Source organism: Saccharopolyspora cebuensis, from assembly GCF_039542665.1.
GTDB classification, from domain to species: domain Bacteria; phylum Actinomycetota; class Actinomycetes; order Mycobacteriales; family Pseudonocardiaceae; genus Saccharopolyspora; species Saccharopolyspora cebuensis.
Window position 1 is genome coordinate 54,434 of record NZ_BAABII010000003.1, and the last position, 55,125, is coordinate 109,558.

Sequence of the window (55,125 nt, forward strand, 5' to 3'; positions counted from 1 at the left end):
CTGGACTTCTTCGACGCCCACGGCCCCGTCCCGCCCGACGTCCGCGGCGACGGTCCCGACGAAGGGTGAACCCGCTGCGGTGACCGGGTGACCGGGGATGGACCGGCCCGCCCCGCGCGCGCCACCCTGGACCGCACCGCTGTCCAGGAGGTCACCATGCCCGAGCACTACGCCGCCCCCGAACTCACCGAGGTCGGCGACTTCACCACCGACACCCTCGGACCCTTCGGCCCGAAGTACGACCTGCACTACTGGCTCGCGAACTGAGCGCCACCGTCAGGCACAAGGCAACCCGCAGCGCTTCACCCGTTCGAGAGCTGAGTGAGGGGCACCCTTGCCCAAGTAACTGGGACAAGGGTGCCCCTCACCTACATCCGGTCCAACCCGCCCGCTCACCCGACCACCGTCAGGCAAGCGGCGAAAGCCGCTTCCGCTCTGCCCCACCTGAGCAACCGGCACCGCCGCTGAGGTTCCGCTGCCTGCACCGCTACGCAGCCGGACCACAGAACACCCCTCAAAGAATCGCGCCTGGGGTGTAGTTGGTTCCTGCCGGGTACTGCTCGGCCACTTCCTGGACGGCTTCGACGATCGCCGTCACCTGGGCGGAGGCGGCGCCGGTGAACTGGAGCCGGTCGGCCAGCAGCTCGTCGAGTTCGGCGCGGTCCAGCGGGAGCCGGTCGTCGGCGGCCAGCCGGTCCAGGAGGTCGTTGCGCTCGGCGCCCTGCTCGCGCATCGCCAGCGCCACCGCGACCGCGTTCTCCTTGATCGCCTCGTGCGCGGTTTCTCGGCCGACCCCGGCGCGCACCGATGCCATCAGCACCTTCGTCGTCGCCAGGAACGGCAGGTAGCGGTCCAGCTCGCGGTCGACCACGGCGGGGAACGCGCCGAACTCGTCGAGCACGGTCAGCAGCGTCTCCAGCAGCCCGTCGAGGGCGAAGAACGCGTCCGGCAGCGCGACCCGGCGCACCACCGAGCAGGACACGTCGCCCTCGTTCCACTGGTCGCCGGCCAGCTCGCCGACCATCGAGACGTAGCCGCGCAGCACCACCGCCAGGCCGTTGACCCGCTCGCAGGACCGGGTGTTCATCTTGTGCGGCATCGCGCTGGAGCCGACCTGGCCGGGCTGGAAGCCCTCGGTGACCAGCTCGTTCCCGGCCATCAGCCGGATCGTCTTGGCCAGGCTGGACGGCGCGGCGGCGAGCTGGGACAGCGCGGTGAGCACGTCGTAGTCCAGCGAGCGCGGGTAGACCTGCCCGACGCTGGTCAGGGTGCCGCCGAAGCCGAGGTGCGCGGCCACCCGCTGCTCCAGCTCGGCGAGCTTGGCGGTGTCGCCGCCGAGCAGGTCCAGCGCGTCCTGCGCGGTGCCGACCGGGCCCTTGATGCCGCGCAGCGGGTAGCGGCCCATCAGGTCCTCCAGCCGCCGGAACGCGGTGAGCAGCTCGTCGGCAGCGGTGGCGAAGCGCTTGCCGAGGGTGGTGGCCTGCGCGGCGACGTTGTGCGAGCGCCCGGCCATCACCAGCTCGCCGTGCTCGGCGGCCAGCCGGGCCAGCCGCACCAGCACCGCCACCGCGCGGTCGGCCACCAGTTCCAGGCTGCGCCGCACCTGGAGCTGCTCGACGTTCTCGGTGAGGTCGCGCGAGGTCATGCCCTTGTGGATCTGCTCGTGCCCGGCCAGCGCGTTGAACTCCTCGATCCGCGCCTTCACGTCGTGCCGGGTGGTGCGCTCGCGCTCGGCGATGGAGTCGAGGTCGACCTGCTCCAGCACCCGCTCGTAGTCGGCGAGCGCCTGCTCCGGGACGTCGACGCCGAGATCGGCCTGGGCGCGCAGCACCGCCAGCCACAGCCGCCGTTCCAGGACGACCTTGTGCTGCGGCGACCACAGCTCGACCAGTTCGGGCGAGGCGTAGCGGTGGGCGAGGACGTTCGGAATGCTGGGCTTGGCCGTCACGAAAACCCAGGATAGACGCAGGCCGCGGCCCGGCGGCCGGGGCACCGGGGCCGGGGCACCGGTCGGTGCATCGGCAGGGGCGGATGCACGTGCGGGTGCACCGGTCCGCTGCACGTGCGAGAAGAAGTTACCGATGCGTAATCCGCATGTCGGCAGGTAGTCACCCGCTTCGGGCAAAGAACGCGATTCGGCCACTTCGCGCACAACATTAATTCGCTCTCAAAATGCGGGCCGACGGTGGACGCGGAACCCGTCCGAATCTAGTGTCGTCACCCCATCGGAACGGAAAAAAATAGGGATTTGAACGGATGGTCACTGACGTGTTCCACGACGAGCGGCAGGACGTGTTCTGGATCGTCGGCGTGGGAGCGGACCGCAGGCACGCCACCACGATGCGCCCCGGAGCGGTGTACTCCGGCCAGTGGGTACCGTCGCTGTGCGACGTCTGGCTGAAGATCCCCTCGGCCACGCCCGGCGGTCGCGAGCCGAAATCCCGGGCGATCACCGACCGGTGCGAGGATTGCGCGCGCAAGACCGCCGAAGGCGACTTCGCCTCCACCATCTGGGATTTCTGAATCACCCGATCGGCGACCGAGTCGGTAAATCGGTGGCTCCGCGGTCACGGCCCGCACTAGCGTGAACCGGCCATGGTCGACACCCGAGGCCCCGCGCGCCTCCTCTGGTCCCTGCTGCGCCAACGCCCCGGATTGCTGCTGCTCACCGCCGTGTCCGGGGCGCTGTGGATGCTGCCCACCGCGGTGCTCCCGCTGGTCGTCGGCGCCGCCATCGACAGCGGCATCCGCGCGGGCTCGGTGTCCGCGCTGCTGGCCTGGGCCGGGGTCGTGGTGCTGCTCGGGTTCACCCAGGCCGCCGGTTCGGCGCTGCTGACCTGGGCCGCGCACTCGTCGTGGATCCACGGCGCGGAGACCTCGCAACGGCTGGTGCACGACCACGTCGTCCGCCTCGGCGGCACCACCACCCGCCGGGTCGGCACCGGCGAGGTGGTCACCGCGGGCGGCTCGGACATCACCGAGGTCGCCACCTTCTTCGAGGTGACCGGGCGGCTGACCGGGGCGCTGGTGTCCTTCGCCGTCGCCGCCGTGGCGGTGCTCTACATCTCCCCGCTGCTCGGGCTGATCGTGCTGATCGGCATCCCGCTGGCCACCGCGGGCATCGCACCGCTGCTGATCCCGTACCAGCGGCGCGAGGAGGTGCAGCGCGAGCGGTTCTCGGCGGTCACCTCGATGGCCGCCGACATCGTGGCCGGGCTGCGCGTGCTGCGCGGGCTCGGCGGCGAGGCGCGCTTCCGGCGGCGCTTCCAGGAGCGCAGCGAGCGGATGCGCACCGCCGGGGTGGCGGCGGTGCGCGCCGAGTCCTGGCTGGAAGGCGCCGAGGTGCTGCTGCCCGGGCTCGTCACGGTGCTGGTGACCTGGCTCGGCGCCCGGCTCGCCCTCAACGGCACCATCAGCGTCGGCGAACTCGTCGCCTTCTACGGCATCTCGGCGTTCCTGGTGATCCCGGTGAGCACCGCGACCGAGGCCGCCAACTCCTACGCCGTCGCGCTGGTGGCCGCCGACCGCATCCGCGACCTGCTCAACCTCGAACCCGACGCCGCCGCGCCGCCGCACCCGGTGCCGCTGCCGCCCGGCGCGCTGGACCTCCAGGACGACGAGCTCAAGGCCCCCGCCGGGCAGCTCACCGTGATCGACGCGGGCGAGGGCGGCTCAGCGCTGGCCGAACGGCTCGCCGGGCACCCGATCGGCGGCGGCGTGCTGGCCGGCGGGGTGCGGCTGGCCGACGTCGAACCCGCCGAGCTGCGCCGCCGCATCGTGCTCGTGCACAACCAGGACCCGCTGTTCTCCGGACCCGCGCGCGCCGAGGTGGACCAGGGCACGCCGGTGCCGGTGGACACCGCGCTGCACGCCGCCGACGCCGCCGACGTGCTCGCCGCGCTGCCCGGCGACGCCGAGCTCGACGAACTCGGCCGCTCGCTGTCCGGCGGTCAGCGGCAACGGCTGGTGCTGGCCCGAGCGCTGTGCGCGGACGCCGACGTGCTGGTGCTCGACGACCCGACCTCGGCGGTCGACGCGCACAGCGAGCAGCGGATCGCCCAGCGGGTGCGGGACCTGCGCAGCGGGCGCACCACGGTGGTGCTCACCCAGAGCCCGCTGTGGAAGGCCGTCGCCGACACCACCCCGGGGGGGACGCCGTGAGCGAGCCGCTGCCGCTGGCCCCGCACGCCGAGGTCCGCCGCTGGGTGTGGCGGACCCTGACCGAACACCGGCGCCGGTTCGCCGCCACCTCCGCGCTGTTCGCCGCCTCCACCCTGCTCGGGCTGGTCGCCCCGCAGCTCATCGGCTGGATCGTCGACGCCGTGGTCTCGGGCGCCCCGACGGTGCGGGTGGACCTGCTCGCCGGGGCGTTCCTGCTGGTCCTGGTGGTGCACGCGCAGCTGGAGCGCTCCGCGCAACTGCGCGCGGGCGTGCTGGGCGAGCACCTGCTCGCGCGGTCCCGCGAGGACGTCGTGGCCAACGCGCTGCGGATGCCGCTGGGCACCGTCGAAGCCGCCGGCACCGGCGACCTGCTGACCCGCTCGACCAGCGACGTCAACCGGCTCGACCACACCGTCCGCGACGCCGTCCCGGAGATCACCGCGGCGGTGCTGGCGATCGTGCTCACCGCGGCGGCGATGCTGCTCACCTCACCGCTGCTGGCCTGCGGGATGCTCGCCGCGGTGCCGGTGATGCTGCTCAGCACCCGCTGGTACTACGGGCGCGCCCAGCCGGTCGTGGAGGCCAAGCTCGCCGGGTGGGCCCGGGTCAACGCCGGGCTGCACGAATCGGTGCACGGCGGCCGGGCGGTGGAATCGCTGCGGCTGGCCGACCGCCGCACCGCGCACAACGAGCGGGTGCTCGGCGACGCCGTCGCGCTGGAGCGCAGGCACCGCGGCCTGCTCGCCCGCTGGCTGCCGCTGCTGGACCTGTCCTACCTGCTGCCGGTCGCCGCGATCCTGCTGCTCGGCGGCTGGGCCTACCAGGCCGGGATCGCCGAGCTCGGCACCATCACCACGGTGGTGCTCTACGCCGAGTCGCTGTCGGAGCCCTTCGACGACCTGTTCATGTGGGTCGACGAGCTCCAGGTCGGCGGGGCGGCGCTGCGCCGCATCCTCGGCGTGCGCGCCGACCCGGAACCCGAGGACGCCAGGCCGGTCGGACCCGGCGACCTGGAGCTGCGCGACGTCCGGTTCAGCTACCGCACCGGACGCGAGGTGCTGCACGGCATCGACCTGGCGGTGCCCGCCGGGTCGCGGCTGGTGGTGGTCGGCCCCTCCGGCGCGGGCAAGTCGACGGTGGCGCGGCTGATCGCCGGGATCAGCGCGCCGGACAGCGGCTCGGTCACCTTCGGCGGGGTGGAGATCACCGACCTGGCCCCCGAGCGGCGGCGCCGCGCGGTGCTGCTGCTGACCCAGGAGCACCACGTGTTCGCCGCGACGCTGCGGGAGAACGTGGCGCTGTCCGACGTCGCCGGGGAGTGGGCGGACGCCGACCTGCTGGCCGCGCTGCACGACGTGGGCCTGCGGGACTGGGTCGACTCGCTGCCGGACGGGCTGGACACCGCGCTCGGCAGCGGCGGCCACCCGGTGCCCGCGGCGCGCGCCCAGCAGCTCGCGCTGGCCCGGGTGCTGCTGGCCGACCCGCAGGTGGTGGTGCTGGACGAGGCGACCTCGCTGCTGGACACCGGCACCTCGCGGCACCTGGAGAGCGCGCTGGCCCGGCTGCTCGCCGGGCGCACCGTCATCGCCATCGCGCACCGGCTGCACAGCGCCCGGGACGCCGACCGGGTGGCGGTGCTCGCCGACGGCCGGATCGCCGAGCTGGGCTCGCACGAGGAGCTGATGGCGGCGGACGGCTCCTACGCCGCGCTGCACCGGTTGGCTCAGCCGAGCTGAGCGCGCAGCACCCGGCGGGCCGCGGCGCGCGGGTCGGGGGCGCTCTCGATGAGGGCGTTCACCACCGCGCCGTCCACCAGGAAGGTCAGCACCCGCAGCCGTTCCCGGTCCACCGGCATCCCGCTGCGGGTGAAGATCTCGACGAGCAGGTCCTGGAGCTCGGCGCCGAGCTCGCGCATCAGCGGCGCCAGGTAGGGGCGGCGCGGCGAGCCGACGAACCGCTCGTAGCGCAGCAGCACCGACTCCGCCCCGCCGTCCCGGGACCGGGCGCCCAGCAGCAGGTCGAGCACCAGCTCGGTGACCACCTCGGTGCCGCGGGGGCGCTCCGCCAGGGTGTCGAGCTCCGCGCGGGCGTCGTCGAGCTCCTTGCGGCTCTCGTGCTCCACCGCCGCCGCGGTCAGGTCGTCCAGCGACGAGAAGTAGTACGTGGTCGACGCCAGCGGCAGCCCGGCGCGCTCGGCGACGGCGCGGTGCCGCACCGCTTCGAAGCCGCCCTCCGCCAGCAGCTCGGCCGCGGCCTCGACCAGCGCCTGCCGCCGTCGCTCACCTTTGGGAGTGCTGGCCGAAGTCATGCCGACGCATCCTAATCCTCCCCTTCCGCCCCACCGCCGCACCGGTCACGCCCCTCCGGCGCCCACCAGCACCCGTTTCACCCGAAAGGTTGGTGAGTGAGGGGCACCCTTGTCCCGGTTACTTGGGCAAGGGTGCCCCTCACCTGGAACGAGATCACCTGAACGGGTGGTCAGTGGCCGCCGGAGAGGTTGAGGCCCACGACGCCGGCCAGGATGAGCATGATCGACACGATCTTGATCGTCGTCACCGGATCGTTGAGCCACACCATCCCGATGACGGCCGTCAGGGCGGCGCCGATGCCGGTCCACACCGCGTAGGCGGGTCCGGCGGGCAGCACCCGCATCGCCCACGCCAGGCCCGCGAAGCTCAGCGTCGCCAGGACCGCGAACGACAGCGAAGGCCACAGCCGGGTGAACCCGTTGGACAGCTTCAGCGAGATCGCCCAGCCGGCCTCGAGCACCCCCGAGATCATCAGCACGATCCAGGCCATCGGAGGCCACCACCTTCCTCGCGGGAACAGATTGGCACCACCGTACCGATAATCTGGTACTTGCGTACCATTCTGGTGAGCGAGGGCACCACGGGCGGCTCCATTGAAACCGGAGCCGCCCGGTGGTGCAGGTTCAGTAGCGCGCGGCGAGGTCCCCGGCCAGCAGCGGGATGCGCTCGCCGTAAGGCGCGGTCGACCCCGCGTCCGGGCGGCTGACCACCACCAGGCGCTGCCCGCTGCGGGTCTGCCGGACGGCCTCCTGCGCCCCGTCCGGGTGCCGCACGTCGGTCGCCTCGGCGCCCTCCGGGGACGGCACCACCGACACCGTCACGGTCCCCGCCGCCGCCCCGTCGCGGAGCACGAACTTCGCCGCGCGGGTGCCGGGCGGGCACGGGCCGTCGGCCGGGACCGGCGAGGTCGCCGCCACCGCGGGCAACTCCGCCGCCACCGCCGCCGCCAGCTGGGCGTCCGGCGGGCCGCACGCCGCCGACCGGGTCATCGGCTCCATCAGCACCCCCGGACCGGTGCTCTCCGCGGGCGGGGGCGCGGTGCGCTGGGCCACCGCGGCGGTCTGCTGCTGATCACCGCCGAACATCCCCGTCGCCCAGCCGAGGCCGCCGACCAGCACGGCCGCGGCCGCGAACGTCCCCCCAGCGGCGGCGATCCGCCGCCGCGCGGTGATCCGGCGCGACGCCCGCGCGACGTCCCGCTCGTCGAACGACGACTCGGGGGCCGCGGACACCGCTTCCCGGAACAGCTCGCGCAGTTCGCGATCGTCCACCTCACGCACCTCCTCACGCCGACCGCAGGTCGCCGAGCTGGTCCCCCAGGGCTTCCCGCAGCGCGGTCAGGCCGCGAGCGCACTGGCTCTTGACCGTGCCCTCGCTGCACCGCATCACCTCGGCGACACCGCTGACGTCGAGGCCCTCCAGGAATCGCAGCACCAGCACGGCGCGCTGCTTCGGCGGCACCTGCTGCAGGCCCGCGAGCAAGGTCTGCTTGGTCGCCACCGCGTCCGACACCGAGCCGGAATCGGCGGGCCGGTCCGGCAGCACCTCCGTGGCGCGCTCCCGCCGCCACGGCCGCCGCGACTCGTCGATCACCGCCCGGGTCAGGATGCGCCGCACGTAGGCGTCCAGCGCACCCTTGTCCCGGACCTTGCGCCAGTGCCGGTGCAACGCGATGAACGCGGTCTGGGCGAGGTCGTCCGCGCGGTGCCAGTCACCGCACATCATGTACGCCATCCGACGCACCGCCTCCCGCCGAGCCGTGAAGTACTCCGCGAACTCCTGCTCCTCGCGTTGGTCCACGCGGAACTCTCCGCTCGTCCGTGCCTGCACGTCTGGGACGGAACGCCCGGGTGCAACGGTTGCACGTCCAGGCCCCCGGTTCCACCCCGTGATTGATACCGCAGCGGTCGCGCCGGGTCGTTGCCCCCACCCCGCCCCCGTGTGGTGTGATCTGTTCGTGACCAAACCGGCCCCGATCGACCTCCGCTCCGACACGGTCACGCGTCCCGACGACTCGATGTACGCGGCGATGAGCGCCGCGCAGGTCGGCGACGACGTGCTCGACCACGACCCGACCATGCGCGCCCTGGAGGACGAGGTGGCGCGGTTGCTGGGCACCGCCGCCGCCCTGTGGGTCCCCACCGGCACCCAGGGCAACCTCATCGCGCTCGCCCTGCACCTGCGCCGGGGCGACCGCTTCCTGGCCCCGCGCGGCGCCCACGTGCTCACCCACGAGCTCGGCTCCGCGGCCTGGCTGGCGGGCGGGATGCCCGACCCGCTGGAGTGGAGCGCCGGACCCGGCCGCCCCACCCCCGACGTGATCCGGGCGTCCGCCGACGGCGGCGCCCGCTACGACGCGCTGCGCACCACGCTGCTGTGCCTGGAGAACACCCACAACGAGGCGGGCGGCGCGGTGGTGCCCCCGCACGAGCACGCCCAGCTCGCCGCGGCGGCCCGCGACGGCGGGCTCGCGGTGCACCTGGACGGCGCCCGGCTCTGGAACGCCTCGGTCGCGCTCGGCGTTCCGCCCGCCGCGCTCACCGTCGGGGTGGACAGCGCGCAGGTGTGCCTGAGCAAGGGGCTCGGCGCCCCGGTGGGCTCCGTCCTCGCCGGGGACCGGGACTTCATCGCCGAGGCGCGGCGGATGCGCAAGGCGCTCGGCGGCGGGGTCCGGCAGGGCGGGGTGCTCGCCGCGGCCGGGCTGATCGCGCTCAAGCGGATCGACCAGCTCGCCGAGGACCACGCCCACGCCGCGCGGCTGGCCACCGGCCTCGCCGGGCTCGGCTTCGACGTCACCACGCCGCAGACCAACATCGTGCTCGCCGCGGTCCCGGACGTGCGGCTGTCGCTGGCGCGGATGCGGGCGCTCGGAGTGCTGGCGGTGCCGATGGCGGGCAAGATCAGGTTCGTCACGCACCGGGACGTGACCGAGGCGGACGTCGACGAGGCGCTCCGCCGCATCGGGGAGGACCAGGGAGGTCAGCGATGACGCGGTGGGTCGTCTTCGACTACGGCGAGGTGATCAGCCTGCGCACCGCGGCGCTGCCGTCCATCGCCGGCGTGCTCGGGGCCCCGGTGCGGGAGTTCGAGGAGGCGTACTGGGCGGAGCGCACCGCCTACGACCGGGGGCGCACCGACCTGGAGTACTGGATGTCCATCGGCAACCGGCTCGGGCTGCGGGTCGACGCCGCGCTGGCCCAGCGGCTCACCGCGATGGACAACGAAGGCTGGCTGGAGACCTCGCCGGAGACGGTCAAGCTGATCGAGGACCTCGCGGGCGCGGACGTCCGGCTGGCCCTGCTGTCCAACGCGCCCGCGTCCTTCGGCCGGGCCGTCGAGCAGCAGCCGTGGACGGAGCGCTTCGACCACCTGCTGTTCTCCGGCGACCTCGGCGTGGTCAAACCCGAGGCGCTGATCTGGCAGATCCTGCTCGCCGGCCTGGGCACCACCCCGGACCGGTGCGTCTACTTCGACGACCGCGCGGACAACGTCGAAGCGGGCCTGCAGGCGGGCCTGCACGCCCACCACTGGGCCGGAGCCGAGGCCGCCCGGGACGTCCTGCACACCCACGAAGTCCTCTGACCCGCAGGGACGGCTTCCGCCCATGATCTGCGTGGCGGTGCGGGTTGCGTGCCTCACCGCATGCGGCTCCGCCGCATTCCGAAAGGACTCCTCACTGGGACCAGGACCCCTCACCTCGCTCTCGAACGGCACCGTTCGCCCGGACGGGTCGTGAGTGAGGGGCACCCTTGCCCAAGTAACTGGGACAAGGGGGCCCCTCACCTGGCTCTCGAACGGGCACCATTCACCCGGACGGGTTGTGAGTGAGGGGCACCTTCATCCGGCATAGTCGGACGAAGGTGCCCCTCACCCTGGTCGAGGGACCCAGTTCGGGGGCTTCAGGGGCCGAGCTTCTTGCGGTCCCGGGCCCAGCCGACGGCGGCGGTGGCCGCGAACAGCACGCCGCCGACCACCGCGAGCCAGAACAGGCCCTCGATCACCGCTCCCGCCACCGACAGCACGAGCCACAGCACCAGCAGCCCGCCGATCACCTTCCACACCACGTCCACGCACCTCAGCTCGCCCGGGGGACTTCACCCCAGGTTGCCAGAGGAACGGGCTGATGGGACCCGGACGAGGCCAAGACCAGGGACATCTCAGGGTCGGCGCGCGGGACCGGTCCGGCTCAGGGGCGCGGGAGCCGTTCGCCGAGGCGGGCCAGGGCCCCGGCGATGGCGTCGGTGTCGCCGGCGAAGGAGATCCGCAGGTAGCGGTGCCCGGCCACCGGGTCGAAGTCCACGCCCGGCACCACCGCGACCCCGGTGTCGTCGAGCAGCTCCCGGCAGAACGCGGTCGAGTCGTCGGTGAGGTGCCCGACGTCGGCCCAGGCGTAGAACGCGCCGTCGGCGGGGGCGACCCGGGTGATGCCGAGCTCGGCGAGGCCGTCGAGCAGCAGGTCCCGGTTGGTGCGGTAGCGCGCGACGTGGCCCTCGACCTCGGCGGTGGCGGCCGGGTCGAACGCCGCCACCGCGGCGTGCTGGGACAGCGCGGGCGGGCACAGCGCGAAGTTGCCCGCCAGCGAATCCACCGCGCGGCGCAGCTCGGGCGGCACCAGCATCCAGCCGAGCCGCCAGCCGGTCATGCACCAGAGCTTCGAGAAGGAGTTGACCACGACCGCCTCGGTGGTCAGCTCCCGCGCGGTGCGCGGCGGCTCGCCGTCGGCGTAGCTGATGCCGTGGTAGATCTCGTCGCTGATCAGCCGCACCCCGCGCGCCCGGCACCAGTCCACCAGCTCGGCGAGCTCGGGCCCCGGGATCACCGTGCCGGTCGGGTTGGACGGGCTGGCCAGCACCAGCCCCTGCACCGGCTCGTCGAGCGCGTCGAGCATCGCCGCGGTCGGCTGGAAGCGGGTCGACTCGTCGCAGGGCAGCTCCACGACCTCGCAGCCCAGCGCCGACAGGATGCCCCGGTAGGCGGGGTAGCCGGGCCGGGCCAGCGCCACCCGGTCGCCCGCGTCGAAGGCGGCGAGGAAGGCCAGCAGGAAGCCGCCGGAGGCGCCGGTGGTCACCACCACCTCCGCCGGGTCGACCGGCACGCCGTGCGCGCGGTCGTAGTGCCCGGCGATCGCCTCGCGCAGCTCGGGCAGCCCGAGCTGCTCGGTGTAGCCGAGCGGGTGCTGCCGCAACGCCTCGGCGGCGGCCTGGCGCACCACCTCCGGCGCGGGGCTCGACGGCTGGCCCGCGGCCAGCGAGATCACGTCGCCGTGCGTGCGCTGGCGCGCGGCGGCCGCTGTCAGCACCTCCATCACCTGGAACGGAGCGATGTTCGCGCGGCGGGCCGCGGTGAGCGCGTCTGGCGTGACCATGCCGATCAGCGTGCCAGACGAGCCGCCGGTGCCCGACCGACCCGGTCGACCGGTGGCGGGGCCGGTGGGTGAGAATCCGCCCGTGGTCGCACTCGCCGAATACCCCCTGATCGCCGCGGGCAAGGTCCGCCAGCTGCACGCCGTCGACGACGAGCACCTGCTGCTCGTGGCCTCGGACCGCATCTCGGCCTACGACCACGTGCTGGACACGCCGATCCCGGACAAGGGCCGGGTGCTCACCGCGATGAGCGTGTTCTGGTTCGAGCTGCTCGCCGACCTGGTGCCGAACCACCTGGTCGCCGCCGACGACCCGCGCATCCCCGGCGAGGTGCGCGGCCGGGCGCTGCTGGTGCGGCGGCTGGACATGGTGCCGGTGGAGTGCGTGGCGCGCGGCTACCTCACCGGCTCGGGGCTCGCCGACTACCAGCGCACCGGCGCGGTCTGCGGGGTGCCGCTGCCCGACGGGCTGGTCGAGTCCGCCGCGCTGCCCGAACCGATCTTCACCCCGGCCACCAAGGCCGAGGTGGGCGCCCACGACGAGAACGTCAGCTTCGCCGCCGTCGCCGCCCAGGAGGGCGAGCAGCGCGCCGCCGAGCTGCGCGACCTCACCCTGCGGATCTACCGCCGGGCCGCCGAGCACGCCCGGGAGCGCGGCGTGGTGCTGGCCGACACCAAGTTCGAGTTCGGCACCGGCGCCGACGGATCGCTGGTGCTCGGTGACGAGGTGCTCACCCCCGACTCCTCCCGCTTCTGGCCCGCCGACCAGTACCGGCCCGGACGGGTCCAGCCCTCGTTCGACAAGCAGTACGTGCGCGACTGGCTGACCTCGGCGGAGTCCGGCTGGGACCGCGCCGCCGACGTCCCGCCGCCCCCGCTGCCCGAGCACGTCGTGGCCGCCACCCGGGACCGCTACGTCGAGGCCTACGAGCGGATCACCGGACACCGCTTCGCCGACTGGCCCGCCTGAGGGGTCTTTTCGGGATGCGGCGGAGCCGCATGCGGTGCGGCCGTCAACTTGCACCGCCGCCCGTGCTCGGACGTTACCGCTCAGCGGCCTTCTCGCGAGGACGCCCTGATGCCGTGCAGGGCGATCCATCAAGAAGGGCGCCCGGAGCGAGCAGGCCGCTGAGGTCCCGCCACCCGCACCGCCACGCAGGCCATTGGCGACAGCGGTCCTGAGCCGGGCTGTTCTCGCAGCGCAACGGCCCGCCGGTGGGATGAGAACGCCTTCATCCGGACTTCAGAGCAGACTCACGATCGGCCGCGAAGCTTGTCCTTGTCAGCACGAAGACGAGGGGAAGTGACCATCATGGGCATTCGGAACGCGAAGCGGGCAGTGATCATCCCGGCGGCGGCGCTCGCCGCGGCGGCGCTGTGCGGGGCGGGCGTGGCCATCGCCAAGGACACCGTGCCCGCCGACCCGGCCCCGGTGGCGGCGCAGGCCCCGATGCCGCCCGCGCCGGTCCCGCCGCAGGACTGCCGCGACGACGACCGGGACGACGACCGGGACGACCGGTTCGACGACCGCGATGACCGGGACGACCGGTTCGACGACGACTGCCGACCCGGCCAGGTCGACGACCGGCACGACGACGACCGCGACGACCGGCACGACGACCGGGACGACGACCGGGACGACCGGTTCGACGACGACCGCGATGACCGCGACGACCGCGATGACGACCGCGACGACCGGCACGACGACGACCACGACGACCGCGGCGACGACTGATCGGCCGGAGGCCGGGCCCCGGCGCTCGCCGCAGCGAGTGCACCGGGGGCCGACTCCTCGCGGCCGGGCGCCGGCCCGGCGGGCGGCGTTCAGACCGAGGTGGCCCGGCCGCGCTCCAGCACGTCGATCCGGGTGCCGGACGGCCCCAGCCGCTCGAACATCCCGTAGTGCATCTCGGGCCGGGCCAGCACCGCCTCGTGGATCGGCACCGCCGAGCGCGGCGCCACCTCGCGCAGGAAGTCCACCGCTTCGGAGACCTTCAGCCACGGCGCCCCGGTCGGCAGGCCGAGCACGTCGATCTCCTGCTGGGGGACGAAGAACGAGTCGCCCGGGTGGTAGAAGGCGCCGCCGTCGACGACGTAGCCCACGTTGTCGATCACCGGGATGTCCGGGTGGATGACGGCGTGCGCACCGCCGACCACGTCGATCGACATCCCGCCGAGCCGCAGCGCGTCCCCGGGGCGCGCGGTCTTCGGCTCCAGCCCCGAGTCGGCCAGCGACCCGGCGGAGTCGGCGTCGGCGACCAGCCGCGCGTCCGGGTTCGCGGTGAGCAGCGCGGGCAGCCGGTCCACGTCGAGGTGGTCGGCGTGCTGGTGGGTGACGAGCACCGCGTCGAGGTCGCGCAGGCCCTCGAAGTCCGAGGCGAAGGTGCCCGGGTCGATCAGCACCCGACCGGAGTCACCCTCCACCAGCACGCACGAATGACCGTAATGAGTGATCCGCACACCGTCTCCTTCCTGAGCGTCCGCCTATCGGACCCGCGTCGGCGCCTTCGACCCTCCCGCACCACCAGGCGAGGCGAGCGCGCGGCAGGTTCCGGGCGAGGGGCACCTTCATCCGGCATACCCGGGTGGAGGTGCCCCTCACTCAGCACCCTTCCGGGTGAGCCTCGCCCCGGATCCGAACGAGGTGAGGGGCACCCTTGTCCCAGATACTTGGGCAAGGGTGCCCCTCACTCATCTCACGTTCGGGTGAGCGAGTCCTCACCGGGTGTACCAGGTGCGGGTGGGCGTGGTGCGCAGGAGCTCGGCCTCCTCGTCGGGGGTGAGCCCGGCGCGGCGCTCCCGGTCGATGCCGCGGGCGCGCTCGGTCTCCAGCGCGGCGCGGGCCGTGTCGGCCAGCGGGCGGACCGGGAGCCCGGCCGCCAGGACCGGACCGGCGTCCCGGGCGGCCAGCCCCCGGTGGCTGTCCGGCAGCCACAGCGGTAGCGACTTCGGGCCGCCCCAGGGCTGCACCCCGGCCGCCGCCAGGTCCGCCGGGGCCGCCGCGACGAGTTCGGTGCCGGCCGGCGCCACCGCGTCGGCGAGGTCGGTGAGCAGCTCGCGCAGCGGGACGGCCGGTCCGATCGCGTCGTGCGTGCCGCCCCGCCCGTGCTCGGCGGCGTCCAGCACCCAGGCGACCAGGTCGCGCACGTCGACGTGCTGGATCGACTGCTCGGGGTCGTCGGGCACCAGCACCCGGCCGCCGCGCGCCATCCGCTGCGCCCAGTAGCCGAACCGGTCCGACTTGTCATCGGGTCCGGTGATCAGCCCGGGGCGGACCACGAAGGCGCCCGGGTGCGCGGCGCGGACGGCGTTCTCGCAGGCCACCTTGATGGCGCCGTAGATCGCCGGGTCGCGCTGGGCGTAGTCCTCGACGGTGGACTCGTCGGTGACCGGGTCGAGCACCTCGGGGCCCGGGACGAGCGTGTCGGCGTAGACGTTGATCGAGGACACGAAGGTCCAGTGCCCGGCCCGCAGCGACGCCAGCGCGTCGCGGACGTAGCCGTAGGACATGGTGGCGAGGTCCACCACGGCGTCGAACTCCGCGCCGACCAGCGGGCCGAGGCCCTCCCGCCGGTCCACCCGGACCAGCTCGGCGCCGTCGGGCACGTCGCCGCTGACGCCCCGCGCCGCGCAGGTCACCTCGTGCCCGCGGCGCACCGCCTCGGCGGCCACCGCGCGCCCGACGAAGGCCGTTCCGCCCAGAACCAGGATTCGCATGGGCACACACTGCACGCGATCGGCTGCCGAGGGCGACGGTTCTCGCTGTGGGCTGAACACCCGGGGTGAGGCAGGCCACCACCGACCCCCTGTCCGCGAGGGTGAACTCCCAGCTCAGTTACCCTTTGGCAGTATTGCTGGCCATCCGTCGGGCGGCAGTGAGCTGCGTTGCCTGCCCGGGCGGACCGCACGGAAACCGGGAGCTGCACCCGTGGCCCGAGTCGTTGTCGACGTCATGCCGAAGCAGGAGATCCTGGACCCGCAGGGACAGGCGGTGGCCAACGCGCTGCCGCGGCTCGGGTTCGACGGCATCTCCGGAGTCCGGCAGGGGAAGCGTTTCGAGCTGGAGGTCGCCGACTCCGTCGACGACGACACGCTCGCCCAGATCGCCGAGACCCTGCTCGCCAACCCCGTGATCGAGGACTTCACCGTGCGGCGGGTGGAGGCGTGAGCGCGCGGATCGGGGTCATCACCTTCCCCGGAACCCTCGACGACGTGGACGCCGCCCGGGCGGTGCGGCGGGCCGGCGGGGAAGCCGTGGCGCTCTGGCACGCCGACCACGACCTCAAGGGCGTGGACGCGGTGGTCGTGCCCGGCGGCTTCTCCTACGGCGACTACCTGCGCTGCGGCGCGATCGCGAAGTTCGCCCCGGTGATGACCGAGGTCGTCACCGCCGCGCACCGCGGGATGCCGGTGCTCGGCGTGTGCAACGGCTTCCAGATCCTCTGCGAGGCCGGTCTGCTGCCGGGCGTGCTCACCCGCAACGCCGGGCTGCACTACGTCTGCCGCGACCAGTGGCTGAAGGTGGAGAACAACACCAGCGCCTGGACCACCCGCTTCGACGCGGGCGCCGAGCTGCTCATCCCGATCAAGCACGGCGAGGGCAACTACATGGCCGACGCCGCGGTCCTCGACCAGCTCGAAGGCGACGGCCGGGTGCTGTTCCGCTACGCCGGGGACAACCCGAACGGTTCGCAGCGCGGCATCGCGGGGATCACCGACGAGCGCGGCCGGGTCGCGGGCATGATGCCCCACCCGGAGCACGCGATCGACCCGCTGACCGGCCCGACCGACGACGGCCTCGGCCTGTTCCTGTCCGCCCTCGACGCACTGGTGGCAGCGTGACCGACATCGTGGACGTCGACGGCCCAGCCGTCGACAGCGTGGAGCACGCGAAGGCGTCTCCCGAGCTCCCCCAGCCCTACCAGGAGCTGGGGCTCAAGGACGACGAGTACGCCCGGATCAAGGAGATCCTGGGCCGCCGGCCGACCGAGGCCGAGCTGGCGATGTACTCGGTGATGTGGAGCGAGCACTGCTCCTACAAGTCCTCCAAGGTGCACCTGAAGTACTTCGGCGAGACCACCACCGACGAGATGCGCGCCAAGATGCTCGCGGGCATCGGCGAGAACGCCGGGGTGGTGGACATCGGCGACGGCTGGGCGGTGACCTTCAAGCTGGAGAGCCACAACCACCCGTCCTACGTGGAGCCCTACCAGGGCGCCGCGACCGGGGTCGGCGGCATCGTCCGCGACATCATGGCGATGGGCGCGCGGCCGGTGGCGGTGGCCGACCCGCTGCGGTTCGGCCCGGCCGACGCCGAGGACACCGCCCGGGTGCTGCCCGGCGTGGTCGCCGGGGTCGGCGGCTACGGCAACTGCCTGGGGCTGCCCAACATCGGCGGCGAGGTCGTCTTCGACGACTGCTACGCGGGCAATCCGCTGGTCAACGCCATGTGCGTGGGCGTGATGAAGGTCGACGACCTGCACCTCGCGCACGCCAGCGGGACCGGGAACAAGATCGTCCTGTTCGGCGCCCGCACCGGGCTGGACGGCATCGGCGGGGTGTCGGTGCTGGCCTCCGAGACCTTCGAGGGCGACGAGTCCGGCTCCGGCCGCAAGAAGCTGCCCAGCGTGCAGGTCGGCGACCCGTTCGCCGAGAAGGTGCTCATCGAGTGCTGCCTGGACCTGTACCACTCCGGGCTGGTCGTGGGCATCCAGGACCTCGGCGGTGCCGGGCTGGCGTGCGCGACCTCGGAGCTCGCGGCGGCCGGTGACGGCGGGATGCGGGTGGACCTGGACCAGGTCCCGCTGCGCGCCACCGGGATGAACGCGGCCGAGATCCTCTCCAGCGAGTCGCAGGAGCGGATGTGCGCCGTGGTGCGCCCGTCCGATGTGGACGCCTTCATGGACGTCTGCCGCAAGTGGGACGTCACCGCCACCGTGATCGGCGAGGTCACCGACGAGGAGAACCTGCGGATCGACTGGCGGGGCGAGCTCGTCGTCGACGTGCCGCCGCGCACCGTCGCCCACCAGGGCCCGGTGTACGAGCGGCCGGTCGAGCGCCCCGCCGAGCAGGACCTGATCGCCGCGGACAACGCCGCCACCCTGGCGCGTCCGTCCACCCCGGACGAACTGCGGGACACCCTGCTGCGGATGGCCGCCTCGCCGAACCTGTGCTCCCGCGCGTGGGTCACCGACCAGTACGACCGCTACGTGCGGGGCAACACCGTGCTGGCCCAGCCCTCCGACGGCGGGGTGCTGCGGATCGACGAGGAGACCGGCCGGGGCATCGCCGTCGCCACCGACTGCAACTCCCGCTACACCCGGCTCGACCCGTACGAGGGCGCGAAGCTGGCGCTGGCCGAGGCCTACCGCAACGTGGCCACCACCGGCGCCACCCCGATGGCGGTGACCAACTGCCTGAACTTCGGCTCGCCCGAGGACCCGGGCGTGATGTGGCAGTTCCAGCAGGCGGTGCGCGGCCTCGCCGACGGCTGCCAGGAGCTCGGCATCCCGGTCACCGGCGGCAACGTCAGCTTCTACAACCAGACCGGGAACAAGGCGATCCTGCCGACCCCGGTGGTCGGCGTGCTCGGCACCATCGACGACGTCAGCCGCCGCATCCCCACCGGCATCGGCGGGGAGCAGGGCGAGACGCTGCTGCTGCTCGGCGAGACCCGCGAGGAGTTCGGCGGATCCGAGTGGTCCCGCGTCGCGCACGACCACCTCGGCGGCACCCCGCCGAAGGTCGACCTGGCGCGGGAGAAGCTGCTCGCCGAGGTCCTCGTGGCGGGCTCCCGCGACGGCATGATCTCCGCGGCGCACGACCTCTCCGAGGGCGGCCTGGCGCAGGCCCTGGTCGAGACGGCGCTGATCGGCGAGTGCGGCGCGCGGGTGGTGCTGCCCGAGGACGCGGACCCGTTCGTCTGGCTGTTCTCCGAGTCCGCGGGCCGGGTGCTCGTCGCCGTCCCGCGCAGCGAGGAACTGCGGTTCACCGACATGTGCACCGCCCGGGAGCTGCCCTGGACCCGGATCGGCGTCGCCGACTCCGGCTCGTCGAGCCTGGACGTCCAAGGCGTCGCCGACATCCCGCTGGCCGAGCTCAGCGAGGCCTGGGAAGGCACCCTCCCGGCCCTCTTCGGCTGACACCCCGATCGGCTGACCAACCGAAGGGGCGCCACCAGCGCTCCGTTCCAGGTGAGGGGCACCTTCATCCGGCATAGTCGGATGAAGGTGCCCCTCACTCATGTCCCGTCCAGGTGAACGGTGCCCATTCAGGTGAACGGTGCCGGTTCGTGAACCAGGTGAGGGGCACCCTTGTCCCAGTTACTTGGGCAAGGGTGCCCCTCACTCAGGTCCCGAACGGGTGGCGGGGTCAGAGGCCGGGGAGCGGGGCGTCGGTTCGCGGGGGTTGGGTCCAGGTGGTGCCCGCGAAGTCGGGGTCTTCGGCGAAATCGATCGCGCGGAGGTCCGCCGGTCCGGTGAACTCCGCGTCGCGGAAGGTGATCCGGTCGCCGAACCGGCTGCGGGCGAACTTCACCTCGCCCGCGAACACGGTCCGGTCGAAGCTCGCCGGGCCGGAGAAGTCCACGCCGCTGAACCACGCCCGGCCGTGGAACACCGCGTCCTCGCAGCGGACCCGCCCGGACAGCCGACCGGAACCGATCGTCGCGCCGGTGAGCCACACCGGGCCCAGGAACGCGCACCGGCTGAAGTTGTTGCTGCTGCGCAGCAGCGCGTGCCGCAGCACCACCGAGCCGATCTTGCGGTCGCTGAGGTCGAAGTACTCCAGCGCCGCGCCGGTGAGGTCGAGGTCGTAGGCGGGCGCCGCGTCGTCGTCGGCGGCGGGCAGCAGGTCGGTGATGAGCCGCTGCGCGGTGAGCCGGATGCCCAGCTTGCGGTCCGCTTCGTGCCGCTCGCGCTGCGACCACTCGGGTTCGCCGTCGGCGGCCTGGAGGGGGTCGTCGCCGTAGCGCGGGTGCAGGAACGGCCGGCGCAGGTAGGAGCACAGCACGTCGATCACCGTCCGGGTGTAGGCCGGATTCGTGCGCGCGAGCCCGGCCAGCGCGTGCAGCGCGCCCACCCGGACCTGGTCGGCCTCGCTGCCGAGCAGCTCCACGGCCCGCGCGAACCGCTCGTCGGCCACCCGGTCGTGCTCCAGCGCGTGCCGCTGCTCCTCGGTGCGGCGGCGCCGGTCGTTGAGCCAGAGGGCGTAGAGGGCGACGATGGATCCGGCGGCGAGCCCGCCGGTGCGCAGCGCGTCGGCCCCGGTGGCGCGGGGGTCGAGCAGCAGCAGCGCCGCGCTGATGCCGACCAGGGCCAGCACGGCGAGCACGATGGTCAGCACCAGCCCGACACGACGATCACCCATGCGCGTGATTGTGCCCGCGATGCCCCGGCGCCCGGGGCGTTTCCGGCGACCCGTCCGGCATCCGGGAGCGATGCCTGGACGGACCGCGGCGGGTCGTCGACGGCCCGCCGCGGTCGAGGGCCCGGTCAGCCGTTGGCCAGGGCCTGCAGCCGGTCGTAGGCGCCGTTGAACGAGTTCTGGTCCAGCGGCGAGGACGTGTACTGCCAGAACGTGTGGAATCCCCAGCCCACCGGGAGCGGGCCGACCGAGCCGGCGTAGCGGGCCACCCACAGCGGGTTGGTGTCGCCGAAGTCGGCGTTGACGCACTGGTTCCACCAGCTCGTGCTGGTGTAGATGACGGGCCAGCGGCCGGTGCGGGCGTGGTAGGTGTCGCTGAAGCTCTTGATCCAGGCGGTCATCTGCGACTGGTTGAGCCCGTAGCAGGTGCTGCCGTAGGGGTTGTACTCCATGTCGAGCGCGCCGGGCAGCGTCTTGCCGTCGCGGGACCAGCCGCCGCCGTTGTCGACGAAGTAGTTGGCCTGGGCCGCGCCGCTGGACCGGTCCGGCAGCGCGAAGTGGTAGGCGCCGCGGATCATGCCGATGTTGTAGGAACCGTTGTACTGCTGGGCGAAGTAGGGGTTCTCGTACCCGGTGCCCTCGGTCGCCTTGACGTAGGCGAAGCGCATCCCCTGGCCCCACCAGTGCGGCCAGTCCACGTTGCCCTGGTGGCTGCTGACGTCGATGCCGCGGACCGTGGCGAGCGGGTCGAGCCGGGGTTCCACGCCCGGTTCGCCGGAGCCTTCGTGCTTGCGGATCTGCGAGCCCATCGCGTGATCTTCGGTCGGAGTCCCGCTGGGCGGTTCGGTGACCTGCGTGCCCATCGCCTGCTCCTTCGCCGGAGGTGCTGTGCTTGCGTGCGCGGGCGCACAGAGGATCAGAGCGCCTGTGCAGAACATCGATAGTAGGAAGGCCCAGCGCGGGCGGCGAGCAGATCCACTCGGTCGGTACATCGCAACCTCTCGGGGTTTCGTAGCTGAGCGTCGCACGGGGAGTGACGCCTCTGCCCCGGAAGTGTGGCGAAGACTTTTCGCCCTCCCTAGCACCTGTGTTAGTTTTTCACCGCACTGGCCCAATCCGGACATCCGGTCGGGAAAGACGTGTCCCCGGTCGCGTGATGTGTTCCGCGCACAACCCGCCGCCGGGTTCGGGCGTCGACAAGAGCAAGACCCATTCACGCTTCCGGGGGCAGGCGGTCCGTCCCGCCCTCCGCACCGACGGCGGTCGCCCGGTGGCTCACCTGGCCTGCTCAGATGAGGTGGACGACGATTGCCCCGGGCGCGATACGAGGTTCGACCATCCGACCGATCCGGTCGTATGCTCCGGACAACGGCCCAGGCGAGTACGACGAGTGGAGGGCGCCCAGGCATGACTGGCTGGACCGCGCCGGTGCCCAGCGCTCAGGACTCGACCGCCGAGGTCACCCGCGGTGATCGGCAGCGCTTCGCGGCGGTGTGGGCGCAGAACCTGATGGGCACCAGCTACGTGCCGATGACCAGCGCCGAGGTGGAGAGCCGGTTGGCCGGCTACACCGATCGGCTGGTCGACGCGCTGCTCAGCGAGCCGTTCGACCCGGGCCCGGCCCGCTCCGTCGGCGTGGACCTCGTCGCGGTGCACTTCACCAGCGCCGAATCGCTCGGCCGCACCGTCGACCTGCTCGGCGCCGAGCTGCTCGGCGCGCTGCGGCTCGGCGGGGACGGCTGGCGCGACCGGGTCGCCGCGCTGCAAGGCGCGCTGTGCGCCGGGTTCCTCCAGGCCGCGCGCAAGCGGACGCTCGACGAGCAGGAGGCCATCCGGCAGGCCGTGCTGGACGCCCGGGACGCCGTCGAGCAGGCGTTGCGCACCAGCGAGGCCCGCTTCCGGGCGATCTTCACCGAGGCCGCGATGGGCATCGGCATCGCGGACATGACCGGGCACGTCCTGGAGGTCAACGACTCGCTGCGGCGCATCCTGGACCGCCCGGCCGAGGACCTGCGCCGGATGACCGTGCACGAGATGGTGCACCCCACCGACGACGCCGGGCTGTGGCGGATGTACGAGGAGCTGGTCCGGGGCGAACGCGACCAGTACCGGGTGGAGAAGCAGTTCCACCGCCCCGACGGCGGCACCGTGTGGACCGAGATGATCGTGTCCCTGGTGCGCGCCGAGGACGGGATGCCGCAGTTCCAGGTCTACATGGTCGAGGACGTCACCGAGCGCAAGCGCCTCCAGGAACGCCTGCGCCACCAGGCGATGCACGACCCGCTGACCACGTTGCCGAACCGGGCGCTGTTCCTGGAGCGGCTGTCCGAGGTGATGCACGACCACGCGCCCGACGAGCGGATCGCGCTGTGCTACATGGACCTCGACGGGTTCAAGGTGATCAACGACAGCCTCGGCCACCACGTCGGCGACGACCTGCTGCTGGCGGTCGGGCAGCGGCTGGAGCGCGCGGTGCGCGGCGACGACCGGCTGGTGGCCCGGATGGGCGGCGACGAGTTCGTCATCCTGATCCAGGGTTCGCCGGGCACCGAGCACGCCATCGAGGTCGCCGACACGGTGCTCGGCGCGCTGCGCGCCCCGTTCCGGATCGGCGGTCACGAGCTGTCGGTGTCGGCCAGCATCGGCATCGTGGACCGCCCGCTGGACGGCCAGAGCGCCGCGGCGCTGATGCGCGACGCCGACGTGACCCTGTACTGGGCCAAGGCCGACGGCAAGAACCGGTGGGCGCTCTACGACCACGAGCGCAACGCCAGCGAGGTCGCCCAGTTCCGGCTCTCGGCGAAGATGCCCGCCGCCCTGGAGGCCGGGGAGTTCTACGTCGATTACCAGCCGCTGATGGGCCTGCGGGAGCAGACCGTGGTCGGCGCCGAGGCGCTGGTCCGCTGGTGGCACCCGGAGTTCGGCAGGCTCGGCCCGGACAAGTTCATCGGGTTGGCCGAGGAGACCGGCCTGATCGTCGCGCTCGGCCGCTGGGTGCTGCGCCAGGCGTGCCTGCAGGCCAAGCGCTGGCAGGACGAGTTCGGCAACCGCGCGCCGTTCATCAGCGTGAACCTCGCGGTGCGCCAGTCCCGCGACCCGGGGCTGGTCGCCGACGTGGAGGCGATCCTCGCCGAGACCGGCCTGGCCCCGACCCAGCTTCAGCTGGAGCTCACCGAGAGCGCCATCATGGGCACCGCGGACGAGCCGCTGGACGCGCTGCGGGCGCTGTCCCGGATGGGCGTGCGGATCGCCATCGACGACTTCGGCACCGGGTACTCCAACCTGGCCTACCTGCGGCACCTGCCGGTGCACGAGCTCAAGATCGCGGGGTCCTTCATGGAGGGGCTGCGCGACGCGGAGCGGGCCGATCCGGTGGACGCGCGGATCGTCGGCACCCTCGTGGAGCTCGCGCACGCCCTCGGGCTCACCGTCACCGCCGAAGGCGTGGAGACGTTCGCGCAGGCGCGGCGGCTGGCCGACATCGGCTGCGAGACGGGTCAGGGCTACTTCTTCGCCAAACCCGGCCCACCGGAGGACCTGCGGGACTTCATCACCGCCCACCTCTGAGGACCCCGGTTCACCCGGAAGGGTCGTGAGTGAGGGGCACCCTTGTCCCAGTTACTTGGGCAAGGGTGCCCCTCACTCACGTTCCGAACGGGTGGTGCCCGGCGTTCGGCCGCGCGGTTCACCCGGATGGGAACCAGGTGAGGGGCACCCTGTACTCCGTGACGTGGTACAGGGTGCCCCTCACTCAGGTTCCGAACGGGGTGGCGCGGTCCTGGCCGAGGTGGTGGCCCTCGCGGCGGCGTTGCGCTGCTCGGCGGCGGCTGCGGTTGGCCCGGGTGGGGCCCAGGTAGAGCGTCGACGCGGCGTTGACCAGGCCGAGGTGGCTGAAGGCCTGCGGGAAGTTGCCGGTGAACCGCTCGGCCACCGCGTCGTACTCCTCGGCGAGCAGCCCGACGTCGTTGGTGAGCTCCAGCAGCCGCTCGAACATCGCCTCGGCCTCGTCCCGCTCGCCGATCTCGACCAGCGCCTCCACCATCCAGAACGAGCAGGCCAGGAACGAACCCTCCACACCGGACAGCCCGTCCACCGCGTGCCGCCGCGCGGCGGTGCTGTAGCGGTCGACCAGCACCCCGTCGTGCTGGAGCTCGCGCTGCACCGCGCGGACCGTGGCCACGATCCGCGCGTCGTCCCCGGGGAGGAAGCCGACGGTGGGCAGCAGCAGCGTGGCCGCGTCGAGCTCGGTCCCGCCGTAGAACTGGGTGAACGCGCCGACCTCGGAGTTCCAGCCGCGCTCCAGCACCTCGGCGTGCACGGCGTCGCGCAGCTCTCGCCAGCGCTCCACCGGACCGGGCAGGCCGTCCTCCTCGGCGGCGCGCACCGCGCGGTCGAAGGCCACCCAGACCATCACCCGGGAGTGGGTGAACATCCGCTCCGGGCCGCGCACCTCCCACAGCCCGCGGTCCGGGTGCTGCCAGATCCGCTCCAAGTGCTCCAGCATCCCGCGCTGCACGCCCCAGGACTCGGCGTTCTCGGTGACGCCGCGCTCCCGCGCCAGGTGCAGCGCGTCCATCACCTCGCCGTAGATGTCGAGCTGGCGCTGCCGGTAGGCGTCGTTGCCCAGCCGCACCGGACCGTTGCCGTGGTAGCCGGGCAGCCAGTCCGCCTCCCACTCCGGCAGGTGCCGCGCCCCGTCGATGCCGTACATGATCCGGACCTGCGACGGGTCGCCCGCCACGGCCCGCACCAGCCAGCGGCGCCAGGCCGCCGCCTCCTCGTAGCAGCCGAAGTTGTCCAGCGCGAGCAGCGCCATCGTGGCATCCCGCAGCCAGCAGTACCGGTAGTCCCAGTTCCGGTCGCCGGGGATCGCCTCCGGCAGCGACGTGGTGGGCGCGGCGACGATGCCGCCGGTCGGCGCGTAGGTCATCGCCTTGAGCGCCACCAGCGAGCGGTGCACCGCGTCCCGGTGCGGGCCGTCGTAGGTGATCCGCGAGCCCCACTCCCGCCAGAAGTCCTCGCTGTCCCGGATCTCCTGGTCGGGGTCCATCGGGGCGGGCAGGTCGTCCGGGTCGGGCGCCCACTGGAGCACCCAGGAGAAGCGCTCGCCCGCCGCGACGGTGCGGGTGAGCTGGTGCGCCCGCTCGTGCTCCACCCGGTGCGGCAGCAGGTCGCCGCGCAGCACCACCGAGTGCGGGCCGGCGATGGCGACGATGTACTCGTCGAGCACCGGCTCGGTCGCCCGCACCCGGTGGACCCACGGGATCGCCTCGCCGTAGGCGAACCGGATCACCCAGCGCATCCCGATCTCGACGTGCCCGGACACGCCTTCGACCGTCCGCACCAGGCACGGCTCGTCGCCCTGGTTCTTCTCGTGCGGCGGCATCGTGTCGATGAGCCGGACCACCCCGTCGTCGGTGTGGAACTCGGTCTCCAGCACCAGCGCGTCGCCCCGGTACCGGCGCCGGACCTCGCGCACCGGGCCGGTCGGGGCGATCTGCCAGTGGCCTTCCGCGTCGCCGCCGAGCAGGCGGCAGAAGCACGAGGGCGAGTCGAACCGGGGCAGGCACAGCCAGTCCACCGAGCCGTCGCGACCGATCAGCGCGGCGGTGCGCAGGTCGGACACCAGCGCGTAGTGCTCGATGGGTCCGGGGCCGGCCCGGAGGCGATCAGTGCTCATGCCGCCGAGGCTAGGCACCTCCCTCGATGGTGGCTACCGGCTCGCGGCGGCCTCGGCCAGCACGCTGTTCGGGATGACCGCCTGCACCGCGTCGGTCAGGTTCAGCCCGAGGTCCAGCCCGCCGAGCAGCGCGGGCAGGTCGGCGCCCGCGACCCGGCGCGCGCCCGGCCAGTCCGCGGGCACCCGCGACTCGGACGTGCAGGCCGGGACGAGCTGGCTGCCGTCGGACATCTCCGCCGCGTAGACCGCCTCGGCATCGCCCGCGTCCTCGGGCGAGTACAGCAGCACCTCGCCGTCGAGCACCGCCTCGGGCAGCCGGTCCTCCGGCAGCTCGCCGTTGGCGATGCCCTGGAGCACCTCCTCCAGCGAGTTCGTCGGCTCCGGCAGCTCGCCCGCCAGTTCGGAGGGCTCGTAGGCGGAGTTGAACTGGAACTCCTCGTCGATGTCGCCGTTGTCGTCGATGTAGTAGGCGCCGACGACGCCTTCCGGCGGCACGTCGTCCCCGGAATCCTGGTAACCCGGGTCGACGATGTAGAGCCAGTTCCCCGGGTTCTCCCGGGCGTAGTCGCGCATCGCGTCGGTGATCGGCGGTGCGCCCTGCTCGCTCGGCTGCATGCGTTGCTCCGTCCTGGGCCGGTCGGACCGGCCGTCGTGGCTCCCGGTGGGTGCACCGGCTGTTGCCACCGAGGGTGCCATCAGCCGCCGGGCGTGCCGGGTGGACGGTGGCTCACGGCACCCGGGGTCCTCGGCGCGGGGATGCGGTCGTAGTGGTGCTGGAGGGCGCTCTCCTGCTCTTGGAGCAGGTCACCGCGCTCGGTGTCCACGAACGGTGCGCGCCGGACCACGTCGCGGCTCACCGCGACGGTGACCCGGGCGCCGTCGAAGGCCGCCCCGTCCAGCGGGACGAAGGTCTCGTTGGTGCCGAAGAGCCCGGTCTGGACGGTGATCCAGGCGGGCTCCTCGGTGCTGTCGTCGAGGAACAGGTCCCCGACGATGCCGATCCGCTGCCCCGCCGGGTCGACGACCTCGCACCCGTACATGCGCAGCGCTTCCCGCTGTCCGATCGTGGTCATCGCGCCTCCCCCCGGGTCCCAGTCTCCCCCGGAGCACGCCCGCCCGGCACTTCGGAACCGGTTCGAGGGAGCCGCGAACGGGTAAGGCCCCAGCGAAGGCCCAACCACCGACCGAGCACCACCCGACCACCGACCGACTACGAGCCGACCACCGTCAGGCAAGCGGCGAAGCCGCTTCCGCTTTGCCCCACGCACGCAGCTCGCACCGCCGCGGGTTCTCAGCGGTCTTCTCGCGAGGACAGCCGCGACGCTGTGTACGGGGTGGTACATGAGGAGCGGCTCCCGGAGCGAGAAGGTCGCTGAGGTTCCGCCACCGGCACCGCTGAGCAACGGGACCACGGCACCTTCCACCGCGAGAAGGCCGCTGAGGTTCCGCTACCGGCACCGCTCCGCAAAAGGACCACAACGGACGAGGAGATACTGCTGGGGACTTGGTCTTTGCCTGTCAGCTTGGTCGTCTTCGCCGTGGCGGCGACCGCGACGGTGCTCGGCGCGGTGCGGATGGCCCGGCTCGGCGACGTGCTGGCCGATCGCACCGGGTGGGGCGAGGCGGTCTTCGGCGCGCTGTTCTTCGGGGCCACCACCTCGTTGTCCGGGATCGTGATCACCGCGGTCACGGCGGCCGGTGGAAGCCCGACCCTGGCCTACAGCAACGCGGTCGGCGGGATCGCGGCGCAGACCGTCGCGATCGCGGTCGCCGACCTGTTCCACCGGCGGGGGAACCTGGAGCACGCCGCCGCGTCGCTGACCAACATCCTGTTCGGCTGCCTGCTGATCGGGATGCTGGTGCTGGTCGTGCTGGCGAGCTTCGTGCCGCCGGTCGTGGTCGCCGCGATCCACCCGGTGTCGTTCCTGCTGGTCGCGGTCTACGTCGGCGGGCTGCTGCTGATCCGCCGCAGCGGGGACCGGCCGATGTGGCGGGCGGTGTTCACCCGGACGACGCAGCGGGACGAGCCGGTCGACGACGGTGCCGATCCGCGCCGGGCGCGGACCATCTGGCTGGAGTTCACCGCGGTCGGGATCGCGGTCGGCACCGGCGGGGCGGCGCTGGCCGTGGCCGCGGAGGGGATCGTGGCCGCCACCGCGCTCGGCGAGGGTTTCGTCGGCGCGGTGCTGCTCGGGATCGTCAACGGGCTGCCCGAGGCGGTCACCGCGATCGCCGCCGTGCGCCGGGGCGCCCTGACCCTCGCGATCGCCGCGATCCTCGGCGGCAACTGCTTCGACGTGCTCAACGTGGCGATCGGCGACGTCGCCTTCCGCGGCGGTTCGCTCTACCACGCGGCCGGACCCGACGAGCTGTTCCTCACCCTGGCCAGCGCGCTGATGACGGTGATCGTGATCACCGGTCTCCTCGTCCGGCAGGACCGGGGGCCGGGCCGGGTCGGGTTCGAGGGGATCGCCCTGCTCGGCACCTACGCGGCCATCATCGCGGTCCTCGCGAACTGACGCGTCCGTGTCCTGCCCACGCCCGTTCGGCACCCGAAAGGTGAGCAGGTGAGGGGCACCCTTGCCCAAGTAACTCGGACAAGGGTGCCCCTCACTCACTTCCCGAACGGGTGGTGCCGGACGCGCCGACGCGTGCGGCGGGGACCGGCTCACCCGTTCGAGCTCTGAGTGAGGGGCACCCTGTACCACGTCACTTGGTACAGGGTGCCCCTCACTCGCTGGTTGCCACCCGGTCGGGGGTGGGGGTGCGGGGGCGTAACGTCGCGGGGTTTCCGGGCGATGCTCGATGCGGTGAGTTCTGCCCGGATATTTCGCCCAAGCCGGGGCAAAACGCCGCGACGTGCGGAAACGCCAGCGGGCGTTCCCGCTCGGTGCCGCGGGGGTTGGGAAAGTCTTCACCCGGCTTACCGATTGAGTGGCAACAATTCGCCAACATCACCCTTTCGTGTGGTCATCCCGGTTACGTTCCGAAATGCCAAGCCGTCAGGTTCCGCTCGGCCCCACCCGAGCGGCACTGAAGGAGGAACCACATGAAGAAGCTGTTCTACGGCACCGGTGCGGGTGTCGCCGCGGCAGCGATGGTCTTCGCGGCCGCTCCGGCGGGCGCCGAGCCCCTCCTCGCCCCGCTCACCCTGCACCCGCAGGCCAAGGACGCGGGCGGCCAGGACACCTACCTCGTCAACCTCAAGGACGGCATCGCCGCCCAGGGGGTCGCCGAGGAGCTCGGCGTGCAGGCCCGCAACGTCTACTCCGCCACCATGAACGGGTTCTCGGCCACGCTGACCGCCGAGCAGCTCGAGGACGTCCGCTCCAGCGGCAAGGTCGAGGGCGTCTCGCAGAGCTACTCGATCCAGGTGGAGCCCAGCGACGCCGCCGCCGTCGACTCCTGGGGCCTGGACCGGCTCGACCAGCCGCAGCTCCCGCTCGACGACACCTACGCTCCGGCCGGCGACGGCTCGGGCGTGACCGCCTACATCCTCGACACCGGCATCGACCCCTCCCACCCCGGCTTCGGCGGGCGCGCGTCGGTCGGCTTCGACGCCACCGGCGGCGACGGGCAGGACGGCCACGGCCACGGCACCCACGTCGCGGGCACCATCGGCGGCGACACGCACGGCGTCGCCACGGGCGCCGAGCTGGTCGGCGTGAAGGTGCTCAACGACAACGGCAGCGGCACCACCGAGCAGATCGTGTCCGGCATGGAGTGGGTCGCGCAGAACGCCAGCGGCCCGTCCGTGGCGAACATGTCGCTCGGCGGCCCGAAGGACCCGGCGCTCGACGAGGCGGCCACCGCCCTGGTCGACAGCGGCGTGTTCCTCGCCGTCGCGGCGGGCAACGAGGGCCAGGACGCCGAGAACGTGTCCCCGGCCAGCGCCGAGGGCGTGTTCACCACCGCGGCCTCCGACCAGAACGACGGCTCCGCCAGCTTCACCAACTTCGGCTCCACCGTCGAGGGCTACGCGCCCGGTGTGGACATCGTCTCGCTCGCTCCCGGTGGCGGCACCGACACCATGAGCGGCACCTCGATGGCCAGCCCGCACGTCGCGGGCGTCGGTGCGCTGTACCTGGCGGCCAACGGCGGCGCGACCCCGGCCGACGTCATCTCCGGGCTCCAGGGCCAGGCGGCGACCGACGTCATCCAGGGCGCCCCGTCCGGCACCATCGCCGACCTGCTCCAGATCGGCGACCTCTGATCGCGAGCACGCCCGTGGACCGGCCCTTCCTGCACCGCCAGGGAGGGCCGGTCGCGTCCGGCTGGTGCGTTCAGGGGTGGATCGCTGGGCCGGTCGGGGTCAATCGGAGGTCGACCAGGGCGAACCGTCGAAAGTCGGTTACCCCGTTCCGCCCCGCTCGATACGTTGACGACGTCGGGGGTTTCGATGCCCGCGGGCCCAGGCCGCGGTGCTAAGTGAGGTGTGCTGTGCTACCCGGATACCCGGACACGCTGGAACAGACCCAGCCGCCGGTCGCGGGACCAGCGGAGACCGGTCAGGCAACGGCCCGAGCCCATGTGGAGGCGCGCGCCGCGGTCGCCTCGGTCGCCCGGGACGCCCGCTCGCACAGCGGCACCGGCGGGGTGCTCCAGGTCGTGCACGGCCCCAAGCGCGTCGGCTGGGCCGCCTACGAGCTGCAGAGCAACGCCACCACCCTCGTGCAGGGCGTCGCGAAACCCCCCTACGTCACCACGGGTCCGCTGGACTCGCTGGAATCCCGCAAGCTCGCCGAAGGCGTGCGCTACCAGGTGCTCTACGACCGCTCCGCGCTCGCCCGGCCGCCGCAGCTCGACATCACCACCAAGCTCGTCGCGCTCGGCGAGCAGGCGCGGGTGATCCACGTCGCGCCCACCAAGCTCATCATGGTCGACGGCGAGATCGCGCTGCTGCCGCTGACCGTCAGCGAGAACTCCATCGAGAGCGCCGTGGTCGTGCGCAGCTCGGCCATGCTCGCCGCCATCGCCCGCATCTTCGAGGACCTCTGGCGCTTCGCCGCGCCGTTCAGCGCCGCGCACGACGTCTCCGGCGGTGAGGTCCAGCCCACCGAGGAGGAGCGCTGGATCCTCTCGCTGCTCGCCTCCGGCGCCACCGACGACACCATCGGCCGCCTGATGGGCTTCAGCGCCCGCACCGCGCACCGCCGCGTCCGCGAGCTCATCGCCCGCCTCGGCGTCGAAACCCGCTTCCAGGCAGGCATGCAAGCCGTGAAGCTCGGCTGGTTGTGAGGGCGGAAGCGGCCGAGCCGCTGTGCGGTGCGGCCGTCGACCCGCACCGCCGCTGAGGCAAGGCCCCGCACCTGGTCCTCCAACAGGTGGGTGGTCAGGCGCCTGCCCGGCCGAAGAACCGTTCGGCGAGCCGCGCCGTGGCCGGGGCACCGTCACCGGCTTGGCAGACCGAGACCTGCAGGACGCTCGACCCCTCCAGCCGGGCCTGCCGGAAGCAGGCCCACGGGGCGCCGTCCTGGAACCCGATCCAGATCAGCACGTCCGGGCTGGTCGTGTAGACGCCGTAGGACCAGGACGAGGTGGTCTCGCCGATCCGCCGGGCGGCGTCGCAGCCGCTGACCCCGTCGCTCAGCGCGCCGAACACCTCGGTGGCGCGCGCCCGGTCCGGGTAGGTGCCGATCACCTGGGTCACCACGGTGGACTCCGCGGAGTCCTGGTAGGTCGCCGAGTGGAACCGCGTCCACCCGGGGGCGTAGACCGCCCGCGTCGTGGGTCCGGCGGCGACCGCGCACTCCGGCGGATCGGCCCGCGGCGGTGGTGGTGGTTCGCTCCGGCTCGCACCGGCGTGCAGCGGGACGCCCACCGCATCGCCGGCCTCGGCGGGCGTGAGCACCTCCGCCCGCACCGCGCCCGGGATCGCGCGCATCACCGCGGGCCAGGCGATCCACGCCACCAGCGCTGCGATCACCGCGAACTGCACGGCGGCGATGACCACCCAGAGGCGGCGGCGCGGTCGGCGCGGTTCGGGTTGCGGTGGTGGCGGTGGGGAGTACGGCCAGGGGTGCGGTTGCGGCGGGCCCCAGTCCGGCGGGGCGGGCGGCCTCGGGAACGGACGTGCGGGGGTGCGCTCCCCATCGGGCGGTGGGCTCTGCGGCACCGGCATCACTCCTGCACAGTCGCGGCGCGGAAGGCCCAGGAGGGCTCGTGCGCAAGCATAGTCGCCCGCTCGGCGTCGAGATCCCCCGCGCAGCTCGCGAAATTCCCCTCAGCTCCCGGTGGCTTCCCGCCGGAGGCGTTCGACCTCGGCCCGCCAGGAGTCGCCGAGCCCGGCGTCCGCCCACAGCCCGCGGACCTCGGAATCCGGGGCCAAGGCCCGGGAAAGCGCCGGGGGGATCAAGCCGACGAGATCCGCGGGCGGCTCCGGCAGGGTGAGGTCGGCGTCGGCGAGCACCACCGCCGCGCCGCCGCGTCGCGCCAGGACCAGGGCCGCGGCGGCGATGGCGGCTTCGGCGGTGTCGCGTTCCAGGTAGTCGCCCGGGGGGACGTCGGCGGCCGAGCGCAGCGCTGCGCGGAGCGCGTCGACGGCCTGCTCCGGGGCCAGTTCCCGCAGGTCGTCGCAGAGGTCCAGCGCGGAGTCGTTGTCCAGCGGACCGGTTCCGGAGGCGCTCACCCTCACCCCCACCGGGCCAGGAAGTCGCGGGCCGCGCTCAGGTACTCGTCGTACCTCGGGTTGTCGCGGCGGATCGCCCGCTGGTTGGCCAGCACGGGCGAGTAGCGGTTCTCGGCCATCTGCTCCAATCCCCTCCGCGCTGCTCGGCTGTCGGTCCGGTAGAGCACCACCGGCGTCAGCTCCGGGTAGTTGCGCTGGTGCGTGGCCAGCCGGGACCGCAGGTTCTTCGCCATCCCGGTGCGCACCACGATCCCGCTCGCCGACAGCAGGGCGTAGACGCCTCCCGCGGCGTTCGGGTCGCCCAGGGCGCGGTGGTCGGTGCCGAGCCGCGACGGTTGCGGGCAGGGCGCGCTGTTGTGCACCAGGACCGGGGTGCCGGCCGCGAGCACATAGTACGTGCGGAAGTCGGCGACGGAGAGGTTGTGGACCGTCCGGTGCTGCTGGACCGGGGAGTTGGCGGTGACCCGCACCGGCGCGCGGTCGGGGGTGCTGCTCAGCACCTGACCGGGGCGCAGTTCGCCGGCCTCGACCCAGGTTCGGCGGCCGGGGTCCCAGAACGGGTGGTCGGCGGTGGTCGTCAGCGTCGCGCCGCCGATCGTGAGCCGCTGGAGGTCCTTCCGGCCGGTGTCCGCGCTCAGCGCCGTGACGGGCCGGGGCGCGGTGCGGCCGGTGACCGGGTCCGTCGAGCGCACCAGGTCCCCGGGGCGGATCAGCTCGATCGGTCGGCTGCTGCCGTCGGCGAGCAGGACGCGGGTGCCGGGGGCGAAGCTGTTCGGCACCGGGCACCGGTCGGGCCTGCGGCGCGGGACGGTGGTGACCTCGTCGACGGTGACGCGCTGGCCGTCCCGAACCGCCACGGCACCACCGCGCGCGACGGCGCGGTCGAAGTTCTGCTCCGCGGCGGAACGCGGGCCCACCACCAGGGCGGTGTAGGTCCCGGACGGTTTGGGGACCAGCCCGGCGAACAGGCAGCGCGGTCGCAGCCCGGCGGCCTGGCCGACCGGCAGGCCACCCACCGCGCGGGGCGAGAGGGTCGCGGTGCCGGGCCGCATGTCGACCTCGACCCCGTGGCGCTCGGCGTAGTCGTCGAGCGCCGCCGCCTCGTCCTGCCGGGACGTCGGATCGCCCCGGGTCGCCCGGTCGCCCGGCGGGCGGGCCGGGTCGCCACCCGGGGCCTGCCGCACCGTTTCCGGGAGTTCCCCGAGCGAGTCGACCAGGGCTCCGGCCCACTGCCGGAGGAGCTGCTGGCGCTGCCCCGGAAGCGCGGTGCGGTCGTGGTCGAGCTGCGCCTGCCGGGATTCGAGCCGTGCCTCCTCGGAGGCGAGCGCACCGCTCTCGGCGGAGAGGGCGCCGTCCTCGGCCAGCAGGCGCGCCTGTTCGGCGTTGAGCGCGGCGGCCCGGGAGTTGAGGGCCCGCGCCACCGCGGGCGGCGCCCCGTTCGGGTACTGGTCCACCTCCGCGTTGTGCGCGTCGATCCGCCTGCGCACCGAGTCGAGCCGGGCCGCGACGTCGCGGGACCGCGCGTCGTGCGCGCCGGTCCGCGCCCGCAGCGACGTCTCGGCCGCCCGGAGTTCGGCTTCCCGGCGCGGCAGGGCGGCGAGCCGCTGGTCCACCGCCGCGACCCGCTCGCCGAGGTGGGCGGCGCTGCCGGCGTCCGGCGTGCCGGGGAGCGCGGCGGCGCTGGCGGTGCCGAGGACCAGCGACAGCACCAGGGTCAGGAGCACGGGCGGGGACCACCGTCGGGCCATGTCACGCCCCCGATCTGCTGAAGAACCGCTCGGCGATCCGCTGGGCGGCGGGCGCGCCGTCACCGCCTTGGCAGACCGCTGCTTGCAGCAGCGAGCTGCCGTCGAGCCGGGCTTGGCGGAAGCAGGCCCAGTCGTTGCCGTCGTCCTCGAACGCGATCCAGATCAGCCGGTCCGGGGTCGCCGCGTACACCTCGTAGACCCAGTTCGAGACGCTCTCGCCCGAGGTCTCCCGGTCGGTCGCGGTCCGCACGGCGGAACCGCAGCCGCCGACGCCCTCCGCCAAGGTGCCGAACGCGGCGGCGGCCGCATCCCGTTCCGGGTATTCGCCGAGCACCTGGATCACCACGTGATCGGCGATCTCCGCGGAATCCTGGTAGGTCACCGCGTGGAACGTGCTCCAGCCGGGGGCGTAGACGGCGCGCGTCGCCGGTCCGACGGCCACCGCGCACTCCGCCGGGTCGGCCCCCAGGGGCGGTGGCGGTTCGCTCCAGCTCGTGCCGTCGTGCAGCGTGACGCCTAGGACCTCGCTGGCTTCTTCGGGCGTCAGCACGCTGGCCTGCACCGTTCCCGGGATCGCGCGCATCGCCGCGGGCCAGGCGAGCCATCCCACCAAGGCGACGATCACGGCGAACTGCACGGCGGCGAGCACCACCCAGTGCCGCCCGCGCGGGGACAGGAGGCGGCGCACCCGGGACGGCCGGGATGGCGGTGGCGGACCCCAGTCCGGCGGGGGCGGATACGCGGTGGAGGTGTGCGGGTACCGCTCCTCGTCGGGCGGCTGGCTCTGCGTCACCGGCATCACTCCTGCACATCGCGGCGCGGAAGATCCAGGAAGAGCATCGCACCAGGCGCGGGGGCGAAGGGGGCTTTTCGGTCAGCCCGCGAAAATTGGGATGTGCGGCGAGGTGCGGAGGCGCTGACGCGAAAACGCCCCGGTGCGGGGGATTCCCGACCGGGGCGTCCGTGCGGCGTCAGCCGTTCAGCTTGCCGCCCTTGGTGGCGTCCAGGAAGTCGCTCCACCTGGCGGCCGTGATGGCGAGCGTGCCGCCGTCGCGGTCCTTGGTGTCCCGGATGCCGATCGCGGTGGGAGTGAACCCGACCTCGACGCAGTTGCCGCCGTTGCCAGCGCTCCGGCTGCTCTTGCGCCACACGGCGCCGTCGAACTGGGTGCTCATGCCGCCACGCCCCTTTCCCGCTAGCCGCCCTGCAACTCGTCGACCACCCGCTCCAGCAGGGCTGTGCTGTCCAACGGGCTCAACGCCGCTGCTCGCAGGCGATCGAAGGTCAGCGTATAGGTGTCGACGTCCTGTTGGCGATCGTGGTAAGCGGCTGAGGTGAGACTTTCGGTATAGGCGAGTGTCGGCCCCGTATCGTTCGGGAACCGCAGCAATGCGAATGCTAGCCCAGTTGCCGGGTGAGCTCCGGCGGTGAAAGGCAGGACCTGGAGTTCGCACTGCGCAGGTCGGCTTGCCGTGAGCAGGAACCGCAGTTGGTCGGCCATCACGGCGGGTCCACCGACGACCCGCCGCACTGCTGCTTCGCTGATGACGGCGAGCACGCGTGCGCTTCCTTCGCCGGTCAGCCGTTCTTGCCGCTCGCTGCGGACTTTGACCTGCTTGTCCAGCTCGTCCTCGGACAGCTCCGGATTCAGCGCACTGGTGATTTCGCGGGCGTACTGCGATGTTTGGAGCAGACCGGGAATCAGCTCGGTCTCAAAGGTTCGGATCTCGGTCGCGGCGGACTCCAGCCCGACGTAGCGGCGGAACCAGCCGGGGACGGCGCCCCGGTACGCCTGCCACCAGCCGCGCTGGTTCGCGCCCTTGGCCAGCGCTTTCACTTCCTCGGTGGCCTCGGGTGATGCGCCGTAGAACCGCAGCAGGGCGTCGAGTTCGGCGCGTTTCGTGGGCACGTCGCCGAGCTCGATCTTGCGGATCTTCGAATCCGAGCACTCCAGCTCCGCCGAGGCTTCGGGAACGGTCTTGCCTGCGACTTCGCGCAACTCGCGCAGAGCGTGGCCTTGGGCGCGTCGGCGCGCGGTCGGGCTTTCTGCCATGGTTCGCATCCTTCCGCACCCGTTGGCGCAAGACGATCACCCGACCAAGCGAATGCGCTTCATTACTGAGAACCAGTACGTTCCGATCACAGTCAATCGGGAATGAGAATTGTTACCCGGAACGGAAGGGTGTCGGATGGCGGAGATCCGAGGTGCTTTCAGATATCGGCGGGGAATCGTGCCCGAATCCCGGCGGGTGTTCCACGTCCCCGCTGCGCAGGAGGAACCGCTCGGGATCGTGACCTCCTTGTGCGCGGCCGGATTCCGGGTCGAACAGGTCGAGTGGACCTTCGGGCCCGCCGGGGTTCCGTGCATGGCGTGCGCGGCGGCGGCCGGAGTGCTGCGCCGGGAGCTCGAATCGCGGGAGGCCGCGACGCGGCTGCTGGCGGACCGGTTCTGAGGCGCGGGAAAGGAGGGCGGGAATTGCTCGCGATATTCCTGGACGTGGCCCTCGCGTTGGGCCTGCTGGCGGTGTTGCTGCTGGATCCCCAGCCGCGTCGGATCGACTTCGCGGCGGAACCGGAGGCCCCGGCACCGCCACCGCGTCGCGGGTGGCGGGAACCGGCGCTGCGGCTGTGGACGCGTTCGGGTTCGCGGTGGCACGTGGTCGAATCGGCCCGGGGCGCCGGATTCCTGGTGGCGTGCGGGCACGTGGCTCCCGCACCCGCCGCGCCCGACGACTGGCTGGTGGCCGCGCTCGCGCCGCAGGACGGACCGGTGACCGGGTGCGAGGCGTGCGGGTTCGCGGCGGGCGTGCCGCTGGTGGCGGCGGGGATCCGCCCGGGAACGCCGACCGGGCTGGTGTGGTTGGAACGCCAGCCCCCTCGGCGTCGGCGCCGGGGTGGTCGGCACCGCCGCCGCGAAGCGCCCGCCGCGCCGCCGCCGGACGCCGTCGCCGCCGGGCGGGCGTCGTAGGGTCTGGTCCGTGGCTGGACGTCGTGGGGTTTCCGCTGAGGAGGTGCGGGCCGCCGTGGTGGCGGTGGCGCCGTGGTTGCGCGGGGAAGCGGACCGGCCCGGCCGGGCCGAGGTGGCCGCCGCGGTGCGGCTGAGCCTGCGCACGCTGGAGCAGATCGCGCCGGGCAGCAGCGTGGAGGTGCGGGTGCCGCCGTTCGCGGCCGTGCAGTGCGTCGAAGGCCCCCGGCACACCCGGGGCACCCCGCCGAACGTGGTCGAGCTGGACGCCCGGACCTGGCTGCTGCTGGCCACCGGTCTGCTGTCCTGGGACGCCGCGATGGACGGGGGCGCGGTGAGCGCGTCGGGCACCCGCGCCGACGTCTCGGCGTGGCTGCCGCTGGTGCGGATCGACGGATCGTGACCGGCCGGGCGCCCGAAGTGCCTGGTGAGCGCCGGTATGAGACGCCCGCCACCCTGGAGGTGGCCGCCAGCGCCCGCTGCGCTGTTTACACTGAGGTGTAACTCCGGCTCCGTCCCCGAGGGAGTTTTCGGTGGTCACCGACCGGCCAGATCCGGACCTCGCACGCAGCGACCGCACCTCGTCCCCCGAGGCCGACCCCGTCGAACACGACGTCCCCCGCGATGAATGCGGGGTCTTCGGCGTGTGGGCACCGGGGGAGGAAGTCGCGAAGCTGTCCTTCTACGGGCTCTACGCCCTCCAGCACCGAGGCCAGGAAGCGGCGGGGATCTCCGTCGGCGACGGCTCGCAGGTGCTGGTCTACAAGGACCTCGGCCTGGTCAGCCACGTGTTCAACGAGCAGGTGCTGGCCTCGCTGCGCGGCCACGTCGCCGTCGGGCACGCGCGCTACTCCACGACCGGCGGCGGGAGCTGGGAGAACGCCCAGCCCACGTTCCGCACGATGGCCGGGGGCGGCGGGCTCGCGCTCGGCCACAACGGCAACCTGGTCAACACCGCCGAGCTGATGGCCCGCTCGGCCGAACTGGGCGCCGACGCCGTGGCCGCGAACTCCTCCTCGCCCGCCAACGGGTGCGAGCGCGCGACCAGCGACTCCGACCTGGTGTGCGGGCTGCTCGCCGCCGCCGCCGCGGACAAGGGCATCGAGCAGGCCGCGATGGAGCTGTTCCCGACCGTGCGCGGCGGCTTCTCCATGGTGTTCTCCGACGAGACGACGCTGTACGCGGTGCGCGACCCGCAGGGCGTGCGCCCGCTGGTGCTCGGCAGGCTGGAGCGCGGCTGGGTGGTGGCCAGCGAGACGGCCGCCCTGGACATCGTCGGCGCGTCGTTCGTCCGCGAGGTGGAGCCCGGCGAACTGCTGGCCATCGACCAGCACGGGCTGCGCTCCCAGCACTTCGCCAGCCCGAACCCGAAGGGCTGCGTGTTCGAGTACGTCTACCTGGCGCGGCCGGACACCGCGATCTCCGGGCGCTCGGTGCACAGCACCCGCGTGGAGATCGGCCGCAAGCTCGCCGAGGAGCACCCGGTGGACGCCGACCTGGTGATCCCGGTGCCCGAGTCCGGCACCCCCGCCGCGATCGGCTACGCGCAGGCCAGCGGCATCCCGTACGGCAACGGCCTGGTGAAGAACTCCTACGTGGGGCGCACCTTCATCGAGCCGTCGCAGACCATCCGCCAGCTCGGCATCCGGCTCAAGCTGAACCCGCTGCGCGAGGTGATCCGGGGCAAGCGCCTGGTCGTGGTCGACGACTCCATCGTGCGCGGCAACACCCAGCGCGCGCTGGTCCGGATGCTGCGCGAGGCGGGCGCCATCGAGGTGCACGTGCGGATCGCCTCACCGCCGGTGAAGTGGCCTTGCTTCTACGGCATCGACTTCGCCTCCCGCGCCGAACTCGTCGCCAACGGGCTGGACAACGACGGGGTGCGCCGCTCGATCGGTTCCGACAGCCTCGGCCACGTCTCGCTGGACGGGCTCATCGCCGCCACCGAGCAGCCGCGCACCCGGTTGTGCGCCGCCTGCTTCGACGGGCAGTACCCGATCCCGCTGCCCGACAGCGACCAGATCGGCAAGTTCCTGCTGGAAGGCGTGGACGAGCGCGGCGTGTCCGGACCGGCCGAGCCCGTGCTGCCCAGCGGCTACGGCGCCGAGGACGCCGTGCGCCGCCCCTGACGGAGCCTCCCGCTCAGCTCCGCCCCGCGCGTAGTGTGGTCCGTGCCACACGTGCTCGTGGCGGCGAACCGCAAACACCACCAGATGTGGAGTCAGTCGTGTCCGAAGACCTGCTCGCTGGGTCTGCCCAGAGCCCGAAGGCCACCTACGCGGATGCGGGGGTGAGCATCGAGGCCGGGGACGCCGCCGTGGAGCGGATGAAGCCCTGGGCGCAGCGCGCCACCCGGCCCGAGGTGCTGGGCTCGCTGGGCGGATTCGCCGGCCTGTTCCAGCTCAAGCTGGACCGGTGGAAGGAGCCGGTGCTGGCCTCCTCCACCGACGGCGTGGGCACCAAGCTCGCCGTCGCGCAAGCGGTGGACGCGCACGACACCGTGGGCATCGACCTGGTCGCGATGGTCGTCGACGACCTCGTGGTGTGCGGGGCCGAGCCGCTGTTCCTGCAGGACTACATCGCCGTCGGCCAGGTCGTCCCGGAACGGGTCGCCGACCTGGTCAAGGGCATCTCCGAGGGCTGCGTGCGGGCCGGCTGCGCGCTGCTGGGCGGGGAGACCGCCGAGCACCCGGGCATGATGGCCCCGGGCGAGTACGACATCTCCGCCACCGGCGTCGGCGTGGTGGAGGCCGACGCGATGCTCGGGCCGGACAAGGTCCGCCCCGGCGACGTGGTGATCGCGATGGGCTCCTCCGGCCTGCACTCCAACGGCTACTCGCTGGCCCGGCACGTGCTGCTGGACATCGCGCGGATGCCGCTGGAGGGGCACGTCGAGGAGTTCGGCCGCACCCTCGGCGAGGAGCTGCTGGAGCCCACCCGGATCTACGCCAAGGACTGCCTCGCGCTCGCCGCCGAAGCCGAGGTCCGGACCTTCGCGCACATCACCGGCGGTGGACTGGCGCAGAACCTGGCGCGGGTGATCCCCGCCGGGCTCACCGCCGTGCTGGACCGGGGGAGCTGGACGCCGGACCCGGTGTTCCGGCTGATCGCCCAGCGCGGCCGGGTCGAGCCCGAGGAGATGGACCGCACGTTCAACATGGGCATCGGCATGGTCGCCGTGGTCACCGCCGAGGACGTGGACCGCGCGCTGGCCGTGCTCACCGCCCGCCACGTGCCCGCCTGGATCCTCGGCGAGGTCGCCAAGCAGCCCACCGTCGAGGGCGCGACCGAGGACGACCGCGTCGTCCTCCGCGGCGACCACCCGAGGTTCTGAGACCCACTCACCCGCCAGCACGGGGCCACCTGCCAGCGGGGCCGCCTCACCCGTCCGATACCTGAGTGAGGGGCACCCTGTACCCAGTAACGAGGTACAGGGTGCCCCTCACCTGCTTCGCATCACCCGGAAGTGAGGTAGGTGAGGGGCACCCTTGTCCCAGTAACTTGGGCAAGGGTGCCCCTCACTCACTTCCCGGACGGGTGCATCCCCCGGCGGTGGGTCCGCCGGGGGTGCGTCGGGCTCAGCGCAGGAGCGCGTTCATCTCGTCGATCTCGGCCTGCTGCGAGTCGATGATCCGCTGGGCCATCGCCTTGGCCTCCGGGTTCGCCCCCTCGGCCAGCTCGGTCTCGGCCATCTGCACGGCACCCTCGTGGTGCTCGATCATCATCTCCAGCCACATCCGGTCGAACTCCGCGCCCCGAGCCTGCTCCAAGGCCGCCATGTCCTCCGGCGTCATCATCCCGTGCATGCCCTCGTGACCGCCGTGCTCGGGCATCGAGTGCTCCTGGGGCATCTGGTGCCCCTGCGGCGGCGCCGGGCGCCATTCCGCGAGCCAGCCCTCGAGCTGGTCGATCTCCGGCTGCTGGGCCGCGCGGATGCGCTCGGCCAGGTCGAGGACCTCGGCGTTGCCGGTCCGCTCGGGCACCATGTCCGCCATCCGGAGGGCCTGCTGGTGGTGCGGGATCATGCCTTCGGCGAAGGCGATGTCGGCCTGGTTGTGGACCGCCTGCTCGCCCTGCTGCGGCGCGGGCTGCTCGGTCCGGTGCTGCTGGTGGTCGGCGGGCGGCGGCGGGGACTGCTCCCCACCGCATCCGGCGATCCCGGCCAGCGCCGCCGCGCTGAGCAGTGCGGCGGCGGTCGTGCGTGCGTGCATCGTGTTCTCCCTGCGGGTGCGTTGTGCGCTTGCGACCGGAGGGCCGGGGCGTCCCCGACCAGGCTCCGTCACAGCCGGAGCACCCGCAGGGCGTAGACGGTGGGGGTGGTGCGCGCCGGAGGTCGCCGACCGGGGGCGGCCCCCGGGTGCTGCCCCGGACCCGGCAGCAGGGTGCGCGGGGCGCGGGGGAGACGGCCCCGCAGCGCCAGCAGTCCGGCGGCGCCGATGAGGATGGCCAGGCACAGGTGCAGCACCGAGTGCGCGCCGCCGTCGTCGGCCGGTTCGTCCGGCTGGTGCGCGGCGCCGTGGTGGGCCTGCGCCGACTGCGCGGCGGCGGGCGGGGTCGGCTCGTGCTCGCCACCACCGTCAGCGCCGTGCCCGACCGGGAGCTGGTGCATCGCGACGACGCCGAACAGCACCAGGGCGAGCAGCACGAACCTGGCCGTGGCGCGGGGCACTGCCGACCTCCTCGGGCTCGGTTCCGGACAGCCGCCACCATACCCCCGCGGGGTAAAGCGACACGTCGGGCCGGGCTCTCACCGATCCGGGTGAGGGGCCCCGGGAATGCGGGCCCGGGCCCGCGCGTTGTGCTGGATGACCGGCGTGCGCGTGCCCCCGGGCTCCAACACACGCCTGCAGGGAATACCGTCCGGCTGGAGCCCTGCAGCGCCATCCGCCGAGAGGCGGCCCGCACGTCGGTCCCCACTTCTTCCCCGGCTCACCCGCCGAGGTTCGCCGATGGCCTGCGTGGGGTTGCCGGTCTCCGCGCTGCGCCGATCGCCCCCGATGCACCAGGAACGCACCCGGCGTCGGCGCCGCGGTGCGCTCACCGCATCGCCCGGTAGCCGCGGGCGGGATCCCGGGGCTGTACCGCCCGGCCGCGGTCGGGCAGCGGACGGCCCGGTGCCGGTGGCCCGCGTAGGGCTCCAGGGCGGCTTCGGAGAGGACCCCCAGCTGCTCACCGCGTAGGTCTGCTCGGTCGCGAGGTCTGCCGGGGCCCGGCGCGCCGTTGCCCGGCTCACCCGTTCGGGACGTGAGTGAGGGGCACCCTTGACCAAGTAACTGGGGCAAGGGTGCCCCTCACTCACATTGACCTGGGCCGCTATGCCGAGTGGCGCCACCGGTTGCCGGTGGCGCCACTCACGGCGGTCCTCCTCTATCGAAATGCCCGCGAACCTCGGCACTCCCGCCCGCTCGTGCATGTCGGGTCGAACAGACGCCCAGCGGCACACCCCCGCCCAACGGACAGCGCACCGCGCCGCCCGGTGGAGGGGGAGTGTGCGTCAACGCCGGTCGTAGTCGCCGTACCCGTCGTCGTACGAGTCGTCATCGCGGTCCTCGTCGGACCACTCGCCAGATGGACCCGAGGTGCCCAGCTCGCGCTGCAACGCCTCGATGTCCATGGCGGGGGAACTGTACTTAAGCTCGCGGGCCACCTTCGTCTGCTTGGCCTTAGCCCGGCCGCGCCCCATGGCTCGACCCCCTCGCACAGGGTGTGCGGGGCGGACAGGGGAATGTCGGCCCCGCATGATCTCGACAACTTTTCCTGTAACTACCGTACCGTGCCGAGGCGGTTCTACGCGACGTGGTGTCGGCTCGGGGCGGCGTGTCGTGGGTGACCTCGCACTCCGCTCCCGAACCGCCGGTGGCGGAGCCTGCCGGAGCCCCGGTCGGGGCTCATGGCACGATGCTCGTGTGCCTGAGCCGTTCGTCGCCTACCTGCGGGTGTACGAACCGCTGTCGACCTTCGACTCCCCGCTGCGCGAGCAGCTCGGCGCCGCGCTGCGGCGCGGGACGGTCGATCCGTTCGACGCGGGGAGTGTCGAGGAAGGGGTGTGGCTGCGCACCCAGGTGTCCGCGCCGCCCCAGCTCCTGCCCGGTGACGCCGTCGCCGAACCGGACGTCGGACCGGTCCTGAGCCTGGACCCCGAGCAGGTGCCCACCGCGCCCGCCGCCGCGGTCGGCCCCGGGCCCCTGGTCTGCCCGCTGGACCTGCGCGGCCGGTCCGCCGCCGCGCTCGTCGGCTTCCTCGGATCGGCCGAGCCGCCGCTGCGCTCGGCGGCGCTGGCGGTGCCGGTGGACAAGGCGAAGGTCCAGGCGAGTTCCGTGGTCGCCGAGCAGTCCCGGGGCGCGGTGCACGTCCTGTCGTCGACCTGGACCGTGCCGCTGCCCTGGTTCGTCCTGGTCGACCCGACCGAACGCGTGGTCATCACCGAGGAGCGCCGCCGGGTCTGCTGGCGCGTCGCGATGGCCGACGCGCGGCGCCGCATCGCCCGCGGGCACTCGGTGTGCCGGAAGTCGATCGGCGAGGAGGGCCCGACCCGCATCCTGCGCGAGACCGGGCGCTGGCTGGAGCGGTTCCACCCGCACTCGGCGGTGGAGCTCGACTACGGCGGGCTGGTCCAGATGATGAACGGCGGCGACTTCGACGCCGACACCTCCGCCGAGGACGTGCACGCCATCATCGACGCGATGGAGGCCGGGGACATGGGCGAGGTCGGCGAGCGCTACGAGGCGTTGCGGGACTTCTGGTCGGAGTTCGCTTCCCGCGAACGCCACAACTGAACCCACCCCGTCCGGGTGATCTTCCCCCGGAGTGAGGGGCACCCTTGCCCGAGTGAGGACCGCTTTCAGAACGGCCTGCGTGGCGGTGCGGGTGGCGGGACCTCAGCGGCCTTCTCGCTCCGGGAGCCGCTCCTGATGTACCCACTTCGTACACGGCGTCACGGCTGTCCTCGCGAGAAGACCGCTGAGGACCCGCGGCGGTGCAAGCTGACAGCGCCTCACCGCATGCGGCTCCGCCGCATTCTGCAAGAACCCCTGACCGGGACAAGGGTGCCCCTCACTCAGTTCCCATCCGGGTGAGCCAGCCGGGTGGTCGTCAGAGGTGGCAGCGGAGTTCGCCGTGGGGGACCGCGAACCAGCCGTCCGGGTCCTCGGCCCAGGTGCGCCAGGCCGCGGCGAGCCGGTCGAGCTCGGCGGGGTCGGACAGCCCGCGCGCCACGGCCTGCTCGGCCAGCGCGGACCGCCGCACCCGGTCCGCCCACAGGCCGCCCCACCAGGCCCGCTCCTCGTCGTCGGCGAAGCACCACGTCGAGGCCGAGCAGCGCACCTCGGCGAACCCGGCCGCCCGCGCCCAGGGCTTGAGCATCCGGCCGGCGTCCGGGAACGCCCGGTTGCCGCGCGCGACCTGCCGGTACAGCTCCAGCCAGCGGTCCAGCCCCGGGTGCTCCGGCCACCACCGCATCCCGCCGTAGTCGGCGTCGCGCACCGCGACCACCCCGCCCGGGCGGCAGACCCGGCGCATCTCGCGCAGCGCGGCCACCGGGTCGGTCAGGTGCTGGAGGACCTGGTGGGCGTGCACCACGTCGAACGAGTCGTCCGGATGCGGCAGGGCGTAGACGTCGGCGACGGCGAACTCGGCGCCCGGGTGTTCGGCGCGGGCCCGCGCCACCGGCTCCGGTGCGTTGTCCACGCCGAGCACCCGGCCGGGCGCGACCAGCCGGGCCAGGTCGGCGGTGATGGTGCCGGGCCCGCACCCGACGTCGAGCACGTCCAGGCCGGGCCGCAGGTGCGGCAGCAGGTGCGCGGCGGAGTTCTCGGCGGTCCGCCAGCGGTGCGAGCGCAGCACGCTCTCGTGGTGGCCGTGGGTGTAGGTGTCGGCCATGCCGGGGCGTCCTCCTAGCCGACCAGCGCGTCGTCGAGCAGCCGGACCGCGCCGACCGGCGCACCGCCGCCCAGCACCGGTTCCTCGGCCAGCGCGTCCAGCGCTGGGCTGCGCACCCCGAGCAGCCGCAGCGCGCCCACCGCGACCGGCAGCCGCGCGCGGTCCGCCCCGTCGGCGATCTTGAGCGCCACCGCCGCGCCGTCGGGCAGGCCCAGCGCCATCACGCCCTCCGCGCCGATCTTGGTCACCAGCCCCGGCACCGCGCGCATCAGCTCGGTGTCGGCCCGGCCGGTGCCCGCCACCAGCCACGGGTGCGTGCGCATCGCGGCGGCGACCGGGTGGTCGGCCAGCGCCCCGAACATCCGCGCCAGACCGGTGAGGCTCAGCGCGTGCAGCGGGGCACCGCAGCCGTCCACGGAGGACACCGCGATCGGCTCCCCGGCGAGCCCGCCGACGGTCTCGCGGATCGCCACCTGCACCGGGTGCTCCGGGGCGAGGTAGTCCGCGGTGGACCAGCCGAGCTGCACGCAGGTCGCCAGCATCGCGGCGTGCTTGCCGGAGCAGTTCATGGTGATCCGGCGCATCCCGGTCCCGGCGTGCGCGGTGCGGGCGGCCTCGCCCAGCGGCCAGTCCGGCGGGCAGCGCAGGTCGTCCTCGGTGAGGTCGTGCCGGTCCAGCAGGTCGCGGACCCGCTCCAGGTGCTCCTGCTCGCCGCTGTGCGAGGCCGCGGCCAGCGCCAGGTCGATCGGCGGCAGCTCCAGACCGGCGTCGAGCATCCCGGCGAGCTGCGCCGGCTTCAGCGAGGAGCGCGGGAACATCGGCGAGCCGGTGTCGCCGACGGCGAAGCGGACGCCGCCGTCCGGCCCGAGCACCACGACCGAACCGTGGTGCAGGCTCTCCCGGAGCCCGCTGCGGAGCACCTCGACGAGCGGGGCCGGTGCGGTCACGGCTGGTCCCTCTCGCGGGCCAGCAGCGCGTCCACCGACGCCGCGCCCTCCCGGTAGCGGCGGGCGATCTCGGCGTTGAGCCGGTCCACCACCTCCTGCACCTCGCGGCGCCGCGTCGACACCGAGTCCTCCTCGGCGGTGTAGGCGGCCAGCGCGCGGTCCAGCTTGTCCCCCGAGAGCGAGGTCACATCGGACAGGTCCACATCGGAGACCAGCGCCTCGACGTGCCTGCGGTGCGCCTCCGCGCGCGAGGGCTCGGTGGTCTGGTGGCGGCCCGAACCGGCGGCCGGGCCCATCGCGCCGTCGGACAGGATCTGCACGAGCTGCTCGACGACCGACGCCGAGCCGCCGTCGCGCCGCCTGCGCTGCTCGGCGTGCACGATGTCGATCCGCGCGTGCAGCACCCGGCGGAGGTAGGACAGGTCGGTCTCCTCCTGCGCCGCCTCGTCGCGCAGCTCCCGGACCCCGCCGAGGTCGCGGTGCTCGATCCCGCTGGCGTAGTCCGGGGACAGCACCCTGTCGATGCGGCGGCGCCCACCCGGGCGGACTTCGATCACCTCATCAGCCTCCGGTCAGTCGTGGCGCGCTCGCCAGGAGCGGGCGCGGCGCTGCCAGCATCCTGGCACAGCGCGGCGGTGCCGGGGGCGCCGCGCAACCCGGGCTGCGGCACTCGGCGCAGCGACCCGGGCCGATCAGCGCCCCCGCAGCCCCTGGGCCGCGACCCGGCCCGGCGGTTCGCCGGTGTCCGCCGGGACCGAGTCCGGGTCGACCGCGGCGGCCACCGCGCGCTCCTCGTCCCGATCGCCGGCGACGAGCTCGCCGTCCACCGGCGCCGAGCGCTTCAGCAGCGCCAGCGCCACCGGACCGAGCTCGTGGTGCAGCACCACGCTGCCGACCCGGCCGACGCGGCGGTCGCCGTGCCACACCGGGTCGCCGGTCTCCGGCCGGACCTCCACCGAGCCGTCCAGGTGCAGCAGCACCATCCGGCGCGGCGGTTTGCCGACGTTGTGCACCTTGGCGACGGTCTCCTGACCCCGGTAGCAGCCCTTGGCGACGTGCGCGGCCACGTGCACCCAGCCCAGCTCGTGCGGGATCGCGCGCTCGTCGGTGTCCGGCCCCACCCGGGGGCGCAGCGCCTCGACCCGCAGCGCCTCGTAGGCGAGCGTGCCGGACGGGCGCACGCCCGCGTCGGTGAGCTGGAGCCACCGCTCGACCAGCGACTCCCGGGGCACCACCAGGTCGAACGAGGGCAGCGCGCCCAGCGGCACGTTCCGCGCGAAGCCGCCGCCGGGCAGCCCGACCACCTCGTAGGGCTCGGCGGGCACCGGACCGAACCCGGCCAGGATCCCCGCGGCGTCCGGGCCGATCACGCTGAGCACCGCGAACTCCGCGGTGGCGTCGCGGGGCTCGACCGCCGACCAGAACCGCATCGCCTCCAGGTACTCGGCGATCGGCTGGCTGCCGCCCTCGCCCATGCTGGGCAGCGCGCTGCTGGCCCGCGCCCCGCGCTCGGTGTCGAGGTAGACCACGCCGTCGTGGTGGGCGACGAGCAGGTGGCAGTCGATCCGGCCCTGGCTGTCCAGCACCAGCGCCTCGGTGCCCCGGCCCTCGGGCAGCTCGGTGAGGTGCTGGGAGAGCACCAGGTGCAGCCAGCTCAGCCGCTCGTCCCCGGGCACCGCGAGGACCTCGCGGTGCGAGCGGTCCACGACCACGGCGGAGCGGGCGGCGGAGCGCTGCTCGGCGAACGGGTCGCCGAAGTGCCACGGCACGCCCACATCGAGGTCGGCGTCCGGCGCGGGGACCGCTCCGGGCAGCTCCAGCAGGGGTGAACTCATCGAGGCTCCTCGGCGTCGTGGCAGTCGCGGCAGGTGCCGGACAGGGCGAGGTGGCTGGGATCCAGGACGAACCCGTGGTGCGCCCGCAGCGCCGCGCCGAGCTCGTCGAGCTCCTCGGTGGGGATCTCGACGATCGCGCCGCAGCGGTGGCAGGCCAGGTGCACGTGCTCGTGCTCCTGCGCCGAGTACGTCGGGGCGCCGTGGCCCAGGTGGGTGTGCCGGACCAGCCCGAGCTCCTCCAGCAGGTCCAGCGCCCGGTAGACGGTGGTGATGTTGACCGGTGCGGCCGTGCCGCGCACCCGGTTGCACACCTGCTCCGGGGTGGCGTGGCCCAGTTCGCGCACCGCGTCGAGCACCAACTGCCGCTGCGGCGTCATCCGCAGACCCCGCTGGTGCAGGGTGCTGCGCAGCGATCCCTGGTCGCTCAATGCCCGCTCCTGTGGTCGGCTTGCTCCCTCGATCGTAACGCCGTCGCCACGTCCGCCCGGCCCAGCGGCGCGGCCCCGGCGCACCGGGTTCTACGCTGCTGGCATGCGTGTACTGGCACTCCTGGACGGAACCCTGGTCGATCCGGAGGCACCGCTGCTGCGCGCCGACGACCTCGCGGTGACCCGGGGCGACGGTGTGTTCGAGACCATCCTGGTGGTCGACCGGGCACCGCGTGAACTCGGCCCGCACCTGGACCGGATGGAGCAGTCCGCGTCGATGCTGTCGCTGCCGCTGCCCGAGCGCGCCGGCTGGGAGCGCGCGGTGCGCGCGGTGATCGACGCCTGGCCGTGGGACACCGAGCGGGAGATGGCGCTCAAGCTGGTGTGCAGCCGCGGCGTGGACGGCGGCGACGGCACCCCCTCGGCGTTCGCGATGGGGATGCAGGTGGGCGAGAAGGCCCGGCGGCTGCGCGCCGAGGGCGTCGACGCCATCACCCTCGACCGCGGCTTCGCCCCGGACCTGCGGCAACGCGCGCCGTGGCTGCTGCTGTCGGCCAAGACGCTGTCCTACGCGGTGAACATGGCCGCGATGCGGGAGGCCGAGGCGCGCGGCGCGGACGAGGTGCTGTTCACCGCCACCGACGGCTCGGTGCTGGAAGGCCCCACGTCGACCGTGGTGCTGGCGCGCGGTCGCACCCTGGTCACCACCCCGCCGAGCTCCGGCATCCTCCGGGGCACCACCCAGGGCGCGCTGTTCCGCGCGGCGGAGGCGGCGGGCTGGACCACCGAGACCCGCCTGTTCCCGGTGGACGAGCTGTTCGAAGCCGACGGCGTGTGGCTGGCCTCCAGCGTGCGGCTGATCACCCAGGTGCGGACGGTGGACGGCAAGCCGGTCGCCGTCGACCCCGACCTGCACGCCGAGCTCCTCGGGCGCTACGAGTCGAACTACTGAGGCGTCCTTGAGTGAGGGGCACCTTCATCCGGCTATGTCGGACGAAGGTGCCCCTCACCCAGGTATCGAACGGGTGAGCTGCGCCGCCCGCAGGCTCAGCCCATCGTCTTCTGGCCGTCGAGCGCCTCGCGGATGATGTCGGCGTGCCCGGCGTGCTGGCTGGTCTCGGCGAGGACGTGCGCCACCACCCGGCGCGGCGTCCAGGACGTGCCCGCCTCGAACCAGGGCGCGGGCGGCAGCGGTCGCGCCGCGTCGAGGTCGGTGGTCGCGATCAGCTCGTCGGTGCGGCGGGCCACCTCGGCGTAGGCGTCGAGCAGCCCGGCGAGGGTCTCCGCCTCGCCCACCTCGAACTCCACCGCACCGGCGGCGAGCTTCTCGGCCGAGAAGGCGTCCTCGGGCAACCCGCGCTCGATGAAGTCGGTCCACTGGCGCTCGACCGCGGTGACGTGCTTGATCAGCCCGCCGAGGGTCAGCTCGCTGGGCGTGGTGCGCCGCCGGGCCTGCTCGTCGGTCAGGCCCTCGACGGTGTGCCGGAAGAGCTGCCGGTGCCAGGCCAGGGCGTCGAGCAGGTCGGTGCGTTCGCGGGTCATGGTGGCGCTCCGTTCGGTCGTGGAGGACGAACGTAGCGCCGGGGACCGACGCTCAGCCTGCGACGCGGTCGAGCTTGGCCGACAGCCGGGGCTGCAACTCGTGCTCGGCGGTGGCGCGCTCCTCGACGTAGGCCAGCGCGCCGTCCACGACCCCGTAGAGCCGGTTGGCCGCGGTCACGTCGTCGCCGGTGGGGGTGCGCAGCACCGCGTCGGTGCCGAACTCCCAGGTGGTCTGGTTGCGCGGGGAACCGAAGAACATCTCGATCACGCCGGCCTCGTGCACCAGCAGCAGTTCGATGGTGTCGTCGGCCTGCGGGCGCCAGAAGCCGTACTCGCGGAAGGCCGGGCCGACCACCGAGCCGCCTTCGCCGTCGAGGCGCCAGGCGCGGCTCTCGTAGACCAGGAAGGGGCGGCCGTCGTGCGCCAGCGTGATCTGCTGGACGAAGCGGTAGGGCTCCGGCAGCGACGGGTGGTTCGCCTCGCCCTCGCCCCGCCACACGCCGACCAGCGGCAGCAGGGACAGGCAGGCGTCGTTCAGGTCCGGGCCGAGGCGCAGGTTGGCGGTGTCGCCGGCGCCGGGCAGGTCGTCGAACTCCGGGACGTTGCGGTGCCGGGTGAGCTCGGCGCGTTCAGCAGCGGCCTGGACGGCGGCGTCGCCGCTGCCCGGGACCGGTTCGTTGGGCGTGGCAGTCATCGCCCAGCAGCGTACCTACCTGGACCGGTCAGTCGTTGTGCAGCCGGTACACCACGTAGCAGGCGAACCAGATCGTGGCCAGCGCGGCGATCCCGACGAGGGTGACGAGGCCGTAGTGCAGGAAGTCGATGAGTGTCACGGGCAAAGGATAACCACCGGCCGCCCCCCGTGGGGTGTGGCGTCGGGCATGATTCCCCCCGTCGGCCACCACCCACCGGACGGGGAGCAGATGGACTTCGAGACGTTGCGCGAACGGGCCTTGGCCTTCCGGGAGGACCTGCTGGCGCGCAAGGAGCGGATCGCGCCCGAGGACTTCGACTGGTACCCGTACGACACGATGGCCAACGTGCTGCACCTGGACGCGCTGCTGTCCGGGCCGAACCGGTCGGTGTTCGACTCGGTCGCGGGCACCCGGATCGCCGACTTCGGTGCCGCCGACGGTGACTTCGGGTTCTTCCTGGAGGCCGAGCTCGGCTGCGGGGTGGACATCGTCGACCACGCCCCGACGAACTTCAACGGCCTGCGCGGCGCCCGGCGGCTGGTCGAGGAGCTGCCGTCGAAGGCCGAGGTGCACGAGGTCGACCTCGACACCCAGTTCCGGATGCCCGCCCAGCACTACGGCGCGGTGTTCTTCCTCGGCCTGCTCTACCACCTGAAGAACCCGTTCTACGTGCTGGAGCAGCTCGCCCGGCACGCCGACCTGTGCTTCCTGTCCACCCGCGTCGCCCAGCTCGCCCCGGACCGCACCACGCCGCTGAAGGACCAGCCGGTCGCGTACCTGCTGCACCCCAGCGAGGCCAACGACGACGCGACGAACTTCTGGATCTTCAGCGAGACCGGGCTCAAGCGGCTGTTCGAGCGCACCGGCTGGGAGGTCCTGGACTTCACCACCGTCGGCTGCACCGAGGGCTCGGACCCCAGCGCCCAGGACCGCGACGAACGGGCCTTCGCCCTGCTCCGCTCCCGCGCCTGACGTCACCCTTAAGGGACGTGAGTGAGGGGCACCCTTGCCCGAGTTAGGACCGGCTTTCGCCAATGGTCTGCGTGGCGGTGCGGGTGGCGGAACCTCAGCGGTCTTCTCGCTGCGGGATCGCCTCCTGATGTACCAACGACGTACACGGCGTCGGCGCTGTCCTCGCGAGAAGACCGCTGAGAACCCGCCGCGGTGCAAGCTGCGTGCCTCACCGCATGCGGCTCCGCCGCATTCTGAAAAGACCATGAGTGAGGGGCGCCCTTGCCCGAGTAACTGGGACAAGGGTGCCCCTCACCTACCTCAACTTCACCTGGACGGGTGGTGAGTGAGGGGCACCCTGTACCGCGTTACGGGGTGCAGGGTGCCCCTCACCTGGAAGAAGTTCACCCGGGCGGGTGTGTCCGGTGGGTCGTCAGGCTACGGCGATGTCGACCGCGTGGACGCCCGGTCCGGCGGCGGCCACCTCGGCCTGGCCCTTGCCGTCGCGGTGCAGGGCGCGGACGGTCCACTCGCCCGGCGCCGCGTAGAACCGGAAGTCACCGCCCTCGGCGGAGACGACCTCCGCGGTGAACTCGCCGTCGCCGTCCAGCAGGCGGACGAAAGCGCCGCCGACCGGCTGGTCGCCCGAGCGCACCGTGCCCTTCAGCACGACCTGGTCGGTGTCCTCGGCCACGGGCGCGGCCGACTGCTCCGGTGCTCCGCATCCACTCATGCGCACGCTCCTCGTCTTCAGGCCTTCTCGGAGGGGTTCTCGATCGGCACGCCGACCAGCGAGCCGTACTCGGTCCAGGAACCGTCGTAGTTCTTGACGTCCTGGTGGCCGAGCAGTTCGCGCAGCACGAACCAGGTGTGCGACGAGCGCTCGCCGATCCGGCAGTAGGCGATGGTCCGCTTGCCCTCGTCGAGGCCCGCGTCGCCGTAGATCTGCTTCAGCTCGTCGTCGGACTTGAAGGTGCCGTCCTCGTTGGCGGCCTTGCTCCACGGCACGTTGATCGCGCTGGGGATGTGGCCGCCGCGCTGCGCCGCCTCCTGCGGGAGGTGCGCCGGGGCCAGCAGCTTGCCGGAGAACTCGTCGGGCGAGCGCACGTCGACCAGGTTCTTGGTGCCGATCGCGTCGACGACCTCGTCGCGGAACGCGCGGATCGAGGTGTCGGGCTCCTGCGCGGTGTACCGGGCGGCGGGCCGTTCCGGCTCGTCCTTGGTCAGCTCCCGGCCGTCGAGCTCCCACTTCTTGCGCCCACCGTCGAGCAGCTTGACGTCGGAGTGGCCGTAGAGCTTGAAGTACCAGTAGGCGTAGGCGGCGAACCAGTTGTTGTTGCCGCCGTAGAGCACCACCGTGTCGTCGTTGCCGATGCCCTTGGCGGACAGCAGCTCCTCGAAGCCCACGCGGTCGACGAAGTCGCGGCGCACGTGGTCCTGGAGCTCGTTCTTCCAGTCGATCTTGACCGCGCCCGGGATGTGGCCGCCGTCGTAGGCGGTGGTGTCCTCGTCCACCTCGGCGAACACCACGCCGGGGGTGTTCAGGTTCTCCTCGGCCCACTCGGTGGAAACCAGGACGTCTGCACGGCTCATCGAGCGACTCCTTCTTCGTTGTTCATCCGTCGATCACGGTGTTCCCGCGGGCAGCGCCCGCCGGAACACCAGGTAGAGCTGGCAGCCGAGGCAGTAGCCGAAGGCCGCGTTGAGCAGCGCCGCCACCAGCGCCAACGCGTTGGCGACCAGGCCGAACGCGGTCCACCCGGCCGCGTAGCCGATCGTCGCCGCCACGGCGAAGCAGAACCCCACTCCCTGCGAGAACCGCACCGGCGAGGCGTCCTCCTGCTGCTCGGACGGCAGTTCCGGGAGCCTGGGCCGCACCGCCCGCCGGTACATGTACCCCCACGGGTTGGACCGCATTCCCACGAAGGCGCACAGGGCGAACAGCGCGGTCTGCGCCGCGAGGACCCGCCAACTGGTGGTGATCAGGCCGAGCGCGAGCACGGCGCTGGTGACCGCGGCGGTGAACCGCACACCGCGGGGATCGACCGTTCCGGCAGACATGGGGCCTCCTGACTGTGGACTTCGGCTGCCGAGTCCGTCAGGCGGGGAACGCAGGCCATCGCCGGGGCACACCCGTGACGCGCACTTCGTCCTACCGCCCGGTCAGTGCCCTTGACACAGGCTGCTGCCCACGCGGCAGAAGTCCACCGCGCGCCGTCGGGTCAGCAGAACGTGCACGGTCCGGAGGCTACCCGGACGGCCCCGTGCCGGGAAGGTCGTTCACAAGGTGGGACGGACCCCGCGCCGCCGACCAGCACCCAGGCCCGCTTCCGCCGATGATCTGCGCGGCGGTGCCGGTGGCGCGCCGCACCGCATGCGGCTCCGCCGCACACTGCAAGGACACCCAGGCGCAACAACCACCCGCCCGAGTGAACTCTGTCCAGGTGAGAGGCACCCTTGTCCGAGTGAGGGGTCCTTTTCAGAATGCGGCGGAGCCGCATGCGGTGAGGCCGTCAACCGGCACCGCCGCGGGTTCTCAGCGGCCTTCTCGCGAGGACGCCCTGATGCCGTGTATTGGCATACATCAAGAAGGGCGCCCGGAGCGAGAAGGCCGCTGAGGTTCCGCCACCCGCGCCGCCACGCAGGCCATTCTGAAAACAGTCCATGCTGGTACAGGGTGCCCCTCACTCGGAGCGCGAAGGGGTGACGTCAGGCGAGGAGGGGGTGGAGGGCTTCGGCGAGGGCGTCGCGCCGGGGGACGCCGCCGATCCGGAACAGCTCCTCGCCTCCGGAGTCCAGTACCAGGGTGGTGGGCGTGGTGTGCACCCGGAGGGTCGTGGACCACTCCGGGTGGTGGGCGAGGTCCACCTCGACGTGCCGGAGCCCGTCGGTGCGCCGCGCGAGGTCGTCGAGCAGCACCCGGGTGTGGCGGCACGGCGCGCAGAACGTCGTCGACAGCTGCAGCAGCGTCACCCGCGCCTCGCCGTCGAGCCGCTCGCGCAGCTCCGCGGGCAGGTCGAGCACGGACGCACCTCCTCCCTCCGGCGGGCGGATCCGGCCCTGCCGAGCCCGGTGGGCCAGCCCCAGCACCGCGGTGACCAGCACCGCGGCCAGCAGGACCCACCAGCCGGGGCTCACCCGGTGGTCACCCCGCCCGCCCCGATGGTCACATCGCGGACGGAGCCCTCGATGACCAGGGCGCCGTGCTCGGCGCGGACCCCGGTGGGCGTGACCTGGAACGGCAGCATCCCCGGGTCCAGGCTGAAGGTGAACTGGCGCAGCACCGACTCCTCGAACACCGAGGGCAGGTCGATCGGCCCGATCGAGCTGTTGTCCAGCTCCAGCTTCTTCGGCTCGATCTCCAGCTTCCCGCCGACCAGCGACAGCAGTGCGATGATCTGCACCTGGTTCTCGGTGCCCGCGATCGGGACGGTGCCGTTGAGCTGCACCGCGGTCTGCGTGCCGTCCTCGGTGCGGGCCACCTGCTCGTCACCGTCGGTGCCCGCCAGCGCGTCCTTCGGCGCCGGGGCGATCCGCAGGTCCGGGATGCCGATGTAGCGGCCGACGTCGGCGGCGGTGACCTTCACCCGGCCGGTCAGCTCGTCCACGGTGAGCTCGCGCACGTTCCCGCT

59 protein-coding genes (2 of these 59 only partly in view) are annotated in these 55,125 nt (G+C 73.0%); 24 read left to right on the forward strand and 35 right to left on the reverse strand.

The window, feature by feature from the left end:
- Both ABD976_RS02955 and ABD976_RS02960 read left to right on the forward strand, forming a co-directional pair.
- Window positions 1-69: the end of a TenA family protein gene (locus tag ABD976_RS02955; RefSeq protein WP_345356682.1), read on the forward strand. 615 nt of this gene lie to the left of the window's left edge; 69 of the gene's 684 nt are visible here — the last part of the coding sequence; its start codon lies off the left edge, out of view; the stop codon is at window positions 67-69.
- Window positions 70-87: 18 nt separating this feature from the next.
- Entirely contained in the window at window positions 88-267 is a 180-nt protein-coding gene (locus tag ABD976_RS02960; RefSeq protein ID WP_345356685.1) for a lasso RiPP family leader peptide-containing protein, read from the forward strand.
- 247 nt (window positions 268-514) lie between these two features.
- On the opposite strand, the gene purB is transcribed toward ABD976_RS02960, so the two are convergent.
- Window positions 515-1,948: an adenylosuccinate lyase gene (gene purB, locus ABD976_RS02965; RefSeq protein WP_345356688.1), complete on the reverse strand. Its 1,434-nt coding sequence runs from the start codon at window positions 1,946-1,948 to the stop codon at window positions 515-517.
- A gap of 308 nt (window positions 1,949-2,256) precedes the next feature.
- On the opposite strand from purB, the gene ABD976_RS02970 reads away from it, so the two are divergent.
- The 3 genes from ABD976_RS02970 (at window position 2,257) to ABD976_RS02980 (ending at window position 5,897) form a co-directional block, all read left to right on the forward strand.
- On the forward strand, window positions 2,257-2,523 hold the full coding sequence (locus tag ABD976_RS02970; protein ID WP_345356691.1) for a hypothetical protein: 267 nt from the start codon (window positions 2,257-2,259) through the stop codon (window positions 2,521-2,523).
- Window positions 2,524-2,595: 72 nt separating this feature from the next.
- Window positions 2,596-4,161 carry an ABC transporter transmembrane domain-containing protein gene (locus tag ABD976_RS02975; protein WP_345356694.1) on the forward strand — a complete coding sequence of 522 codons (1,566 nt, stop codon included), beginning with the start codon at window positions 2,596-2,598 and terminating at the stop codon, window positions 4,159-4,161.
- The gene (locus ABD976_RS02980; RefSeq protein WP_345356697.1) at window positions 4,158-5,897 is read left to right on the forward strand and encodes an ABC transporter ATP-binding protein; all 1,740 of its coding nucleotides are present in this window, start codon (window positions 4,158-4,160) and stop codon (window positions 5,895-5,897) included. The genes ABD976_RS02975 and ABD976_RS02980 overlap by 4 nt, the downstream gene beginning before the upstream one ends.
- Here the strand turns inward: ABD976_RS02980 and ABD976_RS02985 are convergent.
- The 4 genes from ABD976_RS02985 to ABD976_RS03000 form a co-directional block, all read right to left on the reverse strand.
- A complete protein-coding gene (locus tag ABD976_RS02985) occupies window positions 5,885-6,469 on the reverse strand; it encodes a TetR/AcrR family transcriptional regulator (protein WP_345356700.1) in 585 nt (194 codons plus the stop codon). The genes ABD976_RS02980 and ABD976_RS02985 overlap by 13 nt on opposite strands.
- Window positions 6,470-6,639: 170 nt before the next feature.
- Entirely contained in the window at window positions 6,640-6,960 is a 321-nt protein-coding gene (locus tag ABD976_RS02990; protein ID WP_345356703.1) for a DMT family transporter, read from the reverse strand.
- Between the two features lie 133 nt (window positions 6,961-7,093).
- On the reverse strand, window positions 7,094-7,741 hold the full coding sequence (locus ABD976_RS02995) for a hypothetical protein (RefSeq protein WP_345356706.1): 648 nt from the start codon (window positions 7,739-7,741) through the stop codon (window positions 7,094-7,096).
- A 13-nt stretch (window positions 7,742-7,754) separates the two neighbouring features.
- Window positions 7,755-8,270: a SigE family RNA polymerase sigma factor gene (locus tag ABD976_RS03000; protein ID WP_345356709.1), complete on the reverse strand. Its 516-nt coding sequence runs from the start codon at window positions 8,268-8,270 to the stop codon at window positions 7,755-7,757.
- A gap of 157 nt (window positions 8,271-8,427) precedes the next feature.
- On the opposite strand from ABD976_RS03000, the gene ABD976_RS03005 reads away from it, so the two are divergent.
- Both ABD976_RS03005 and ABD976_RS03010 read left to right on the forward strand, forming a co-directional pair.
- Window positions 8,428-9,459: a threonine aldolase family protein gene (locus ABD976_RS03005; RefSeq protein WP_345356712.1), complete on the forward strand. Its 1,032-nt coding sequence runs from the start codon at window positions 8,428-8,430 to the stop codon at window positions 9,457-9,459.
- A complete protein-coding gene (locus tag ABD976_RS03010; protein ID WP_345356715.1) occupies window positions 9,456-10,052 on the forward strand; it encodes an HAD family hydrolase in 597 nt (198 codons plus the stop codon). Before ABD976_RS03005 ends, ABD976_RS03010 begins: the two co-directional genes overlap by 4 nt.
- Before the next feature lie 317 nt (window positions 10,053-10,369).
- Here the strand turns inward: ABD976_RS03010 and ABD976_RS03015 are convergent, their stop codons facing one another.
- On the reverse strand, window positions 10,370-10,534 hold the full coding sequence (locus tag ABD976_RS03015) for a hypothetical protein (protein WP_345356718.1): 165 nt from the start codon (window positions 10,532-10,534) through the stop codon (window positions 10,370-10,372).
- Window positions 10,535-10,656: 122 nt separating this feature from the next.
- Window positions 10,657-11,835, reverse strand: coding sequence for a pyridoxal phosphate-dependent aminotransferase (locus ABD976_RS03020; RefSeq protein ID WP_345356721.1), 1,179 nt, complete (start codon window positions 11,833-11,835; stop codon window positions 10,657-10,659).
- A gap of 82 nt (window positions 11,836-11,917) precedes the next feature.
- Here ABD976_RS03020 and ABD976_RS03025 point away from each other — a divergent pair, with 82 nt between their 5' ends.
- Window positions 11,918-12,802 (forward strand): phosphoribosylaminoimidazolesuccinocarboxamide synthase, encoded by an 885-nt coding sequence (locus ABD976_RS03025; protein ID WP_345356724.1) that lies wholly within the window; start codon window positions 11,918-11,920, stop codon window positions 12,800-12,802.
- Window positions 12,803-13,144: 342 nt separating this feature from the next.
- Complete coding sequence (locus ABD976_RS03030) at window positions 13,145-13,567, forward strand: ATPase (protein WP_345356727.1); 423 nt, start codon at window positions 13,145-13,147, stop codon at window positions 13,565-13,567.
- 89 nt (window positions 13,568-13,656) lie between these two features.
- On the opposite strand, the gene ABD976_RS03035 is transcribed toward ABD976_RS03030, so the two are convergent.
- Window positions 13,657-14,292 carry an MBL fold metallo-hydrolase gene (locus ABD976_RS03035; protein WP_345356730.1) on the reverse strand — a complete coding sequence of 212 codons (636 nt, stop codon included), beginning with the start codon at window positions 14,290-14,292 and terminating at the stop codon, window positions 13,657-13,659.
- Between the two features lie 258 nt (window positions 14,293-14,550).
- Window positions 14,551-15,549: an NAD-dependent epimerase/dehydratase family protein gene (locus tag ABD976_RS03040; protein WP_345356733.1), complete on the reverse strand. Its 999-nt coding sequence runs from the start codon at window positions 15,547-15,549 to the stop codon at window positions 14,551-14,553.
- A gap of 211 nt (window positions 15,550-15,760) precedes the next feature.
- Between ABD976_RS03040 and purS the strand changes: the two genes are divergently transcribed.
- From purS to purL, 3 genes are read left to right on the forward strand one after another with little or no spacing between them, the layout of a single operon-like run.
- Complete coding sequence (gene purS, locus ABD976_RS03045; protein ID WP_345356736.1) at window positions 15,761-16,000, forward strand: phosphoribosylformylglycinamidine synthase subunit PurS; 240 nt, start codon at window positions 15,761-15,763, stop codon at window positions 15,998-16,000.
- Entirely contained in the window at window positions 15,997-16,674 is a 678-nt protein-coding gene (purQ, locus tag ABD976_RS03050; protein WP_345356739.1) for a phosphoribosylformylglycinamidine synthase subunit PurQ, read from the forward strand. The genes purS and purQ overlap by 4 nt, the downstream gene beginning before the upstream one ends.
- Entirely contained in the window at window positions 16,671-18,974 is a 2,304-nt protein-coding gene (purL, locus tag ABD976_RS03055) for a phosphoribosylformylglycinamidine synthase subunit PurL (RefSeq protein WP_345356742.1), read from the forward strand. Before purQ ends, purL begins: the two co-directional genes overlap by 4 nt.
- 229 nt (window positions 18,975-19,203) lie before the next feature.
- On the opposite strand, the gene ABD976_RS03060 is transcribed toward purL, so the two are convergent.
- A complete protein-coding gene (locus tag ABD976_RS03060; RefSeq protein WP_345356744.1) occupies window positions 19,204-20,199 on the reverse strand; it encodes a pentapeptide repeat-containing protein in 996 nt (331 codons plus the stop codon).
- Window positions 20,200-20,324: 125 nt separating this feature from the next.
- Window positions 20,325-21,059, reverse strand: a complete 735-nt coding sequence (locus tag ABD976_RS03065) for a lysozyme (RefSeq protein ID WP_345356746.1) — start codon at window positions 21,057-21,059, stop codon at window positions 20,325-20,327.
- 544 nt (window positions 21,060-21,603) lie between these two features.
- Here ABD976_RS03065 and ABD976_RS03070 point away from each other — a divergent pair.
- Window positions 21,604-23,763 carry a putative bifunctional diguanylate cyclase/phosphodiesterase gene (locus tag ABD976_RS03070; RefSeq protein WP_345356749.1) on the forward strand — a complete coding sequence of 720 codons (2,160 nt, stop codon included), beginning with the start codon at window positions 21,604-21,606 and terminating at the stop codon, window positions 23,761-23,763.
- 184 nt (window positions 23,764-23,947) lie between these two features.
- Here the strand turns inward: ABD976_RS03070 and ABD976_RS03075 are convergent, their stop codons facing one another.
- The 3 genes from ABD976_RS03075 to ABD976_RS03085 form a co-directional block, all read right to left on the reverse strand.
- Entirely contained in the window at window positions 23,948-25,876 is a 1,929-nt protein-coding gene (locus ABD976_RS03075; RefSeq protein ID WP_345356752.1) for a glycoside hydrolase family 15 protein, read from the reverse strand.
- Between the two features lie 33 nt (window positions 25,877-25,909).
- Complete coding sequence (locus tag ABD976_RS03080) at window positions 25,910-26,491, reverse strand: type VII secretion system-associated protein (RefSeq protein WP_345356755.1); 582 nt, start codon at window positions 26,489-26,491, stop codon at window positions 25,910-25,912.
- Between the two features lie 80 nt (window positions 26,492-26,571).
- Complete coding sequence (locus ABD976_RS03085) at window positions 26,572-26,949, reverse strand: PRC-barrel domain-containing protein (protein WP_345356758.1); 378 nt, start codon at window positions 26,947-26,949, stop codon at window positions 26,572-26,574.
- A 438-nt stretch (window positions 26,950-27,387) separates the two neighbouring features.
- Between ABD976_RS03085 and ABD976_RS03090 the strand changes: the two genes are divergently transcribed.
- From ABD976_RS03090 to ABD976_RS03100, 3 genes are all read left to right on the forward strand, one after another.
- A complete protein-coding gene (locus ABD976_RS03090) occupies window positions 27,388-28,395 on the forward strand; it encodes a sodium:calcium antiporter (RefSeq protein ID WP_345356761.1) in 1,008 nt (335 codons plus the stop codon).
- A 530-nt stretch (window positions 28,396-28,925) separates the two neighbouring features.
- Window positions 28,926-30,089 carry a S8 family peptidase gene (locus tag ABD976_RS03095; protein WP_345356764.1) on the forward strand — a complete coding sequence of 388 codons (1,164 nt, stop codon included), beginning with the start codon at window positions 28,926-28,928 and terminating at the stop codon, window positions 30,087-30,089.
- A gap of 317 nt (window positions 30,090-30,406) precedes the next feature.
- A complete protein-coding gene (locus tag ABD976_RS03100) occupies window positions 30,407-31,114 on the forward strand; it encodes a DNA-binding response regulator (RefSeq protein ID WP_345356767.1) in 708 nt (235 codons plus the stop codon).
- A 94-nt stretch (window positions 31,115-31,208) separates the two neighbouring features.
- Here the strand turns inward: ABD976_RS03100 and ABD976_RS03105 are convergent, their stop codons facing one another.
- The 6 genes from ABD976_RS03105 to ABD976_RS03130 form a co-directional block, all read right to left on the reverse strand.
- Complete coding sequence (locus ABD976_RS03105) at window positions 31,209-31,997, reverse strand: sensor domain-containing protein (RefSeq protein ID WP_345356770.1); 789 nt, start codon at window positions 31,995-31,997, stop codon at window positions 31,209-31,211.
- 102 nt (window positions 31,998-32,099) lie between these two features.
- A complete protein-coding gene (locus ABD976_RS03110; RefSeq protein WP_345356773.1) occupies window positions 32,100-32,504 on the reverse strand; it encodes a DUF4259 domain-containing protein in 405 nt (134 codons plus the stop codon).
- A gap of 2 nt (window positions 32,505-32,506) precedes the next feature.
- Window positions 32,507-34,228: a polymorphic toxin-type HINT domain-containing protein gene (locus ABD976_RS03115; protein ID WP_345356776.1), complete on the reverse strand. Its 1,722-nt coding sequence runs from the start codon at window positions 34,226-34,228 to the stop codon at window positions 32,507-32,509.
- 25 nt (window positions 34,229-34,253) lie between these two features.
- Window positions 34,254-35,045 carry a sensor domain-containing protein gene (locus ABD976_RS03120; protein WP_345356779.1) on the reverse strand — a complete coding sequence of 264 codons (792 nt, stop codon included), beginning with the start codon at window positions 35,043-35,045 and terminating at the stop codon, window positions 34,254-34,256.
- Between the two features lie 178 nt (window positions 35,046-35,223).
- Entirely contained in the window at window positions 35,224-35,427 is a 204-nt protein-coding gene (locus ABD976_RS03125) for a DUF397 domain-containing protein (protein WP_345356782.1), read from the reverse strand.
- 20 nt (window positions 35,428-35,447) lie between these two features.
- Window positions 35,448-36,305, reverse strand: a complete 858-nt coding sequence (locus ABD976_RS03130; RefSeq protein WP_345356785.1) for a helix-turn-helix domain-containing protein — start codon at window positions 36,303-36,305, stop codon at window positions 35,448-35,450.
- A 178-nt stretch (window positions 36,306-36,483) separates the two neighbouring features.
- Here ABD976_RS03130 and ABD976_RS03135 point away from each other — a divergent pair, with 178 nt between their 5' ends.
- From ABD976_RS03135 to purM, 5 genes are all read left to right on the forward strand, one after another.
- A complete protein-coding gene (locus ABD976_RS03135; protein ID WP_345356788.1) occupies window positions 36,484-36,705 on the forward strand; it encodes a hypothetical protein in 222 nt (73 codons plus the stop codon).
- A 23-nt stretch (window positions 36,706-36,728) separates the two neighbouring features.
- The gene (locus tag ABD976_RS03140; protein ID WP_345356791.1) at window positions 36,729-37,220 is read left to right on the forward strand and encodes a hypothetical protein; all 492 of its coding nucleotides are present in this window, start codon (window positions 36,729-36,731) and stop codon (window positions 37,218-37,220) included.
- 10 nt (window positions 37,221-37,230) lie between these two features.
- On the forward strand, window positions 37,231-37,620 hold the full coding sequence (locus ABD976_RS03145) for a sterol carrier family protein (RefSeq protein ID WP_345356794.1): 390 nt from the start codon (window positions 37,231-37,233) through the stop codon (window positions 37,618-37,620).
- Window positions 37,621-37,750: 130 nt separating this feature from the next.
- Complete coding sequence (gene purF, locus ABD976_RS03150) at window positions 37,751-39,346, forward strand: amidophosphoribosyltransferase (protein ID WP_345356797.1); 1,596 nt, start codon at window positions 37,751-37,753, stop codon at window positions 39,344-39,346.
- Window positions 39,347-39,444: 98 nt separating this feature from the next.
- Window positions 39,445-40,551 (forward strand): phosphoribosylformylglycinamidine cyclo-ligase, encoded by a 1,107-nt coding sequence (purM, locus tag ABD976_RS03155; protein WP_345356800.1) that lies wholly within the window; start codon window positions 39,445-39,447, stop codon window positions 40,549-40,551.
- 244 nt (window positions 40,552-40,795) lie between these two features.
- Here purM and ABD976_RS03160 read toward each other — a convergent pair whose 3' ends face one another.
- The 3 genes from ABD976_RS03160 to ABD976_RS03170 form a co-directional block, all read right to left on the reverse strand.
- Window positions 40,796-41,428 carry a DUF305 domain-containing protein gene (locus tag ABD976_RS03160; protein ID WP_345356802.1) on the reverse strand — a complete coding sequence of 211 codons (633 nt, stop codon included), beginning with the start codon at window positions 41,426-41,428 and terminating at the stop codon, window positions 40,796-40,798.
- A gap of 68 nt (window positions 41,429-41,496) precedes the next feature.
- Window positions 41,497-41,886, reverse strand: coding sequence for a DUF6153 family protein (locus tag ABD976_RS03165; RefSeq protein ID WP_345356805.1), 390 nt, complete (start codon window positions 41,884-41,886; stop codon window positions 41,497-41,499).
- An 825-nt stretch (window positions 41,887-42,711) separates the two neighbouring features.
- Window positions 42,712-42,900 (reverse strand): DUF3073 domain-containing protein, encoded by a 189-nt coding sequence (locus ABD976_RS03170; RefSeq protein ID WP_345356808.1) that lies wholly within the window; start codon window positions 42,898-42,900, stop codon window positions 42,712-42,714.
- A gap of 223 nt (window positions 42,901-43,123) precedes the next feature.
- Between ABD976_RS03170 and ABD976_RS03175 the strand changes: the two genes are divergently transcribed.
- Entirely contained in the window at window positions 43,124-43,993 is an 870-nt protein-coding gene (locus ABD976_RS03175; RefSeq protein ID WP_345356811.1) for a DUF8083 family protein, read from the forward strand.
- Between the two features lie 316 nt (window positions 43,994-44,309).
- On the opposite strand, the gene ABD976_RS03180 is transcribed toward ABD976_RS03175, so the two are convergent.
- The 5 genes from ABD976_RS03180 to ABD976_RS03200 all read right to left on the reverse strand — a co-directional run bounded on the left by ABD976_RS03180 (window position 44,310) and on the right by ABD976_RS03200 (window position 48,305).
- Window positions 44,310-45,095, reverse strand: a complete 786-nt coding sequence (locus ABD976_RS03180; RefSeq protein WP_345356814.1) for a methyltransferase domain-containing protein — start codon at window positions 45,093-45,095, stop codon at window positions 44,310-44,312.
- A 14-nt stretch (window positions 45,096-45,109) separates the two neighbouring features.
- Window positions 45,110-46,042: an asparaginase gene (locus ABD976_RS03185; RefSeq protein ID WP_345356817.1), complete on the reverse strand. Its 933-nt coding sequence runs from the start codon at window positions 46,040-46,042 to the stop codon at window positions 45,110-45,112.
- Window positions 46,039-46,599, reverse strand: coding sequence for an RsiG family protein (locus tag ABD976_RS03190; RefSeq protein ID WP_345356820.1), 561 nt, complete (start codon window positions 46,597-46,599; stop codon window positions 46,039-46,041). The genes ABD976_RS03185 and ABD976_RS03190 overlap by 4 nt, the downstream gene beginning before the upstream one ends.
- A 135-nt stretch (window positions 46,600-46,734) precedes the next feature.
- Window positions 46,735-47,877 carry a CAF17-like 4Fe-4S cluster assembly/insertion protein YgfZ gene (ygfZ, locus tag ABD976_RS03195; protein ID WP_345356823.1) on the reverse strand — a complete coding sequence of 381 codons (1,143 nt, stop codon included), beginning with the start codon at window positions 47,875-47,877 and terminating at the stop codon, window positions 46,735-46,737.
- The gene (locus tag ABD976_RS03200) at window positions 47,874-48,305 is read right to left on the reverse strand and encodes a Fur family transcriptional regulator (RefSeq protein ID WP_425570067.1); all 432 of its coding nucleotides are present in this window, start codon (window positions 48,303-48,305) and stop codon (window positions 47,874-47,876) included. Before ABD976_RS03200 ends, ygfZ begins: the two co-directional genes overlap by 4 nt.
- 103 nt (window positions 48,306-48,408) lie before the next feature.
- Between ABD976_RS03200 and ABD976_RS03205 the strand changes: the two genes are divergently transcribed.
- The gene (locus tag ABD976_RS03205; protein WP_345356826.1) at window positions 48,409-49,257 is read left to right on the forward strand and encodes an aminodeoxychorismate lyase; all 849 of its coding nucleotides are present in this window, start codon (window positions 48,409-48,411) and stop codon (window positions 49,255-49,257) included.
- A 95-nt stretch (window positions 49,258-49,352) separates the two neighbouring features.
- On the opposite strand, the gene ABD976_RS03210 is transcribed toward ABD976_RS03205, so the two are convergent.
- On the reverse strand, window positions 49,353-49,847 hold the full coding sequence (locus ABD976_RS03210) for a DinB family protein (protein ID WP_345356829.1): 495 nt from the start codon (window positions 49,845-49,847) through the stop codon (window positions 49,353-49,355).
- Between the two features lie 52 nt (window positions 49,848-49,899).
- Window positions 49,900-50,541 (reverse strand): heme-binding beta-barrel domain-containing protein, encoded by a 642-nt coding sequence (locus ABD976_RS03215; RefSeq protein ID WP_345356832.1) that lies wholly within the window; start codon window positions 50,539-50,541, stop codon window positions 49,900-49,902.
- Window positions 50,542-50,728: 187 nt separating this feature from the next.
- On the opposite strand from ABD976_RS03215, the gene ABD976_RS03220 reads away from it, so the two are divergent.
- Window positions 50,729-51,514 carry a methyltransferase domain-containing protein gene (locus ABD976_RS03220; RefSeq protein WP_345356835.1) on the forward strand — a complete coding sequence of 262 codons (786 nt, stop codon included), beginning with the start codon at window positions 50,729-50,731 and terminating at the stop codon, window positions 51,512-51,514.
- 412 nt (window positions 51,515-51,926) lie between these two features.
- On the opposite strand, the gene ABD976_RS03225 is transcribed toward ABD976_RS03220, so the two are convergent.
- The 5 genes from ABD976_RS03225 to ABD976_RS03245 all read right to left on the reverse strand — a co-directional run.
- Window positions 51,927-52,226: a DUF1416 domain-containing protein gene (locus tag ABD976_RS03225; protein WP_345356838.1), complete on the reverse strand. Its 300-nt coding sequence runs from the start codon at window positions 52,224-52,226 to the stop codon at window positions 51,927-51,929.
- A gap of 17 nt (window positions 52,227-52,243) precedes the next feature.
- On the reverse strand, window positions 52,244-53,086 hold the full coding sequence (locus tag ABD976_RS03230) for a sulfurtransferase (RefSeq protein ID WP_345356841.1): 843 nt from the start codon (window positions 53,084-53,086) through the stop codon (window positions 52,244-52,246).
- Window positions 53,087-53,119: 33 nt separating this feature from the next.
- Complete coding sequence (locus tag ABD976_RS03235; protein WP_345356844.1) at window positions 53,120-53,554, reverse strand: DUF4395 domain-containing protein; 435 nt, start codon at window positions 53,552-53,554, stop codon at window positions 53,120-53,122.
- A gap of 648 nt (window positions 53,555-54,202) precedes the next feature.
- Window positions 54,203-54,631 (reverse strand): TlpA family protein disulfide reductase, encoded by a 429-nt coding sequence (locus ABD976_RS03240; protein ID WP_345356847.1) that lies wholly within the window; start codon window positions 54,629-54,631, stop codon window positions 54,203-54,205.
- Window positions 54,628-55,125 carry the 3' portion of an LmeA family phospholipid-binding protein gene (locus tag ABD976_RS03245; RefSeq protein WP_345356850.1) on the reverse strand. The gene runs 291 nt beyond the window's last position, so 498 of the gene's 789 nt are visible here — the last part of the coding sequence; its start codon lies off the right edge, out of view — the gene reads right to left on this strand; its stop codon occupies window positions 54,628-54,630. The genes ABD976_RS03240 and ABD976_RS03245 overlap by 4 nt, the downstream gene beginning before the upstream one ends.

Bases quoted from the DNA above. Each gene is read 5' to 3' on its own strand.
- ABD976_RS02985 (WP_345356700.1), bottom strand. From the start codon at position 6,469: ATGACTTCGGCCAGCACTCCCAAAGGTGAGCGACGGCGGCAGGCGCTG.
- ABD976_RS03080 (WP_345356755.1), bottom strand. From the start codon at position 26,491: ATGCAGCCGAGCGAGCAGGGCGCACCGCCGATCACCGACGCGATGCGC.
- ABD976_RS03210 (WP_345356829.1), bottom strand. From the start codon at position 49,847: ATGACCCGCGAACGCACCGACCTGCTCGACGCCCTGGCCTGGCACCGG.
- ABD976_RS03030 (WP_345356727.1), top strand. From the start codon at position 13,145: ATGGGCATTCGGAACGCGAAGCGGGCAGTGATCATCCCGGCGGCGGCG.
- ABD976_RS03170 (WP_345356808.1), bottom strand. From the start codon at position 42,900: ATGGGGCGCGGCCGGGCTAAGGCCAAGCAGACGAAGGTGGCCCGCGAG.
- ABD976_RS02990 (WP_345356703.1), bottom strand. From the start codon at position 6,960: ATGGCCTGGATCGTGCTGATGATCTCGGGGGTGCTCGAGGCCGGCTGG.
- ABD976_RS03105 (WP_345356770.1), bottom strand. From the start codon at position 31,997: ATGCCGGTGCCGCAGAGCCCACCGCCCGATGGGGAGCGCACCCCCGCA.
- ABD976_RS02970 (WP_345356691.1), top strand. From the start codon at position 2,257: ATGGTCACTGACGTGTTCCACGACGAGCGGCAGGACGTGTTCTGGATC.
- ABD976_RS03230 (WP_345356841.1), bottom strand. From the start codon at position 53,086: ATGAGCCGTGCAGACGTCCTGGTTTCCACCGAGTGGGCCGAGGAGAAC.
- ABD976_RS03130 (WP_345356785.1), bottom strand. From the start codon at position 36,305: ATGGCAGAAAGCCCGACCGCGCGCCGACGCGCCCAAGGCCACGCTCTG.
- ABD976_RS03020 (WP_345356721.1), bottom strand. From the start codon at position 11,835: ATGGTCACGCCAGACGCGCTCACCGCGGCCCGCCGCGCGAACATCGCT.
- ABD976_RS03235 (WP_345356844.1), bottom strand. From the start codon at position 53,554: ATGTCTGCCGGAACGGTCGATCCCCGCGGTGTGCGGTTCACCGCCGCG.
- ABD976_RS03125 (WP_345356782.1), bottom strand. From the start codon at position 35,427: ATGAGCACCCAGTTCGACGGCGCCGTGTGGCGCAAGAGCAGCCGGAGC.
- ABD976_RS03220 (WP_345356835.1), top strand. From the start codon at position 50,729: ATGATTCCCCCCGTCGGCCACCACCCACCGGACGGGGAGCAGATGGAC.
- ygfZ (WP_345356823.1), bottom strand. From the start codon at position 47,877: ATGAGTTCACCCCTGCTGGAGCTGCCCGGAGCGGTCCCCGCGCCGGAC.
- ABD976_RS02975 (WP_345356694.1), top strand. From the start codon at position 2,596: ATGGTCGACACCCGAGGCCCCGCGCGCCTCCTCTGGTCCCTGCTGCGC.
- ABD976_RS03070 (WP_345356749.1), top strand. From the start codon at position 21,604: ATGACTGGCTGGACCGCGCCGGTGCCCAGCGCTCAGGACTCGACCGCC.
- ABD976_RS03180 (WP_345356814.1), bottom strand. From the start codon at position 45,095: ATGGCCGACACCTACACCCACGGCCACCACGAGAGCGTGCTGCGCTCG.
- ABD976_RS03075 (WP_345356752.1), bottom strand. From the start codon at position 25,876: ATGAGCACTGATCGCCTCCGGGCCGGCCCCGGACCCATCGAGCACTAC.
- ABD976_RS03095 (WP_345356764.1), top strand. From the start codon at position 28,926: ATGAAGAAGCTGTTCTACGGCACCGGTGCGGGTGTCGCCGCGGCAGCG.
- ABD976_RS03010 (WP_345356715.1), top strand. From the start codon at position 9,456: ATGACGCGGTGGGTCGTCTTCGACTACGGCGAGGTGATCAGCCTGCGC.
- ABD976_RS03065 (WP_345356746.1), bottom strand. From the start codon at position 21,059: ATGGGCACGCAGGTCACCGAACCGCCCAGCGGGACTCCGACCGAAGAT.
- ABD976_RS03205 (WP_345356826.1), top strand. From the start codon at position 48,409: ATGCGTGTACTGGCACTCCTGGACGGAACCCTGGTCGATCCGGAGGCA.
- ABD976_RS03085 (WP_345356758.1), bottom strand. From the start codon at position 26,949: ATGACCACGATCGGACAGCGGGAAGCGCTGCGCATGTACGGGTGCGAG.
- ABD976_RS03225 (WP_345356838.1), bottom strand. From the start codon at position 52,226: ATGAGTGGATGCGGAGCACCGGAGCAGTCGGCCGCGCCCGTGGCCGAG.
- ABD976_RS03060 (WP_345356744.1), bottom strand. From the start codon at position 20,199: ATGGGTGATCGTCGTGTCGGGCTGGTGCTGACCATCGTGCTCGCCGTG.
- ABD976_RS03215 (WP_345356832.1), bottom strand. From the start codon at position 50,541: ATGACTGCCACGCCCAACGAACCGGTCCCGGGCAGCGGCGACGCCGCC.
- ABD976_RS03040 (WP_345356733.1), bottom strand. From the start codon at position 15,549: ATGCGAATCCTGGTTCTGGGCGGAACGGCCTTCGTCGGGCGCGCGGTG.
- ABD976_RS03160 (WP_345356802.1), bottom strand. From the start codon at position 41,428: ATGCACGCACGCACGACCGCCGCCGCACTGCTCAGCGCGGCGGCGCTG.